General features: G+C 41.0%; 53 protein-coding genes and 1 other RNA gene (1 of these 54 running past the window's edge). 31 read left to right on the plus strand and 23 right to left on the minus strand.

The window, feature by feature from the left end:
* Window positions 1-414 precede the first annotated feature (414 nt).
* Window positions 415-3123, plus strand: coding sequence for a preprotein translocase subunit SecA (gene secA, locus ACHUE3_RS18520; RefSeq protein ID WP_394193791.1), 2709 nt, complete (start codon window positions 415-417; stop codon window positions 3121-3123).
* 963 nt (window positions 3124-4086) lie between these two features.
* Window positions 4087-4482, plus strand: coding sequence for an 8-oxo-dGTP diphosphatase MutT (gene mutT / locus ACHUE3_RS18525; protein ID WP_394193792.1), 396 nt, complete (start codon window positions 4087-4089; stop codon window positions 4480-4482).
* A gap of 46 nt (window positions 4483-4528) precedes the next feature.
* On the opposite strand, the gene dolP is transcribed toward mutT, so the two are convergent.
* From dolP to ACHUE3_RS18545, 4 genes are read right to left on the minus strand one after another with little or no spacing between them, the layout of a single operon-like run.
* Window positions 4529-5095 carry a division/outer membrane stress-associated lipid-binding lipoprotein gene (dolP, locus tag ACHUE3_RS18530; RefSeq protein WP_394193793.1) on the minus strand — a complete coding sequence of 189 codons (567 nt, stop codon included), beginning with the start codon at window positions 5093-5095 and terminating at the stop codon, window positions 4529-4531.
* Window positions 5095-5682, minus strand: coding sequence for an SIS domain-containing protein (locus ACHUE3_RS18535; RefSeq protein WP_394193794.1), 588 nt, complete (start codon window positions 5680-5682; stop codon window positions 5095-5097). The genes dolP and ACHUE3_RS18535 overlap by 1 nt, the downstream gene beginning before the upstream one ends.
* A gap of 1 nt (window position 5683) precedes the next feature.
* On the minus strand, window positions 5684-6055 hold the full coding sequence (locus ACHUE3_RS18540) for a YraN family protein (protein ID WP_394193795.1): 372 nt from the start codon (window positions 6053-6055) through the stop codon (window positions 5684-5686).
* 27 nt (window positions 6056-6082) lie between these two features.
* Window positions 6083-7948 carry a penicillin-binding protein activator gene (locus ACHUE3_RS18545; protein WP_394193796.1) on the minus strand — a complete coding sequence of 622 codons (1866 nt, stop codon included), beginning with the start codon at window positions 7946-7948 and terminating at the stop codon, window positions 6083-6085.
* Between the two features lie 61 nt (window positions 7949-8009).
* On the opposite strand from ACHUE3_RS18545, the gene rsmI reads away from it, so the two are divergent.
* Both rsmI and rnpB read left to right on the plus strand, forming a co-directional pair.
* Window positions 8010-8867 carry a 16S rRNA (cytidine(1402)-2'-O)-methyltransferase gene (gene rsmI / locus ACHUE3_RS18550; protein WP_394193797.1) on the plus strand — a complete coding sequence of 286 codons (858 nt, stop codon included), beginning with the start codon at window positions 8010-8012 and terminating at the stop codon, window positions 8865-8867.
* 42 nt (window positions 8868-8909) lie between these two features.
* Window positions 8910-9273, plus strand: an RNA gene (gene rnpB / locus ACHUE3_RS18555) — RNase P RNA component class A.
* Window positions 9274-9322: 49 nt separating this feature from the next.
* On the opposite strand, the gene ACHUE3_RS18560 is transcribed toward rnpB, so the two are convergent.
* Window positions 9323-10357 carry a mechanosensitive ion channel family protein gene (locus tag ACHUE3_RS18560; protein ID WP_394193834.1) on the minus strand — a complete coding sequence of 345 codons (1035 nt, stop codon included), beginning with the start codon at window positions 10355-10357 and terminating at the stop codon, window positions 9323-9325.
* Window positions 10358-10610: 253 nt separating this feature from the next.
* Here ACHUE3_RS18560 and ACHUE3_RS18565 point away from each other — a divergent pair, with 253 nt between their 5' ends.
* Window positions 10611-11597, plus strand: a complete 987-nt coding sequence (locus ACHUE3_RS18565; RefSeq protein ID WP_394193798.1) for a YihY/virulence factor BrkB family protein — start codon at window positions 10611-10613, stop codon at window positions 11595-11597.
* Between the two features lie 42 nt (window positions 11598-11639).
* Here the strand turns inward: ACHUE3_RS18565 and ACHUE3_RS18570 are convergent, their stop codons facing one another.
* A complete protein-coding gene (locus ACHUE3_RS18570; protein WP_394193799.1) occupies window positions 11640-14735 on the minus strand; it encodes a bifunctional diguanylate cyclase/phosphodiesterase in 3096 nt (1031 codons plus the stop codon).
* Between the two features lie 158 nt (window positions 14736-14893).
* Here ACHUE3_RS18570 and ACHUE3_RS18575 point away from each other — a divergent pair, with 158 nt between their 5' ends.
* Both ACHUE3_RS18575 and ACHUE3_RS18580 read left to right on the plus strand, forming a co-directional pair.
* The gene (locus tag ACHUE3_RS18575; protein ID WP_394193800.1) at window positions 14894-15736 is read left to right on the plus strand and encodes a pirin family protein; all 843 of its coding nucleotides are present in this window, start codon (window positions 14894-14896) and stop codon (window positions 15734-15736) included.
* A 9-nt stretch (window positions 15737-15745) separates the two neighbouring features.
* Window positions 15746-16717, plus strand: coding sequence for a glutathione S-transferase family protein (locus ACHUE3_RS18580; protein ID WP_394193801.1), 972 nt, complete (start codon window positions 15746-15748; stop codon window positions 16715-16717).
* A 16-nt stretch (window positions 16718-16733) separates the two neighbouring features.
* On the opposite strand, the gene ACHUE3_RS18585 is transcribed toward ACHUE3_RS18580, so the two are convergent.
* From ACHUE3_RS18585 to ACHUE3_RS18600, 4 genes are all read right to left on the minus strand, one after another.
* The gene (locus ACHUE3_RS18585) at window positions 16734-17309 is read right to left on the minus strand and encodes an AAA family ATPase (RefSeq protein WP_394193802.1); all 576 of its coding nucleotides are present in this window, start codon (window positions 17307-17309) and stop codon (window positions 16734-16736) included.
* A gap of 94 nt (window positions 17310-17403) precedes the next feature.
* Window positions 17404-17661: a hypothetical protein gene (locus ACHUE3_RS18590; protein WP_394193803.1), complete on the minus strand. Its 258-nt coding sequence runs from the start codon at window positions 17659-17661 to the stop codon at window positions 17404-17406.
* Window positions 17658-18107 carry a hypothetical protein gene (locus tag ACHUE3_RS18595; RefSeq protein ID WP_394193804.1) on the minus strand — a complete coding sequence of 150 codons (450 nt, stop codon included), beginning with the start codon at window positions 18105-18107 and terminating at the stop codon, window positions 17658-17660. Before ACHUE3_RS18595 ends, ACHUE3_RS18590 begins: the two co-directional genes overlap by 4 nt.
* A gap of 8 nt (window positions 18108-18115) precedes the next feature.
* The gene (locus ACHUE3_RS18600; RefSeq protein ID WP_394193805.1) at window positions 18116-18457 is read right to left on the minus strand and encodes a DUF883 domain-containing protein; all 342 of its coding nucleotides are present in this window, start codon (window positions 18455-18457) and stop codon (window positions 18116-18118) included.
* 495 nt (window positions 18458-18952) lie between these two features.
* Here ACHUE3_RS18600 and mraZ point away from each other — a divergent pair, with 495 nt between their 5' ends.
* From mraZ to lpxC, 16 genes are all read left to right on the plus strand, one after another.
* The gene (mraZ, locus tag ACHUE3_RS18605; protein ID WP_394193806.1) at window positions 18953-19411 is read left to right on the plus strand and encodes a division/cell wall cluster transcriptional repressor MraZ; all 459 of its coding nucleotides are present in this window, start codon (window positions 18953-18955) and stop codon (window positions 19409-19411) included.
* Window positions 19412-19441: 30 nt separating this feature from the next.
* Window positions 19442-20380 (plus strand): 16S rRNA (cytosine(1402)-N(4))-methyltransferase RsmH, encoded by a 939-nt coding sequence (gene rsmH, locus ACHUE3_RS18610; RefSeq protein ID WP_394193807.1) that lies wholly within the window; start codon window positions 19442-19444, stop codon window positions 20378-20380.
* A complete protein-coding gene (gene ftsL / locus ACHUE3_RS18615; RefSeq protein WP_099296160.1) occupies window positions 20377-20703 on the plus strand; it encodes a cell division protein FtsL in 327 nt (108 codons plus the stop codon). Before rsmH ends, ftsL begins: the two co-directional genes overlap by 4 nt.
* Complete coding sequence (locus ACHUE3_RS18620) at window positions 20700-22517, plus strand: penicillin-binding transpeptidase domain-containing protein (RefSeq protein WP_394193808.1); 1818 nt, start codon at window positions 20700-20702, stop codon at window positions 22515-22517. Before ftsL ends, ACHUE3_RS18620 begins: the two co-directional genes overlap by 4 nt.
* Window positions 22510-23988, plus strand: coding sequence for a UDP-N-acetylmuramoyl-L-alanyl-D-glutamate--2,6-diaminopimelate ligase (gene murE, locus ACHUE3_RS18625; protein ID WP_394193835.1), 1479 nt, complete (start codon window positions 22510-22512; stop codon window positions 23986-23988). The genes ACHUE3_RS18620 and murE overlap by 8 nt, the downstream gene beginning before the upstream one ends.
* A complete protein-coding gene (locus ACHUE3_RS18630; RefSeq protein ID WP_394193809.1) occupies window positions 23985-25373 on the plus strand; it encodes a UDP-N-acetylmuramoyl-tripeptide--D-alanyl-D-alanine ligase in 1389 nt (462 codons plus the stop codon). The genes murE and ACHUE3_RS18630 overlap by 4 nt, the downstream gene beginning before the upstream one ends.
* A complete protein-coding gene (gene mraY / locus ACHUE3_RS18635; protein ID WP_394193810.1) occupies window positions 25367-26449 on the plus strand; it encodes a phospho-N-acetylmuramoyl-pentapeptide-transferase in 1083 nt (360 codons plus the stop codon). Before ACHUE3_RS18630 ends, mraY begins: the two co-directional genes overlap by 7 nt.
* Complete coding sequence (gene murD / locus ACHUE3_RS18640; RefSeq protein WP_394193811.1) at window positions 26450-27775, plus strand: UDP-N-acetylmuramoyl-L-alanine--D-glutamate ligase; 1326 nt, start codon at window positions 26450-26452, stop codon at window positions 27773-27775.
* A complete protein-coding gene (gene ftsW, locus ACHUE3_RS18645; protein ID WP_394193812.1) occupies window positions 27772-28947 on the plus strand; it encodes a cell division protein FtsW in 1176 nt (391 codons plus the stop codon). Before murD ends, ftsW begins: the two co-directional genes overlap by 4 nt.
* The gene (murG, locus tag ACHUE3_RS18650) at window positions 28944-30026 is read left to right on the plus strand and encodes an undecaprenyldiphospho-muramoylpentapeptide beta-N-acetylglucosaminyltransferase (RefSeq protein WP_394193813.1); all 1083 of its coding nucleotides are present in this window, start codon (window positions 28944-28946) and stop codon (window positions 30024-30026) included. Before ftsW ends, murG begins: the two co-directional genes overlap by 4 nt.
* Window positions 30027-30076: 50 nt before the next feature.
* On the plus strand, window positions 30077-31486 hold the full coding sequence (gene murC / locus ACHUE3_RS18655; RefSeq protein ID WP_394193836.1) for a UDP-N-acetylmuramate--L-alanine ligase: 1410 nt from the start codon (window positions 30077-30079) through the stop codon (window positions 31484-31486).
* The gene (locus ACHUE3_RS18660; RefSeq protein WP_394193814.1) at window positions 31483-32403 is read left to right on the plus strand and encodes a D-alanine--D-alanine ligase; all 921 of its coding nucleotides are present in this window, start codon (window positions 31483-31485) and stop codon (window positions 32401-32403) included. The genes murC and ACHUE3_RS18660 overlap by 4 nt, the downstream gene beginning before the upstream one ends.
* Before the next feature lies 1 nt (window position 32404).
* The gene (locus ACHUE3_RS18665; protein ID WP_394193815.1) at window positions 32405-33184 is read left to right on the plus strand and encodes a cell division protein FtsQ/DivIB; all 780 of its coding nucleotides are present in this window, start codon (window positions 32405-32407) and stop codon (window positions 33182-33184) included.
* The gene (gene ftsA, locus ACHUE3_RS18670) at window positions 33181-34413 is read left to right on the plus strand and encodes a cell division protein FtsA (RefSeq protein ID WP_099296171.1); all 1233 of its coding nucleotides are present in this window, start codon (window positions 33181-33183) and stop codon (window positions 34411-34413) included. The genes ACHUE3_RS18665 and ftsA overlap by 4 nt, the downstream gene beginning before the upstream one ends.
* A gap of 21 nt (window positions 34414-34434) precedes the next feature.
* Complete coding sequence (gene ftsZ, locus ACHUE3_RS18675) at window positions 34435-35679, plus strand: cell division protein FtsZ (protein ID WP_394193816.1); 1245 nt, start codon at window positions 34435-34437, stop codon at window positions 35677-35679.
* 98 nt (window positions 35680-35777) lie between these two features.
* Complete coding sequence (gene lpxC, locus ACHUE3_RS18680) at window positions 35778-36689, plus strand: UDP-3-O-acyl-N-acetylglucosamine deacetylase (protein ID WP_058560362.1); 912 nt, start codon at window positions 35778-35780, stop codon at window positions 36687-36689.
* Window positions 36690-36768: 79 nt separating this feature from the next.
* Here the strand turns inward: lpxC and yjjG are convergent, their stop codons facing one another.
* From yjjG to ACHUE3_RS18695, 3 genes are read right to left on the minus strand one after another with little or no spacing between them, the layout of a single operon-like run.
* Window positions 36769-37443 carry a pyrimidine 5'-nucleotidase gene (yjjG, locus tag ACHUE3_RS18685; RefSeq protein WP_394193817.1) on the minus strand — a complete coding sequence of 225 codons (675 nt, stop codon included), beginning with the start codon at window positions 37441-37443 and terminating at the stop codon, window positions 36769-36771.
* Window positions 37444-37998, minus strand: a complete 555-nt coding sequence (yjjX, locus tag ACHUE3_RS18690) for an inosine/xanthosine triphosphatase (protein ID WP_394193818.1) — start codon at window positions 37996-37998, stop codon at window positions 37444-37446.
* Between the two features lie 56 nt (window positions 37999-38054).
* Window positions 38055-38954 (minus strand): phosphoribulokinase, encoded by a 900-nt coding sequence (locus tag ACHUE3_RS18695; RefSeq protein WP_099296176.1) that lies wholly within the window; start codon window positions 38952-38954, stop codon window positions 38055-38057.
* 283 nt (window positions 38955-39237) lie between these two features.
* On the opposite strand from ACHUE3_RS18695, the gene ACHUE3_RS18700 reads away from it, so the two are divergent.
* Together ACHUE3_RS18700 and ACHUE3_RS18705 are read left to right on the plus strand one after the other, a co-directional pair.
* Window positions 39238-40107 carry a hypothetical protein gene (locus ACHUE3_RS18700; RefSeq protein WP_394193837.1) on the plus strand — a complete coding sequence of 290 codons (870 nt, stop codon included), beginning with the start codon at window positions 39238-39240 and terminating at the stop codon, window positions 40105-40107.
* Window positions 40108-40177: 70 nt separating this feature from the next.
* Entirely contained in the window at window positions 40178-40543 is a 366-nt protein-coding gene (locus ACHUE3_RS18705; RefSeq protein WP_394193819.1) for a hypothetical protein, read from the plus strand.
* A gap of 68 nt (window positions 40544-40611) precedes the next feature.
* On the opposite strand, the gene ACHUE3_RS18710 is transcribed toward ACHUE3_RS18705, so the two are convergent.
* From ACHUE3_RS18710 to ACHUE3_RS18735, 6 genes are all read right to left on the minus strand, one after another.
* The gene (locus ACHUE3_RS18710) at window positions 40612-43182 is read right to left on the minus strand and encodes a M1 family metallopeptidase (RefSeq protein WP_394193820.1); all 2571 of its coding nucleotides are present in this window, start codon (window positions 43180-43182) and stop codon (window positions 40612-40614) included.
* A gap of 85 nt (window positions 43183-43267) precedes the next feature.
* On the minus strand, window positions 43268-43948 hold the full coding sequence (locus ACHUE3_RS18715; protein WP_394193821.1) for a site-specific integrase: 681 nt from the start codon (window positions 43946-43948) through the stop codon (window positions 43268-43270).
* A gap of 87 nt (window positions 43949-44035) precedes the next feature.
* Window positions 44036-44386 (minus strand): DUF2750 domain-containing protein, encoded by a 351-nt coding sequence (locus ACHUE3_RS18720; RefSeq protein ID WP_394193822.1) that lies wholly within the window; start codon window positions 44384-44386, stop codon window positions 44036-44038.
* Between the two features lie 17 nt (window positions 44387-44403).
* Window positions 44404-44982 carry a glutathione S-transferase family protein gene (locus ACHUE3_RS18725; RefSeq protein ID WP_394193823.1) on the minus strand — a complete coding sequence of 193 codons (579 nt, stop codon included), beginning with the start codon at window positions 44980-44982 and terminating at the stop codon, window positions 44404-44406.
* 70 nt (window positions 44983-45052) lie between these two features.
* Window positions 45053-45334 carry a peptidylprolyl isomerase gene (locus ACHUE3_RS18730; protein ID WP_394193824.1) on the minus strand — a complete coding sequence of 94 codons (282 nt, stop codon included), beginning with the start codon at window positions 45332-45334 and terminating at the stop codon, window positions 45053-45055.
* Window positions 45335-45427: 93 nt separating this feature from the next.
* Entirely contained in the window at window positions 45428-46006 is a 579-nt protein-coding gene (locus tag ACHUE3_RS18735; RefSeq protein ID WP_394193825.1) for a glutathione peroxidase, read from the minus strand.
* Between the two features lie 122 nt (window positions 46007-46128).
* On the opposite strand from ACHUE3_RS18735, the gene ACHUE3_RS18740 reads away from it, so the two are divergent.
* The 3 genes from ACHUE3_RS18740 (at window position 46129) to ACHUE3_RS18750 (ending at window position 49867) form a co-directional block, all read left to right on the plus strand.
* Entirely contained in the window at window positions 46129-46617 is a 489-nt protein-coding gene (locus ACHUE3_RS18740) for a GNAT family N-acetyltransferase (RefSeq protein WP_394193826.1), read from the plus strand.
* A 118-nt stretch (window positions 46618-46735) separates the two neighbouring features.
* Window positions 46736-48649, plus strand: coding sequence for a hybrid sensor histidine kinase/response regulator (locus ACHUE3_RS18745; protein WP_394193838.1), 1914 nt, complete (start codon window positions 46736-46738; stop codon window positions 48647-48649).
* A gap of 84 nt (window positions 48650-48733) precedes the next feature.
* Window positions 48734-49867 carry a response regulator gene (locus ACHUE3_RS18750; protein WP_394193827.1) on the plus strand — a complete coding sequence of 378 codons (1134 nt, stop codon included), beginning with the start codon at window positions 48734-48736 and terminating at the stop codon, window positions 49865-49867.
* A gap of 4 nt (window positions 49868-49871) precedes the next feature.
* On the opposite strand, the gene queG is transcribed toward ACHUE3_RS18750, so the two are convergent.
* The 4 genes from queG to ACHUE3_RS18770 form a co-directional block, all read right to left on the minus strand.
* Window positions 49872-51002 carry a tRNA epoxyqueuosine(34) reductase QueG gene (gene queG / locus ACHUE3_RS18755; RefSeq protein WP_394193828.1) on the minus strand — a complete coding sequence of 377 codons (1131 nt, stop codon included), beginning with the start codon at window positions 51000-51002 and terminating at the stop codon, window positions 49872-49874.
* Between the two features lie 66 nt (window positions 51003-51068).
* On the minus strand, window positions 51069-52286 hold the full coding sequence (locus ACHUE3_RS18760; RefSeq protein ID WP_394193839.1) for a methyl-accepting chemotaxis protein: 1218 nt from the start codon (window positions 52284-52286) through the stop codon (window positions 51069-51071).
* 346 nt (window positions 52287-52632) lie between these two features.
* Window positions 52633-53328, minus strand: coding sequence for a glycerophosphodiester phosphodiesterase (locus ACHUE3_RS18765; protein ID WP_394193840.1), 696 nt, complete (start codon window positions 53326-53328; stop codon window positions 52633-52635).
* Entirely contained in the window at window positions 53328-54191 is an 864-nt protein-coding gene (locus ACHUE3_RS18770) for a DMT family transporter (protein WP_394193829.1), read from the minus strand. Before ACHUE3_RS18770 ends, ACHUE3_RS18765 begins: the two co-directional genes overlap by 1 nt.
* Before the next feature lie 292 nt (window positions 54192-54483).
* On the opposite strand from ACHUE3_RS18770, the gene ACHUE3_RS18775 reads away from it, so the two are divergent.
* The 3 genes from ACHUE3_RS18775 to rnr form a co-directional block, all read left to right on the plus strand.
* The gene (locus ACHUE3_RS18775; RefSeq protein ID WP_394193830.1) at window positions 54484-55596 is read left to right on the plus strand and encodes a sensor histidine kinase; all 1113 of its coding nucleotides are present in this window, start codon (window positions 54484-54486) and stop codon (window positions 55594-55596) included.
* On the plus strand, window positions 55593-56195 hold the full coding sequence (locus ACHUE3_RS18780; RefSeq protein ID WP_394193831.1) for a response regulator transcription factor: 603 nt from the start codon (window positions 55593-55595) through the stop codon (window positions 56193-56195). Before ACHUE3_RS18775 ends, ACHUE3_RS18780 begins: the two co-directional genes overlap by 4 nt.
* 119 nt (window positions 56196-56314) lie before the next feature.
* Window positions 56315-57671, plus strand: partial view of a ribonuclease R gene (rnr, locus tag ACHUE3_RS18785; RefSeq protein WP_394193832.1) — the 5' portion only. It continues 1142 nt past the right edge of the window; the window shows 1357 of its 2499 coding nt (coding positions 1-1357); its start codon is at window positions 56315-56317; the stop codon falls past the right edge of the window.

Genomic DNA, 57671 nt, shown 5'->3' on the forward strand with positions numbered 1-57671 from the left:
GAACCTAGAACCTAGAACCTAGAACCTAGAACCTAGAACCTAGAACCTAGAACCTAGAACCTAGAACCTAGAACCTAAGTTCTCACACCCCTCTTGATTTTTTATTCACGCACCTCCATATCACTCTAGTAATTGCAGGCTCGTTTATCGGGTTAAAGTTATCTTTACGGCATTTTTGAATTTTTTCTCTTAAAAATGGCTAACTTTATCAACTGATAGTTCGTTGTATCGCAGAGTCTGGTATAGTGGCGCACGAGATAAACGCTGAAATTTACAGCGTTTATCAAAATTGCTAATTAATATGTTCTTTTTATGAGCAGTATATTAATTAGTAATAACATCCCCATCGCATGGGTGCATAAAATGGGTTAGTTGATGTTCAGCTAACAAAGAATACATTGTAACGGTTTTATCATGATATCTAATTTATTTACCAAGATTTTTGGTAGTCGCAATGACCGCACTATTAAAAATTTAAGAAAGACGGTCGCGCTAATCAACGCGCTTGAAACGCAACTAGAAGCGCTTTCAGACGAAGATTTAAAAGCCAAAACAGCAGAATTTAGAGAGCGTTACGATAACGGGCAAAGCCTTGATGACATTTTGCCAGAGGCATTTGCTGTCGTTCGTGAGGCGTCAAAACGTGTTAATGGCATGCGCCACTTTGACGTTCAGCTTTTAGGTGGCATGGTATTACACCAAGGTCGCATCGCAGAAATGCGTACAGGTGAGGGTAAAACCCTTACCGCCAGTTTACCCGCTTACCTTCGTGGCTTAACAGGTAAAGGTGTTCACGTTATTACGGTGAATGACTACCTTGCTAAGCGTGATGCTGAGACTAACCGTCCATTGTTTGAGTTTTTAGGCTTAACAGTGGGTTGTAATGTGCCAGGCATGATGCCACAACAGAAAAAACAAGCATACGCAGCAGACATTACTTACGGTACAAATAACGAATTTGGTTTTGACTATTTGCGCGATAATATGGCGTTCAGTATTGATGAACGCGTACAGCGCCCGCTTTACTTTGCTGTTGTGGATGAAGTGGATTCAATCTTAATCGATGAAGCGCGAACTCCGCTTATTATTTCAGGTCCTGCTGAAGATAGCTCGCAGCTTTACACTGAAATTAACACTATTGTTCCTTTACTTGAATTACAAGAAAAAGAAGACGAAGAAGGTGTTGAAGGCGATGGCGATTTCACGATTGATGAAAAAGCAAAACAAGTTCATTTAACTGAACGTGGTCAAATTAAAGTTGAAGAATTACTTACAGAGCGCGGCTTAATTGAAGAGGGCGATTCGCTTTATTCAGCAGGTAGCATTACGTTACTTAGCCACATTTATGCTGCGTTACGTGCCCACAAACTCTATCAAAAAGATATTGATTACGTTGTTAAAGAAAACGAAGTAATCATTGTTGATGAGCACACTGGCCGTACAATGGAAGGGCGTCGTTGGTCTGAAGGTTTACACCAAGCTGTTGAAGCAAAAGAAGGTGTAAAAATTCAAAACGAAAACCAAACACTAGCTTCAATTACCTTCCAAAACTATTTCCGTATTTACGATACACTTGCCGGTATGACAGGTACTGCAGACACTGAAGCATTTGAGTTTCAGTCAATCTACGGCTTAGATACCGTTGTTATGCCAACGAATAAACCGATGATCCGCGACGATCGTGCTGATTTGGTGTATTTAACACAAGATGAAAAATACGAAGCAATTTTAGTGGATATCAAAGACTGCCAAGAACGCGGGCAACCCGTGCTTGTTGGTACTATTTCGATTGAAAGCTCAGAGTATTTATCGCAGTTTTTACGTAAAGAAAAGATCAAGCACAACGTTCTAAACGCCAAGTTTCATGCCCAAGAAGCAGATATTGTATCTGATGCCGGTTTACCAGGCACAGTAACTATTGCCACCAATATGGCAGGCCGTGGTACTGATATCGTACTCGGTGGTAACTGGAACAGCGAAGTTGAAAAGCTTGATAACCCAACTGATGAGAAAATAGCTGAAATTAAAGCCGCGTGGCAAATTCGTCATGATGCTGTAATTGCAGCGGGTGGCTTACATATTATTGGTACTGAACGTCATGAGTCGCGTCGTATTGATAATCAGCTACGTGGTCGTTCGGGTCGTCAAGGTGATGCTGGTTCAAGCCGCTTCTATCTTTCGATGGATGACGCACTAATGCGTATATTTGCTGGTGAGCGCATGACTAACATGATGCGTAAACTAGGTATGCAACGCGGTGAAGCCATTGAACATCCATGGGTAAACCGTGCTATCGAAAACGCACAGCGTAAAGTAGAAGCACGTAACTTTGATGTTCGTAAGCAATTACTTGAATACGATGATGTAGCAAACGATCAACGTCGTGTTGTATACGCACAGCGTAACGAATTACTTGTTGAAGGCGATATTTCTGAAACGATTACGGTAATTCGTGGTGATGTACTTGGCAATATGATTGACCAATACATTGCGCCGCAAAGCCTTGCCGAAATGTGGGATATCCCAGGTCTTGAAGAACGCTTAAAACAAGACTTTTTATTGGAGCTGCCAATTTCGCAATGGTTAGCAGACGACAACAAGCTGTACGAAGAAAAGTTACGTGATCGTATCGAAGAAGCGGTTACTAATGCTTATAAAGAAAAAGAGCAGCAAGTTGGTGAGTCTGTGTTACGCCAGTTTGAAAAAGCAATTATGCTACAAAGTTTGGATCAGCATTGGAAAGATCACTTAGCTGCGATGGATCATCTACGCCAAGGTATTCATTTACGTGGTTATGCGCAAAAGAATCCAAAGCAAGAATATAAGCGTGAGTCATTTGAGTTGTTCTCTGAAATGCTTGAAAACCTTAAAATTGATGTTGTGAGCATCTTAAGTAAGGTTCAAGTACGTGCAGAAGAAGATGTTGAAAAAGTTGAAGAGCAACATCGTCGCAGCGAAAATGCGCCTCGTCAGTACCAGCATGAAGAAGCTGAGCACGTTGGTGGTGAAACACCAGCAGGTGCAACGGTAACAGCTCGTGCAGAGCCTAAAGTAGGCCGCAATGAGCCGTGCCCATGTGGCTCTGGCCAAAAGTTTAAACAGTGTTGTGGTAAATTAAAGTAACCTCAGTTTAAACCTTGAAAAAGCGACGCATGCGTCGCTTTTTTGCTTTTTATTTAAGGGGAAAGGGGAAAGGTACTAGGTTCTAGGAGCTAGGGAAGTGACTAGGAGCTAGGCATAATTCTTTCTTATCGGTGCAGCTATTAAGTGTTTTAGCGTCAGCAAGCTTAACGCCTACGGTGTTAAGGTTAAATTTCGGGTTAATATTTTACTTGTAGGCGAGTGGCTTGCCACCGCGGGAGTGTTTTGTAGCAGCGATTTTATATCGCGTTTTTAAACGATTGATTCACAAAGAGGCTAAGAGGCGCTGCGCTTAGGAGGTGTAAGGGAAGGAGCTAGGGAAGTGAAATATATATTTTTTCTTCTCGTTTCCCCTCATTGTCTTCTCTTTGTGCAAAATGGTTTTATAGGCGAGTGGTTTGCCACCGCGGAAGTGTTTTGTAGCAGCGATTTTATATCGCGTTTTAAAACGATTGATTCACAAAGAGGCTAAGAGACGCTGCGCTTAGGAGGGCAAAGGAACAAGGTTCTAGGCTCTAGGTAAGTGACTAGTCGCTAGGTTTATTTGGCTTTCCCTCATTTTGTTCTCATTCACTTCACTTTGTGCAAGTGTTTTAGGTCGTTTGTTGCGTCAGCAAGCATAACGCCTACGGGTGTTAAGGTAAAACTTCGGGGTAATATTTTGCTTGTAGGCGAGTGGCTTGCCACCGCGGAAGTGTTTAGTAGCAGCGATTTTATATCGCGTTTTTAAGCGATTGATTCACAAAGAGGTTAAGAGGCGCTGCGCTTAGGAGGGCAAAGGAACAAGGTTCTAGGCTCTAGGGAAGTAACTAGGCGCTAGGTTTATTTGGCTTTACCTCATTTTGTTCTCATTCACTTCACTTTGTGCAAGTGTTTTAGGGTGTTTGTGCGTCAGCAAGCTTAACGCCAATGGTGTTTTTATAATTAAAGAAAAAAGGGTGTCCAATGACCAAAAAAATTGTCCATGTAGCTGTTGGTGTGATCAAAGCGAACAATACATTATTCATCTGTAAACGACCAGATGATAAGCACCAAGGGGGTTTGTGGGAATTTCCAGGTGGTAAGGTTGAAAGCGGCGAGAGCGTGTTTGACGCGCTTAAACGCGAGTTACACGAAGAGGTTGCGCTTACCATAAACAGCTCAAGCGAACTAATGGTTATAGAGCATGACTATGGTGATAAATGTGTAAAGTTAGATGTGCATTTAGTTACAGATTTTAGTGGCGATGCTCATGGCGCTGAAGGCCAAAAAAGTGCCTGGGTTGCAATAAACAAACTAGATGAATACAACTTTCCAGCCGCTAATGTTGATATAATCAATAAGATTAAGTCACTTGGCTAAAGCTAAAAAGCCACAAGTAACGAGTTACTTGTGGCTTTAAATTAATTTATAAATATTCAAACACTTTGATAACGCGCTCTACGCCAGAAACATTTCGAGCAATACTCACAGCAGCATTTGCTTCTGCATCAGTTACTAAGCCCATTAAAAATACTTCGCTGTTTTCGGTTACTACTTTAATGTTATTGCTACTGATATTATCAGCAGTGAGTAACTGAGTTTTAACTTTTGATGTTAACCACGAATCATGTGTTTTTGTACTAATACTTATATTAGAACCAATTCTGATTTGGTTATGGATTTTACGAATACCTTGAATTTTCTCAATCGCTTGCATGGCTTCGTTTTTCATTTCTTGCGTAGCCACTTGGCCAATCAGCAATACAATTCCGTTAACACTAATGGCGTTAAGGTTTGCGTGATCTTTTAAGCGCTGTACGTCATTGATGGCAATACCACTTTTAATTTCAATGTTACTGTCGTCAATCTGTGAGCCTATGGTACGGCGATCATTCGCAGCTGTTACGGCGCCTGCGGTACCCACAACAACAGCGGCGGCACAACCTTGTAACAATAAAACGGTACTAATAATAATAAGGGACTGCTTGAGCATTAACTTTCATCCTGAGGAAATAGGGTTAAATCGATAAGCTCACTTAAACAATGTAAATTCACTAAGTGAGATTCAATAATACGGCTTGGACGTTTTGAGGGAACACGTATTTCTACGTCATTAGCGCCTAATAATCCGACTAGTTCACCTCCGTCATCGCCTACCATAACTATGACCTTCATATCTTTGGTAAGTGCAGCTTCGACGGCAGAAATTATATTTTTTTCATTGCCGTTGCTTGCTAACACCAACAATAAATCACCTTGGTGTGCAAATGCTCTAATTTGACGTGCGAATGTCTCGTGATCTTCACTTTGGTTGTTTTGGCCTAAGTTAATTTGCTCCTGCGAGAGCGCAATTGCAGGTAAGCACGGGCGTTCAGTTTCATAAAAGTTGATCAGTACGCCGGCCATATGCTGTGCCAGCATATGGCAACTTGCAGTCCCACAACAAATCAATTTATTACCATTGATAAGGCTTTGTGCAATTGTAAATGCAGCGGATTCCAATGCGCTCGGTAGTACTTCACCTGCCGCAATTTGTACTTGAATGCTTTCTTTAAAAATTTCTTTTATAGTATCTTGCATATTAGAATACGTTTTTTATCCAATTAAGTTGTTGCGATGTGTCGCCCGTTATTGCGACAAAGTCGATTCTAAGCGGCTGATTTGTTAGCTTTTTGGCCGCTAAATAATGATATATAGTGCGCTTTAGCCGCTGTTGCTTTTGTTTTCCTAACGCATGAATAGCGCCGCCTTTTGCGTTACTACTACGAAATTTAACTTCAATAAATACCAGTGTGTCTCCGTCACGCATTATCACATCTAGTTCACCATAGGGGCAGTTATAATTGCGCTCTATGGGAATTAACCCTTGCCGTTGTAAATATTTTTGAGCTTCTAGCTCGTAGTATTGACCTTTTTCTCGGCTATTTTGCCACAGCTGCTTAAACCACGACATGACAACATCCTTGTTGGTTTTAGCAAATTATTCACCACTTGCAACTTGCATAAACAAAGGCACGGGTGCTTGTGTTTTAAGTTTAACTGGCTTTATTTGCTTATCTTTATATTGTGCCCAATTTAATTGGCGATTAATTTGGCCATCACTGGCAATACTTAATAGCCCTGTTAAACCCGCGTATTGCTTACCAGGAAACACTCTTAACTGGTTTAGGTCATCAAGTAAGGCGACTGAATCGTACGCCATTGCAAATAAGCGCTGGCTAATATCTACTTGCTCAGGCCAAAGCGAGTTATATTGTTGACGTAAAGACTGGTTTGCAATTTGACCGCTTAGCATCCAAGGTAACTCTGTAAAATATAGACCATCAAGGTCGCCTTTGTCAGTTCTATCTATTTGCTTACTATGACTTTTAGAGCTTGCGTATAAAGGAATGCGGTCAGCAAAGGTGCTTACGTTCACATCTAAATAAGGTTTTATTAAGCGTGTTTCTGTCGCATCACCTAAGATATAAATTACATCGATATCTCTGCGTGAACGCGTTTCGCTTTCGACTTCTTTTTTAAATAATGCTTTAACAGTTTTTATACGCTCTTTAGACTCAGCGACTTCGAGCAACCCTGTGATCGTATTTGGCATGTCTTTTTTGTCTTTATACAGGCCTACTTGTGGTTTAGTTTCGCTGTAGCGTTGCCATTGAACATTAAAGTAATCAACCAAGCGTTGGCCAGCACTGGTATCTGGTGCTAGGAGCATAGGTTTTTGGTAGCCCTGCGCCAAAAAATGCTCTAACGCTTGTTGCACTTCATGCTCTGGGTTTAGTGCAAAAAAGTAATGTTGAGCTGAAGTTCGCTCGCCTTCAATCGCGTTTAAATGTAGCGTAGGGTAGCTTTTCAGTGATTGCTCGTCTGTCAATTTATCTATATTTACTTTAAGCAATGGGCCAATTACAAAGTTGGGCTGTATTTCATTTAATTTGGCGTTAATTTCTGGTGTGCTTAGCATTTCATCAATAAAAGTGGTTTCATTTATTTCACTATTATCGAGTGCACCTAGGATGCCGGCTTTTAATGCATCACCTAATCGCTCATTTGCACCTGACTGGGGTAGTAATACTACTAAGCGTTTTATATTTATCGGTTCAGCTGCAAGCAGTTCTGCGTCTTTTTCTGGTAAAACGGCTGAAGCCGGGTGCCCAGGGTAACGTCTTTGCCAGTTGTTGATTGCTTGGTCTAGCTCAACCGGTGCCCCAGAATATACTTGGTGGTATAACGCTAAGTTAACCCAACCTTGTTGCACAACCGAGCCACGATTAAAGCGCTCTAAGGCATATGAAGATAGTTGCTGTAAGTTTTGCCACAGCGCTTGGTTTAAACCTGGAATAGTTAAATTACTTTTGCTCGCTGTTTCAGATGCTTTAAAAAAATAAGGCACGGCTTTTTTAGGTAACTCTTGTGATGTATGCACACTGCCCGTTAAATATTGATGCCACGCAAAGTGCTCAGCTTGAGTGAGCTGATTATTTAAAGTAGCTAACATCTCAAGGGCTAAGGTGTTTTTACCTTGTTGTTTTTGCGCAAATGCGATGTAAAGCTTGTTTTGAATTTGATCAACGCTGGGGGTTTGTTCAAGGTCAGTACATATTTGCTCAAGTAATGGCCAGCGCTGCTCTGTAATTGCAGCATCGCGCGCGCTATAAAGTAACTGAATTTTATCTGCGCCTTGGCGATTTAAGGCAAGTTGGTACATTGAGCGTGCATCAGTTGCTTGAATTTGTGCAGAACTATTCGCTGAACTAAGGTTTTCACTGGTTTTAGTCGGTTTTTCGGTTGTACTACAGGCCGATAACCCTGACAATATGATTAATAGACTAACAAGTTTAAGTCGCACAATGATTTCCCAATACGTTAACGCGATTTGCTTATATTACTGACTGACGCAGGAGACCTCAATGTTAAATGAGGAGAATTCAGATAAAATCGGCACTCTTTACATTGTTGCCACCCCAATTGGCAATTTTGACGACTTAAGTCAGCGTGCAATTGCGACACTATCTCAAGTTGACTTAATCGCTGCTGAAGACACACGCCACACAGGCAAATTGCTCAGTCACTTTGGTATTAAAGCTAAAACCTTTGCTTTGCACGACCATAACGAAAAGCAAAAGGCGCAGCAAATTATTGATCAGCTTAACCAAGGGTTAAATATTGCATTAGTATCAGATGCAGGGACCCCGTTAATTAGTGACCCTGGTTATGCCGTGGTTAACTTATGCCGTGAACAAGGTGCCCATGTTACACCTGTGCCCGGTGCGTGTGCTGCAATTACGGCTGTGTGCTGCTCGGGGCTACCAACTGATCGTTTTCAGTTTATTGGTTTTACTCCCGCGAAAAGTAAAGCCCGCCAAGACTTTTTCATCGAAGCGGTGAATTCAGGCATTACCAGTATCATGTATGAAAGTACGCACCGTATTATGGCCAGCCTTGATGATTTAGAAGCGGCGCTCGGCAGCGAGCAACAGGTGGTATTTGCTAAAGAGCTCACCAAAACTTTTGAAACTTTTTTTAATGGAACCGTTACTGAGCTCAAGCAATTTTTAACCGACGATCCTACTAAGCAACGGGGCGAAATTGTTTTAATGTTACCGGGCAAGCCTAAGCTGGTGGACGATATTCCGCCGGAAGCACGTAAAATGCTAGCATTACTTGAAAGCGAAATGCCAATGAAAAAAGCCTGCGGTATTGTGGCTGATTACTTTGGCATGAAGAAAAACGCTTTATATAAAACAATTATTGACGAAAAAGGTTAATTCTTTACTGCACGTAGCATCAAGCTCAGGTATAATGCGCGCCGAGTCAGCCAAGATAATCGCTGCCTGCAACGAAAATGCGCAGGGGGAGGAAAGTCCGGGCTCCACAGGGCAGAGTGCCAGCTAACGGCTGGGGGGCGTGAGCCCACGACAAGTGCAGCAGAGAGTAGACCGCCAACTTCGGTTGGTAAGGGTGAAAGGGTGCGGTAAGAGCGCACCGGGCCGCTAGTAATAGTCGGTTGCAAGGTAAACTCCACTCGGAGCAAGACCAAATAGGGTTCCTTATGGCGTGGCCCACGTTGGAACCGGGTAGGTTGCTTGAGCCATAGAGCGATTTATGGCCTAGACGAATGATTATCGCTTTCTTCGGAAAGAACAGAACCCGGCTTATAGGCTGACTCACTCATTCAATAAAAAGCCCGCAGTTAACGCTGCGGGCTTTTTTGTGTTTGAAATTAAATGATATTACTACCTTGCTCTGGATCGCGAGATTTTTCAGCTTGTTCGCGTATTTCGTCGGTGTCACTGCTGACATCATCAACACTCGATGCAGTAACCTGCGAAGGGCGCTTTTTTTTGGGTGGTGTAGGGACTTTTTCTGTTCGGCCAGACTCGTGTCTAGCTGGGTATAAATCTTCACCTTGGCTATTGAGTAATACACGTTCGCGGGCGTCATCTGGCATGCTAATGCCGTGATCAGTTAACTCATTAACTAACTCACGCATTAATTGAGATGCGACTTTTAATACACTATGTTCTTCACTGTTAACCCAAAAGTAGATGGTAAAATTAAGCGTTGCCGAGCCTAAATCGTTGATGAGTACTTGTGGTACGGGGTCGTTTAATACGGCTTTTTGATTGCTAATAACTGTTAGTGCTAACTGTTGTGCTTGTTTTATATTGTTATCGTAGCCAATACCTAATGTGAAACTACCACGCATTTTGGGGTTTGCAGTTAGGTTTTTTATCGTGTTTTTATATACAGTGGCATTGGGTATTTGAATATGGTTGCCGTCAAAATCGACCAGAGTTGTTGCGCGTGCAGTGACCTTTTTAACAACACCCAAGTGACCATTCACTTCAATTACATCATCTATTCGAAATGGTCGTTGCACACTAAGTAACAAGCTGGAGATAAAATTTTCAGCAATATCTTTAAAGGCGAATCCGAGTATTAAACCAAGCAGTCCAGTGCCACTCATTACAGCAACAGCAAATTCGGTTAACCCTGCTAAGCGAAGAAAAATATACAAGCCAAATAGAATAATTAGCGTACTTATAAAGCGCCTTACAACCAAGTGTAGTAAGCGACTTTCACTGATGTAACCCAAGGGCTTTAAAAGTAAGAATGACAATGGGCGAGCAATAAAATAACAGCAAATGACGGCTAAAATACCTAATAAAATAGCGGGTAGCATTTGCCCTGCAGCGTGTAAAAACTGCACTATTTGGCTTTGGATAACAGCGAAAGTGGATTGCCATGAATACACTGTCGATGATGTAGAAACATCTTTAGACACGGTTGTAACAAGTTGATTTAAAATAATATAAAAATTATGCACCTGCTGTTTCCTATACTTTCTAAGGTTATTATTAAGCGATAGAACTGCAATTTAAAGGCCAGTATTACTTGGCAAGTATATTGCTCTACTTATATGAAAGTTTATTAGCAAGTTTGTTTGCAATGTATCCATAAAATACAACAAGCGAGTAATACAAGTTGCAGGGCGTAGAGGGTAAATCATGGCGAAACATAAATACGGTTATGGGGCGAGTTCACCCGGTGAAATACCTGTACGTGGCTGGTGGAGTATCATAAAACGTGTATTTAAAAGTTCATCGAAAGATAATCTGACATTCGTGGCTGCAGGCGTTGCATTCTATGCATTGTTAGCCATTTTCCCAGCTATTGCAGCGTTAGTTTCTGTGTATGCTTATTTTTCATCACCGGCTGAAATTACGGCTCATTTAAGTCAGTTTATTACCTTGATACCGCCAAGCACACGCGACATTATTTTGCAGCAAGTAACCGCTGTGAGCGAAAAGTCGCAAGCAACTTTGAGTTTTAGCGCGATCAGCACATTAATCTTGGCTTTATGGAGCAGCAGTAAAGGCTCTCAAGCGCTTATAACTGCGTGCAATATTACTTATCATGAGCAAAATAAGCGTCAGTTTTTAATTGCTTTATTAATTAGGTTTGTGTTTTCTGTTGGCGCAATTATGGTTGCGGTGATTGCATTACTGATCATCGGTATTTTACCTGTTGTTTTAAATTTGGTTGGGCTAACACAAGGAGTGGATGTTGTAATACAGCTAATATCATGGCCATTTTTAGCGATGGTGTTTAATGTTGCATTAGCAGCCTTGTATCGCTATGGCCCGCATCGGCGCGAAGCCAAGTGGTGCTGGGTTATACCAGGCTCATTGCTTGCAACATTTTTGTGGATCATTGCGTCGCTAGGCTTTTCATTTTATGTTGCTCAATTTGCCTCATATAATGAAACTTATGGTTCACTCGGCGGCGTTGTTATCATGTTGATGTGGCTATACTTAAGTGCATATATCATTATTTTTGGTGCGGCTTTTAATGCCAGTATTGAGCAACAAACACTATGCGACAGTACCAAAGGGGACGACAGTGAGTTGGGCGAAAGAGGAGCTTATGTGGCCGACACCCTTACAAAACGACAAAAGAAACAGCACGCCGGTAAAACGGATACAGTTGATTAAGGTTTTATAATCTAGCCGCAGCAATAACGCTGCGGCTGTAAATTAACTATGTTGTTTACGCACTAACTCGATGAAGTCTTTTTCAGGTAATGGTTTTGAAAACAAATAGCCTTGTCCATAGTCACAACCTAGTTGCAGTAATAAATTATATTGCTCGCGTGTCTCAATCCCCTCAGCAATCACTTTTAAGTTGAACTGATGTGCCATATTGATTATCGCTTTACACAGTGCAAGTTGTTGGTTTCCTTCTTTTATGTCATCAACAAAGCATTTGTCTATTTTTAAATAATCTGCATCCATTTGCTGTAAATAAGCGAGAGACGAGTAACCTGTGCCAAAATCATCGAGCGCCAACTCCATACCTGAGCGTTCAAGTGACTTAAGGCGCTGTTGAGTAAGAGGTTCTTGTGAAATCATCAGGCCTTCAGTAATTTCTGCAACGATAGCATTGAGAGGTAAATTGGCCTCATGTAGCAGCTGCGGCCATTTATCTATACCACTGTCTAAACAACTAAATTGAACGGGGGATACGTTTACACTCAATTGAAAACCTTCATCTATGCTGCGAATAGTTTGTAGTGTTTGAAGCGCCTTAGTAAATGCGAACTGACCAAGTGGGTTGATGTATCTCGACTCTTCAGCAAGCGGGATAAATTGTGCTGGACTAATTAGCCCTTCTTTTGGGTGCTGCCAGCGGAGTAAGCCTTCAGCTTTGTGAATTTGTTCAGTGCTAAGAACTACGATTGGCTGATAATAAAGCTCAAACTCATGCTGCTCAATGCCGTAGCGCATGCTTTTTAGTAGATCCATTCTCTGCTGTGCTTGTTCACGCAGTTTTAGGTTAAAAAATTCATAGCAATTGCGACCATTTTGCTTGGCTTGGAACATGGCCTGATCCGCAGCTTTGAGTAGTTGCTCACATGAGTCGCCATCAGTTGGCGCAATCGCTATGCCTATACTTGCAGCAATGAATATTTCTTCGCCTTCGAGCATAAATGGCTGTGACATGGCTTGCAGCAAATCTTTTGCGACCTTTTTAATGTGTTCTTCACTTATAATTTTTGTGTGCACGATAACAAATTCATCACCACCAATACGCGCCATAAAGTCAATATCTTGATTTGTTTCATGCAGCCGGTGTGCAATCATTTTAAGTAATTCGTCACCATAAAAATGACCTAGGGTATCGTTAATATCTTTAAAGTGATCAAGATCCAATAGCATGATCACTAGCGGTGAATCTTTACTGTAATTTTTACTTAAGCGTTGATTTAATCGGTCTTTTAATTCAATTCTGTTAGGCAAATTGGTTAAATGATCAAAGTGTGTTTGGTGCCATATTAATTCATCGGCGGCTTTTTTTTCTGTAATATCGGTAAAAATTGCCACGCGGCGGTGAGGCTTAGCGTGTTCATCATAAACAGTATCGATAGTCAGCCATTCGGTAAAAAGCTCACCATCTTTACGTCTATTTTGTATTTCACCTTGCCAGCGACCCGATTGCTCAATCATTTGCCACATTTGTTTGTAGAAAGACTTTTTGTGCTTTCCTGAGTTTAGAATAGCAATGGGTTTACCTAGTACTTCATCTTTGCGGTATTGAGTGACCTCACAAAAAGCGGGATTAACATCCAAAATAATGGCGTTCGGATCGGTGATCACCATTCCTTCACTGCTATTTGCATAGACTAAAGAGGCAAGGTGAGAGTCTTTTTCTGCACGTTTTCTAAGAGTGATGTCTTGTAGTACTAAGGTGTATTCGTTGCTATTTGGTTTAGCGCTAATTCTTACCTCGTAAATGTGCTTAGGGTTTAAATCTGAGTCAAGTAATTCAAATTGTGCTGTCTCGTTGCCGGTGGGTAAGTTTTGTAATAACTGCTTGCTTTTCTCTTCGTCCAGCAAATCGCGTAGATGCAGTTTAGAATTGACATAGACTGGTTTATTTAGGCGCGTAATTTGACCGCCTAAATTAAGTACATCACCATGAATATTAATACGAATATAAATATCAGGTAATGCACTGAGTAAACTAATCAATTCGCTGTGCTGGCGCTTTATATGTGCTTCAGCGGCTAGGCGTGTTTGCGCCATTTCTTCAAAGTGTTTGTATAAAGAGTTGAGCTCAGGGCTTTGTAGGCTAAATTGTTTTGGTAAATACCCTTTGGCAAGCTCTTGAATGGCGCAAGTTAGTTGTTTTAACGGGGTTAGTATGGCTTTCTTTAATCGCAAGTGAGCAAATATACACATTATCGAAATAATAATAATGAAGGTGATCAAGGCATTAATAAAAAGCTGGTTCGCACTTTCAATGTCTTTATCAAAAGGGATAGCAATATAGGCATTAAGCGTGTTATTTACCTCATCTTTGTACATTTGTTGTTTGTGGAGCACGTGATTAACACCGTTAAAATCTACAATGTTGTTAAAGCCTGAGTTGGTATCACTGAAGCCGTATTCGTTGATGTTTTTACCAAACCTTTGTGCATCATAGGGGAAATTTGCCAAAACCCGATTGTGGCTGTCAGTAATTATTGCAAGTGTGCCTTGAGGAAGGAGAAAGCTCGCCAGTTTTTTGCTCCACCAATCTAAAGTAATAACGCTCACTACAACGCCATAAGGAATCTCATTTTCATCAAGCAGTGGGTAGGCAAAATTAACTGTGAGGGTATCTAAACTTCGGTCCTTTTGAAAAAAACCAATCGCAAAATTTTTCGTGGCGAGGGCATTTTTAAAATATTGACGATCACTAATATTGATGTTTTTGTTCATACCACTTAATAAACAGCGCGGTTCTCCAGTTAGATCAATGATCCCAATATTGGCTATTTCTAGATTAAGCGCACTTATTTTTTTTAAATAGGCTGGGCACCCCTCTTTTAGTGGGGCTGCAAAATCATCTAACTTTGCAAGTTGAACAGTAAAGTTTTTTACTTCATTTAGTAAGTCTGCTTGCTGCATAGTAAGTTGCTGAGCGATAGCAAGTGCTTGCATATGGCTTTCTTTGAGTACATTTTCTTTTGCATACCAAAGGCTAAATAGAATAGCCACAATGCCAGGTAAGCTTAATAAAATGAATAAGCGATAAAGACGAGTTTGTAATGATAAAGATAAAATAACGATACTCTTTATTATTTTCATTTGGTGCAAAATTGTATCTAAAAAACTAAAAAATAACCATATAAAATATAAGGTTAATTAACATTCTATTTAAGCGAATGATTGATACTAATTTATGCAATGGTTGTTTTAAGTTGATATGACTAAGATTAGCCTAAGTTAAGCATATGAGATGAATCATGCAAATATTAAATATCCTGTCAAGTTACGCAACCAGCGATGGAGATGGAGTCAACATCAGCCGTATTCCTGGCTTTGATGGTAAGCACCTAGACCCTTTTTTAATGATTGATGAGCTAAAGTCAAATGATCAAAATGACTTTATGGGTGGTTTCCCTGCGCACCCACATCGTGGGATTGAAACGTTCACCTATATCATTAAAGGTGGCTTTGAACATCAAGATCAAATGGGCAATAAAAAAGCCATTCGTGCGGGAGATGTACAGTGGATGAGTACAGGCTTTGGCGTTATTCATAGTGAAATGCCGCTCGCAGATGCAAAAGAAGGTATGCACGGCTTTCAAATTTGGCTCAATATGCCAAGTGCAGATAAGTTAAGAGCGCCACAATACCAGGATACAACAACCTCACCAGCACCCGTGATGCAAGATCAGCAAGGTGTTAAGTTAGCTGCATTAGCAGGCACTTGGCAATTTGCTAATGAGCAGCAAATTTCAAGTCTACAAGGCTTAGCGGCGAATGGTATGTTGGCTGATGTGACATTACCTACACAGACTCAGTTTACACACTCGCCTTTAACGCAATCAAAAGTGATGATTTATGTTCATACTGGGGAGATTGATACTGACCAAGCAGGAACGGTTAAAGCAGGTAGCTTGCTTATTTTGCAGCCAGGTAGTGATATTGCTTTTAGCTCAAGTAAGGGGGCGGGTGTATTGCTGCTCGCAGGTGAACCGCTTAAACAACCAATTGCACACATGGGGCCGTTTGTTATGACTACTCAAGCTGAGTTGCAACAAGCTGTTCGAGATTATCAAACTGGTAAATTTGGTACTTTATAGGAGATTGTTATGGGCTTACTTGTAGATGGTCAGTGGCATGATAAATGGTATGACACTGATAACAACCAAGGTGAATTTAAACGTGAAGCAGCTCAACTACGCAATTGGGTTACGCCTGATGGCAGTGCTGGAAAAACAGGCGAGGCTGGTTTTAAGGCTGAAAAAGGGCGTTATCATTTGTATGTGTCACTGGCGTGTCCATGGGCACACCGCACGCTTATATTTCGTCATTTAAAAGGGCTCGAAGACTATATTAGTGTGTCGGTGGTCAGTCCTGATATGCTTGAACATGGCTGGACGTTTGATAAATCTAACCACAGTTCAGGAGATGATTTATTTGATAAAGCTTATATGCATCAAATTTATACTTCGCATAAAGCTGATTACTCTGGGCGAGTAACCGTTCCTGTATTGTGGGATAAAAAAACTAACCGGATTGTCAGTAATGAATCTGCTGAGATTATTCGTATGTTTAATTCAGCCTTTGATGCTTTAACTGGCAATACCTTGGATTTTTATCCGCATGAATTACGCTCGCAAATAGACGAAATAAATGACTTTGTTTATCACAATATCAATAACGGAGTATACAGAGCTGGGTTTGCAACGACTCAACAGGCTTACAACGACGCATTTGATAACTTATTTAGTGCGCTTGATAACATAGAAGCCCGCTTAGAAAAAAATCGTTATTTAGTCGGAGATACGCTTACTGAAGCTGATTGGCGTTTATTCACGACTCTAATCCGCTTTGATAGTGTGTATGTTGGTCACTTTAAATGTAACTTACGCACCATTGAAAGCTACCCTGCTATGAGTAATTATCTGCGTGAGTTATATCAGGTCGCTTCTGTGAAGGAAACGGTTGATTTTTATCATATTAAGCGTCATTACTATTTTAGCCATACAATGATTAATCCAACGCAGGTAGTACCAAATGGGCCTTATATTGATTATCTAAAGCCACATAATAGGGGTTAAGTTGTGTGCCTTTAAATCAGTCGTAACTTTTCATTACCTTTTTAATGGTTTCAATGCCAAACATCACTTTTTGAATAAACGACTCTGAGCTTTTAACTAAGTTGAAGTTAGGGTGTTGGGACCAGATCTCTTGTAGTTTGTCATCGAGTAATATGGCTTGTTGGTCAGACTCATTACGTACAGGGTTATTGCTATGGATGCTTTGCCCTGATTTAGCTGCTGTTTCAAAAAAAATAACCGCATCGTATTGAGCAAGCTCTGTTTGCAAATCTGTATTGAGGCAATCAAAAAAAGCGCTAGCTTCGCCGGGCCAATAAGCTAAACCGTCTAAACTGCCGCGGTCACAGAGCATTAGCCGGTCAGGGTGTTCAGTGCGTTGAATATGTTCTAGGTGTTTTTGCAGGTTAAAAATGGCTTGCTGATGTGCATTTATAAGATGAGGGGAGTCGTTTCGTTTTATGCCGCCAGAAAATAACATAGTTGCTGACTCAGGAACTACAACTATTTCTTTGGAGAACTCTCGGCGTAATAAATCAATAGCCGTTGTTTTCCCGCCGCCTGGGCCACCTGTTAATACAATGCGCTTTTTCACTTTTTAGACTCACTTATTATCGTAATCGCTTTACGGTAATAAAATTGAGCAAAAATGAGAAGCTAAATTGCGTGTTTAAATGATTCGGATCATATTAAAATAACCTTAAAAGCCAGGTGAATTTACTGAGTTTACTCAGTTTGCTTTGGCTTGAATCATTGTTTTGCAATGCTTGATAGCCCATTCCTGCTGTAAATGCACTGGCAATGCCAACGTTGGTAACTGCGAAGCGTTTTAGCCGGTAGTTTAAAGCTTGATGATGTTGACGCTTAAGTTCATCGCGCAAGTCCATCTTTTCAGTGAGTTCTTCCACCCTTCGTTGTGGCTTATTAATGAAATAATCAATAATCATGATTCATCCTTATTAATATTTAATAACTGACGAAGACTACGAAGCGATTTATCGAACCCGATTTTACCGCTGATATACCCTATATTTTTCCAAAGCCAAGTAAGGCAAATAAGCTGTAATACAATTAACGATGCGGCTGTTAACCATAAAGATTCACTAAAAGCAAAAATGGCGATGCCCAATGTTGCAAGTAAACCAGCCCAAAGTAGCACCAACCCGCCAGCAAAACACACCAGTAAAATAATTGTAAGCGCTAAGGAGCGAGTAGATAACCGCCACTCTGCAGCAGCAATGTTTTTACAGGTTTTAGCTTGTGCGTTGTAGTCACTATAAAGTTGTTTGGAGTAGTCTGATATTTTTTCAAGATGAACTTGCCACTGCTCAGCCGTCTCAGGATGATCAGTGGCATGTTGCTGTTTCTCACTTGCATGTTGAGAATGAGACATAATTAAGCTTACTTACGGTTAAATAATGCAGTTACTAGCATACCTGCAGCAAATGCAATACCAGCTGTTGCAAGTGGGTTCTCAGAGGCTAGTTGGCGTGTTTTGCCACTGTATTGCGTGATTTTTTCGCGAGCAATCTGCTGCTTTTCTGTTAATGTTTCAGCAGAGCTGGTGGCACCTTCACGAATACTTTGTTCTGCGGTTGCGGCTCTTGTTGATAATGCATCAACTGCGCTGTGTGCAGCAGAAGTTGCTTTGTCTGTAAGCGGAGCTTCGCTAGTCGATAAAGTAGTATCAACTTTACTGCTATTTGATGTTGACGCTTTAGAGTTTGTTGTTGCTGTAGCCATGATATTCCTTCCTTAAATAATTAAAACTGATGTGGTTGAATAACAGCAGTTTCCATACCAATAAATTAAATTGTTTTTATTCAATTGCTTATGGTTTTTTATTGTGAGGCAGCTAATATTTTTTACCTTTTAACAGTAATAATTACAGGCTGTTTAGGTAATTATTACATCAGCCAAAATAGGTACGTTAATAAGGTTGATTATTTGTAATTATTCATCGTTTATTCAGTAACCAGCCATAGAACCCAAGTTAGCTTGATCAGCAGAAAAAAATATTTTTTTATTGTATTCCACTTTTTCCCACGTAATTCAGTAGCTTTGTGCGAGGCCTTATTTTTTCTGGCTTGCACAGTCAACTATAGAGTTTTGCTGACTTGACAAAATAGCTTGTCAAGCCCTAAACTGGAGCACTGTGGTAAAAAGTGGTTTTTAGTGGATCAAATTGGATCAAAACTAATTTTAGCCAGTTAACAACAAAATTTTCTGTAGGCTTTTATGTTTCGCGGTGCGAGTTCGCTCAGTATGGATGACAAAGGACGCTTTGCGGTACCAACCAAGTATCGAAACGAGCTGCTGTCTGAAGATATGGGCACTGTAATTTGTACCATCGCGTTGAATGAGCCTTGTTTATGGTTGTATCCGCTTGCTCAGTGGCAAGATATAGAAGAACGCCTTGCGAAAATTTCTAACATGAATCCACGAGCTAGGCGCATGCAACGCATGTTATTAGGGAATGCAACAGAATACCAACTCGACAAAAATGGCCGAATTTTGCTGGCACCGTCATTACGTGCTCATGCTGATTTAGGCAAAAAGATAATGTTAGTTGGGTTAATGAATAAATTTGAGATCTGGGATGAAGAGCGCTGGAATGAACAGATGCGTCAAGACACCGAAATTGAAAGGCTCGGTGATTTTGAATCAAGCCCAGATCTAGATAACTTCTCACTTTGAGTAGCTAATAAAAAAGGCAATTAATAACTAATGACAGCGCAATTTGAACACATTTCCGTGCTTATGGACGAAACCATCGATGCTCTCGCAATTCAGCCTGACGGCATTTACATGGATGGTACATTTGGCCGTGGCGGACATTCAGGGCAAATACTTGCGCGATTAAGTGATGCTGGTCGCCTGCAGGCAATTGACCAAGATCCACAAGCTATAAAAGCAGCTGAAAAATTTGCCGACGACAGCCGATTTGCTATTGCCCACACTCGATTTTCAAATATATACGACGTTGCACAGCAAAACGATCTGTTGGGTAAAGTCGATGGCATTTTATTAGATATTGGGGTGTCTTCACCACAGCTTGATGATGCGGATCGTGGTTTTAGTTTTATGAAAGATGGTCCATTAGATATGCGTATGGATCCAACCAGTGGTCGTAGCGCTGCGCAATGGCTTGCAGAGGCTGAACTTGAAGATATTACTCACGTTATAAAAACGTATGGTGAAGAAAAGTTTGGTCGCCGCATTGCGCACAAAGTACTTGAAGTACGTGAGCACACACCGATTACAACAACAAAGCAACTTGCTGATTTAGTTGACGAAGCAGTGCCAGTTAAGGATAAGTTTAAGCATCCTGCGACACGTACTTTCCAAGCGATTAGAATTTATATCAACAGCGAATTAGAAGAGATTCAAACAGCATTACAAGCATCTATTGATGTATTGAAGCCTGGTGGTCGATTGGTTGTGATTTCGTTTCACTCACTAGAAGATCGTATTGTTAAACAATTTATTAAAAAACAGAGTAAGGGAGCAGCATTACCCAGAGGTCTGCCTTTAACAGATGCACAAATAAATAAAAATCTGACGTTAAAAGCAGTGGGTAAAGCTATCAAGCCAAGTAAAGATGAAATTGAGCGTAATCCACGTTCTCGTAGTTCAGTGCTTAGGGTTGCACAGAGGTTGGGATGAAACCAAAAGCGAATCATCGCCAGCCCAACTTATTTTTAGAAATTTTAAAAGGCCTAGGAGCAAATAAGCTAACCTCGGCCTTGTTGGTTGTGATATTCGCATCTAGTTTGAGTGTGGTGCAAATTACCCACCTCGCTCGCCAAGAGTTGATAGAGCAAGATGAATTGCTACAAGAGCGAGATGAACTTGATCTTGAGTGGCGCTATTTGCTTGTTGAGGAAGAGTTTTATTCGCAGCATGCGCGTATCGAAGAAATTGCGATTATGCAGCTAAAGATGAAACGCCCAACAAGCCAAGATGAACAGGTGATAACACTGCCATGAGAAGCAGAGCGAAAAAACCAGTAAATAGTTTGATCACATGGCGTTTTATGCTGGTGTGCTCTGTTGTGCTGCTTGTTTTTGTAACTTTGATGTCTCGTGCTGCTTATCTTCAGGTTATTGAGCCTGATAAAGCACGCTCTGAAAGCAATAAACGCACGGTAAGAGTTGAAAAATTGCATGTTCAGCGAGGAATGATTTTTGACCGTCATGGTAAAGAGCTCGCCGTCAGTGTACCTGTGGTTAGTGTGTATGCTGACCCCAAAGCCCTTCATAAATCTTTAGTTGCAAAAGTGCTTAGACAGGCACGTAAAAATGGCGAGGATCAAAAGGCGCTAAGTGAAAATAAAGCCCTGCTTAATCAACGTGTCGCGCTATATTATAAAAATGACTTACGCTGGCGAGAGCTCGCCGATGTTTTACGCATTGAACCGAAAAAAATAAACAGCCGCTTGCGTGATGATGCAACTCGACGTTTTGTATACCTTAAACGCCAAGTAACCCCTGCTGTTGCAAATTATATTGGTGATTTACGCCTACCGGGGATTCATTTGCTCGATGAATCTAAGCGCTATTACCCTGCTGGTGAAGTGACCGCCCATGTATTAGGGTTTACCAATATTGATGGTAAAGGCATTGAAGGTATTGAAAAGCTCTATGAAAATGCCCTTACGGGTGAGGAAGGTCGCCGTACAATTCGTAAAGATGGGCGAGGCCGAGAGGTTGAAGTACTAGATGAACGAGAGCGAGTAGAGCCTGAAAATATTCAGCTAAGCATTGATCAACGTATTCAAGCAATAGCATATAAAGCCGTCAAATCAGCTGTTTTGACTTATAAAGCCACATCAGGCTCAGCCATGGTAGTTGATGTGAAAACCGGCGAAGTGCTGGCGATGGTTAACAGCCCCTCTTTTAATCCCAATAATCTAACCGATGCAGCGCCTCATAAGCGTCGTAATCGTGCGATTACAGATTTGTTTGAACCAGGCTCAACCGTTAAGCCTCTGGCCATTTTAGCTGGATTAGACTACGGCACAATCCAACCGGAGGATACCGTTGATACCTACCCAGGCTGGATGCGATTAGGCGGTAGTTTGGTTCAAGATACGCGCAATCATGGTGATATGACGCTACGGGATATTTTAAAATATTCAAGCAATATGGGTGTCACGAAAGTGAGCCAAGACGTACCTAAAGATTACTTTGTTGGTTTATATCAAAAAGTAGGCTTTGGTATTGATTCAGGAACCGGTATGGTCGGTGAAAGTAGTGGTTTATTCTACCCAAATCGTCGTTGGTCTGATCATGAAATTGCTGCATTATCATTCGGTTATAATATTGCTGTTAGTACTGCTCAAATGGCTCGTTTTTATGCCATGTTAGGTGCGGGTGGTGTTAATAGACCGCTCACCGTATTAAAGCAAGACTCTATCCCTGAAGGTGAACGGGTATTTCAGCAAAAAGATGTTGAAGCCGTTGTGCATATGATGGAAAGCGTGTTCGAAGATGGAGGCACTGCAAGCCGGATTAAAGTAGACGGTTATCGTGCAGCAGGGAAAACAGGTACTTCTAAAAAAGCGGCGGTAGGCGGTTACGGTGACGAATATGTTGGTTATTTTGCTGGCATAGCACCTGCGAGTAATCCACGTTTAGCTGTTGTGGTATTAATCAATGAGCCCGGTGGAGATGTTTATTATGGCGGTGCGACGGCTGGACCTGCATTTGCTGAAATAATTTCTAATTCCTTACGAATTTTAAACGTAGCGCCAGATAAAGGTTCTGTGGCCTACGTGAAGGGCAAAGATGATGGTGCGTGATTTACACACAATATTAAAACACATTGAAATAGATGCAACGAGCTTGATGGTAAATGAGCTGCGCTTAGATAGTCGCGATGTAACACCGGGCGATGTATTTGTTGCTATTAAAGGCCATCAATTAGATGGCGGGCAATTTATAGAGCAAGCGATTAAAAACGGCGCTGTAGCGGTTATTGCAGATCGCTTATGTGAGTTTGACAGTGATTTTGAACAATTATACTTAGCATCAGATTTAGATAAAAAGCTTCCAGCCCTAGCTAGTCATTTTTATCGAAAGCCCAGTAAACAACTAGATTTAGTGGGTGTGACTGGTACCAATGGTAAATCTACAACTACCGCAATGATAGCTCACCTAGCCAACTTTTGTGCAAAGCCTGCAGCAATTATTGGAACATTAGGATATGGCGAGCCAGACTCGTTAACACCATTGATAAACACCACGCCTTCATGTGTCGAAGTACAACGAATTTTATCTGAACTTGTGGCACAGGAAAAACAACTGGTGGCGATGGAAGTTTCATCGCATGGACTAGTGCAACATCGTGTATCGGGCAGTCGATTTAAAGCGGCTGTATTTACTAATCTTTCGCGTGATCATCTCGATTACCATGGCGATATGGCCAGTTACGCACAAGCTAAATTAATGCTATTTCGAGATTTTGATTCTCAATTGATTGTTTTAAACCAAGATGACAACCAAGTGCAACAATGGTTAGAACAATATGATTTTGCAAACTTGGTTTGTTATGGCCGTAAAGGTTTGGTGCCAGCGGGTGCAAAGTTTGTGTATTTTACCGATGTAAATTACCACAAAGCGGGCATTTCGGCACAGTTAACTACAAGTTGGGGTGACATCGCGATACAATGCCCACTGTTTGGTGAATTTAACTTGTACAATTTAGCTGCTGCAATTGCGACTTTGTTAGGTTTAGGCTACCCGCTTGAAGCTTTGGCGGCAGGTTGTGCGAGTTTACAACCGGTTGCTGGGCGTATGCAGGCTTTCAGTGAGCAAGGCCAACCAACGTGTATTGTTGATTATGCACATACACCTGATGCACTCGCATTAGCACTGCAAGCACTACAGCAACATGTTCCTGGCGGAGTGAGTTGTGTGTTTGGTTGTGGTGGCGACCGTGATAAAGGTAAACGTCCGTTAATGGCACGTGCTGCGGAACAAAATGCAGATAAAGTGATTATCACCAGTGACAACCCTCGCAGTGAAGATCCAATGCAAATAATAACAGAAGTTGCAGCGGGGTTGGATAATCCGCATCACGCACATTTAGAAGCGGATCGTGGTGCTGCAATTGAGTTTGCTATTGATAACGCAAAAGAAAATGAAGTTGTTTTAATTGCCGGTAAAGGCCATGAAGATTATCAAATTATCGGTTCGCAGCGCATAGATTTTTGCGATCGTAAATTTGTACAACAAACCTTAAAAAAACAAAAAAGAGGATCGCAGTTATGATCCCTATGGATTTTGATTGGCTTGCTAATGTGTTAGCAACGCAAAGCCCAAGTGATAATAAAACGATAAAGAATATAAATACTGATACACGTACTTTGTGCGATGGTGAGGTGTTTTTAGCGTTACAAGGGCCTAACTTTGATGGCCACAAGTTTGTAGAGCAAGCAAAAAGCAAAGGTGCTATTGGGGTTATTGTACATCGTAGAGTGGATGTAGATATTCCTCAATTCTTAGTTACCGATACCCGTTTAGCGCTTGGTCAAATTGGCGCTGCGGTAATGGCCAATGTTGCGCCTAAGACGATTGCTATTACGGGAAGCGTAGGTAAAACCACGGTTAAAGAAATGTGTGCCGCAATTCTTGGCGGCCACGGTGAAGTACTTGCTACAAAAGGCAACTTTAATAATGATATTGGTGTGCCTCTAACGTTATTAAGGTTAGAGCCGCAGCATCAGTATGCCGTCATTGAACTGGGCGCTAACCACATTGGTGAAATTGCGTATACCGCAGCAATGACTAAACCGGATGTGGCTGTAGTCTGTAATGTAGCGGCGGCTCATATTGAAGGTTTTGGTTCACTCGAAGGCGTTGCTACAGCAAAGGGCGAGATTTACGACGGCTTAAAATCTGGCGGAATTGCGATTGTTAATTGCGACAGTGAATTTAGTCAATCTTGGCTAGATAAACTCCCTAAAGAAAAAGTCAAACGCCTTTCAAGCACACAAAAGCTTGATGTATGGGCAGAGGAAGTGCTGCTTGATGAACAGGCCCACGCATCATTTTATATTTGCACTGCTGATGAACGCGTAAAAGTACAATTAGCTTTGCCTGGTCGACATAATGTAATGAACGCACTCATTGCAACAGCGCTTACCTCTGAGTTTGGCGTTAGTCTTGAAAGTGCTGCTTATGCACTTGCTAATATGGGTGAAGTCAAAGGGCGAGTAAATATGATTAAAGTAAGCGATATGCTAACTGTAATCGATGATACTTATAACGCGAACGTGCAGTCTGTAAAAGCCGCAATTGACTTACTGAGTGATATTGAAGGTCAACGAATTTTAGCTTTTGGTGACATGGGGGAGCTTGGGGAAGAGGCTCGCATGTATCATCAACAAGTGGGTGAATACGCAAAACAAAAAGGTATTGATGAACTCTACACATTAGGTGTATTGAGTAAGTACGCCAGTGATGAATTTGAAAAGCCTAATCGTCATTTCTCCAACCGAGAACAGTTGTTACAGCAGTTGCAGGCTCGGTTAACTGAGAAATCACAAAAAACCACTATCGTCGTGAAAGGATCGCGCAGCTCTCGAATGGAATTACTTGTACAAGATTTAGTTAACAGCCAGCAAAGTGGCAGTAATGGAGCACCGACATGTTAGTTTGGTTGGCAGAGTATTTAACCCAATATTACAGTGCATTTAATGTGTTTTCCTACCTTACAGTACGCGCTGTGCTCGGTATTTTAACCGCCTTATTAATATCTTTGTATTTTGGCCCTAAACTGATTCGTGGTTTACAAAAAATGCAAATTGGTCAGGTTGTGCGTGATGATGGGCCTGAATCTCATTTGTCTAAAAAAGGCACCCCTACCATGGGTGGCTTGTTAATTTTAGCGTCTATTTTTACCAGCACATTATTGTGGGCTGATTTAGCTAATAAGTATGTATGGGCAACGCTGTTTGTTATTGGCTCACTCGGAATTGTTGGTTTTGTTGATGATTACCGAAAGGTTATTCGTAAAGACCCCAAAGGGTTAATTGCAAAGTGGAAGTACTTTTGGCAATCAGTGATAGCGTTGGTTGTTGCTTGTGCGTTGTTTTTTACAGCAAATCACGCCAATGAAACCTCGCTTGTTGTGCCATTTTTTAAAGATGTATTACCGCAATTAGGTTTGTTTTATATCGTAATGACTTACTTTGTTGTGGTGGGCACATCGAACGCGGTTAACTTAACCGATGGATTAGATGGCCTAGCAATCGTACCAACTATTTTAGTGGCGGCGGCCTTGGCAATTATTGCTTATTTAACAGGTAACGTTAATTTCTCTGCTTATTTACATATTCCGCATTTACCTCTAGCAAGTGAATTAGTTGTTGTTTGTACTGCGATTGTCGGTGCTGGACTTGGCTTTTTATGGTTTAACACGTACCCAGCGCAAGTATTTATGGGCGATGTGGGCTCATTAGCGCTAGGTGGCGCACTGGGAATTATTGCTGTACTTGTTCGCCAAGAGTTAGTTTTAGTGATTATGGGTGGCGTATTTGTTATGGAAGCCTTGTCTGTTATTTTGCAAGTGGGTTCCTATAAATTAAGAGGCCAGCGAATCTTTAGAATGGCGCCAATTCATCACCACTATGAATTAAAAGGGTGGCCAGAACCCCGCGTTATTGTACGTTTTTGGATTATATCGATCGTACTTGTTCTGGCAGGTTTAGTAACATTAAAGATTAGGTAAATGAGCTATTTAAACGAGATACAAAACAAACGTATAACAGTGCTCGGACTCGGTGTAACCGGTCTGGGCATTGTGCGTTTTTTATTGTCTCATAATATTGCACCAACAGTAGTAGATAGCCGCGAGTTCCCCCCTGGTATAGATTGGTTACACAGCAATGCACCTGAACTTAATACTCACTTTGGTGATTTAAGCCGTGCCAATTTATCAACAGCCGATATTATAATTATTAGCCCTGGCCTTAGTTTAACAATACCTGCAGTGGCAGACGCTATTGGAGCGGGTGTTGAAGTGATTGGTGATATAGAGTTGTTTGCGCGTTTAAATGACAAGCCAGTAGTCGCGGTGACCGGTTCTAATGGTAAATCAACGGTTGTTACTCTTGCCTATGATGTTCTAAAAGCGGCAGGGTTTAATGTTGGCTTAGGCGGTAATATTGGCACTGCTGTACTTGATTTGTTAGCGGGTGACTTTGATGTATATGTGCTAGAGCTTTCAAGCTTTCAGCTCGATACTTCGACCAGCTTAAAACCGACCAGCGCTACAGTGCTAAATGTATCAGAAGACCACCTTGACCGTTATGTTAGCTATCAAGCATATATAAACTCCAAACAAACGATTTATACCAATACAGCATTGGCAGTAGTTAACAAAAATGATTCAGCCACTCATACCGATGTAAACCCGCAAGTGAGCTTTGCTCTGTCTGACGCAGATTATTGCATATCAACATTAAACGGTGAGCCTTACTTTACTACTCATGGTAAAGCTATTTTACCTGTTAGTAGCCTGAGTGTTGTGGGAAATCACAATCGCCTTAATGCGCTATCCGTAATGGCATTATTACAGCCTTTCGATATATCTGCTGAGCAATTTGCAAAAGCGTTTGCCGTATTTAAAGGGCTTGCTCACCGTTGTCAGTTTGTTGCTGAGTACAGTGGTGTCAAATATTTCAATGATTCCAAAGCTACGAACGTTGGTGCCACCATTGCGGCTATTGATAGTTTATCAGAGCAGGCGAGGCAGTTAATTGTGATTGCTGGTGGAGATGCCAAAGGTGCTGATTTAGACGCGCTAAAACCGTATTTGCAAGACAAAGTTAAGGCACTGATTTGTTTTGGTAAAGATGCTAAATCACTCAAAGCACTGACTGACAAAGCGCATTTAACAGAAAATATGCCGCAGGCAGTTAAGCTTGCCAAAGCTTTGGCTAAAACTGGTGATTATGTGTTGCTAGCGCCAGCGTGTGCGAGTATCGATATGTATAACAATTACATGCAACGGGGCGATCATTTTTGCGAATGCGTTCAGGCGGGTGAGCAATGATTGCATTAGCTGACATTCGCGAAGCACTAACGCCCAAGCAGTCGGCCCAGCTTTATGATGTGCCTCTGTTGTACTGCGTGATCATGCTTATTGGAGTTGGATTTGTCATGGTGACGAGCGCATCTATGGCAACCGCTGAGCGATTGTTCGATAACCCGTATCATATATCAATTCGCCATAGCATGTTTTTAGCCATGAGCTTTGTACTTTTCTGGATTGCATGCAGTGTACCGATGGATTGGTGGAAGCGATCAAACCCTTATTTATTAATATTAGGCATGGTGTTATTAGTCATTGTTTTAATCGTTGGTCGTGAAGTGAACGGTGCTAAACGATGGATACCAATAGGCCCAATTGGCTTTCAAGTTGCTGAAGCTGCAAAGCTTTACTTTTTTAGTTACATCGCGGGTTACCTAGTTCGTAAACGTGCAGAAGTGCAAGAAAACATAAAAGGCTTTGCAAAGCCGATAGCCGTATTTGCCGTTTATGCGTTATTAATTTTATTACAGCCCGACTTAGGTACGGTTGTGGTTATGTTTGTTACCACGGTCGGTTTACTGTTTTTAGCTGGTGCTAAATTATGGCAGTTCTTTGCGTTAATTTTAACGGGAATTGGCTTAGTGGTTTTACTGATAATAGTTGAGCCATATCGTATGGCTCGCGTAGTTGGTTTTTTAGAGCCATGGGATGATCCATTTGGTAAGGGCTACCAACTAGTGCAATCTTTAATGGCCTACGGTCAAGGTGGTTGGTTTGGCCAAGGGCTTGGCAATAGCGTACAAAAGTTACAATATTTACCCGAAGCGCATAATGATTTTATTTTTGCTGTTATAGGTGAAGAGCTTGGCTTTGTTGGCGTGTTAAGTATTTTAACGGTGTTTTGCGTTCTAGTTTTTCGGGCTCTTTTAATTGGGCAGCAGGCACTTAAATGCGGCAAAGAATATGAAGGCTATTTTTCATTAGCGATAGGAATTTGGTTTGCCTTTCAAACCATGGTGAATGTGGGCGCTAGTGCCGGTATTTTACCGACCAAAGGATTAACCTTACCCTTTGTATCCTATGGTGGTTCGAGCTTATTAATCATGACCATTGCCGCGGGGATTTTATTCCGAGTTGATTTTGAAACTAAAATGGCAACCAAACAAGCAACATCCCGAGGAGGTAAGCGATGAGTAAAAAGCTAATCGTTGTTGCCGGCGGTACGGGCGGACATATTTTTCCTGGCATTGCTGTGGCGCAGCACCTTAAACAGCAAGGGTGGCAGGTAAGCTGGATTGGTACAGCTGATAGAATGGAAGCGCAGGTTGTGCCTAAGCATGACATTGCGATTGATTTTATTAATGTTAAAGGCGTCCGTGGCAACGGCTTAAAGCGCTTAATTAAAGCGCCTTTTATGGTTATCAATGCCATTATGCAAGCGCGCAAAGTTTTAAAAGCGCATCGTCCAGATGTGGTTTTAGCCATGGGGGGTTATGTAACTGGCCCAACAGGTATTGCAGCACGAAGCTTAGGAATTCCATTGGTGATCCATGAGCAAAATGCAGTTGCCGGAATGAGTAACAAGTGGCTGGCAAAGTTTGCAAATAAAGTGCTTGCTGCATTTCCTAGTGCATTTGAAAGTGGCAAAAGTGAAGTGGTTGGCAATCCTGTTCGTCAAAGTGTGGCAAAGGTCGCAGTTCGAGATGCATCAAGCCCAATTAACGTATTAGTTGTTGGTGGTTCATTAGGGGCTCAGGTGCTCAATAGCACACTGCCTTCGACCCTTAAGGCATTATCTCAAATAACCGAGATAAATGTGTGGCACCAAACAGGTAAAGGTCACCTCGATGGGGTTACTCAAGCCTATAAAGCGCAAGCATTTAGCACAGAGCAAGTAAAGGCTGCTGAATTTATTGATGATATGGATGCTGCGTATAGCTGGGCGGATATCGTTATTTGTCGTGCAGGAGCGCTCACGGTAAGTGAAATTGCTGCTGCTGGAAAAATGGCTTTATTTGTGCCATTCCCACATGCAGTTGATGACCATCAAACTGCAAATGCGCAATTTTTAGTTGCTGCTGAAGCTGCATTGTTAATGCCGCAAGGGGAATTTAACCAAGCTAATATTGTCGATACCTTAAGACCTTATTTAGAACAGCCAAAATTAATAGATCAGATGGCGCAGCGTGCAAAAGCGTTAGCTACCATTGATGCCACAGCGCATGTTGCACAGCACTGTGAGCAAGTAACAGATAAAAAGAGAGTTGTGTGAACGAATTAAACAAACAAAGTGTTGGCGTAAATAATCCATCACGACCAGCAATGCGACGAATCGACACTATCCACTTTATTGGTATTGGTGGCGCGGGTATGGGAGGCATCGCTGAGGTACTAGCTTTTGAAGGCTACCGCATTACTGGCTCAGACATAGCCCATAGCGCCATGACAGAGCGTTTAATTAAAGCCGGTGCTGAAGTGTTTATTGGCCACCATGAAAGTAACGTGAAGGATGCGAATGTTGTTGTTGTCTCAAGCGCTATTGACGAAACAAACCCTGAAATTATAGCTGCGAAAGCTGCGCGTATCCCGGTTGTGCGCCGTGCTGAAATGCTTGCTGAATTAATGCGTTTTCGCCACGGTATCGCGATTGCCGGTACTCATGGTAAAACCACAACAACCAGCTTGATAGCCAGTATTTATGCTCAAGCAGGACTTGATCCGACCTTTATAATTGGCGGCTTACTTAATAGTGCTGGCAGTAACGCAAAAGTAGGTAAAAGTGACTTTTTGATAGCTGAAGCAGATGAAAGCGATGCATCGTTTTTGCATTTACAACCTATGGTTTCCGTGATCACAAACATCGAAGAAGATCACATGGATACCTACGGTGGTAGTTTGGACAAAATGAAAGACACCTATGTGGAGTTTATTCATAATCTGCCATTTTATGGGTTAGCTGTAGTGTGTATTGATTCAGATGTTGCGGCAGAGCTTATTCCTCGATTTGCTCGACCTGTAATCACCTATGGTGAGTCTGCTGATGCAGATTACCGTATGCTCAACTTTAGCCAGCAAGGCAATACCTGTACGTTTACGGTACGTACCAAGCAAGGTAATGATTTAACGATTCAGCTGAATATGCCTGGTATACATAATGCGTTAAATGCAACAGCAGCTATTGCTGTTGCAAAAGATCAAAATATTTCGGATCAAGCTATTTTACAAGCGTTAGATAAGTTTGAAGGCATAGGTCGTCGTTTTCAGCATTACGGTACGTTTGAAAATGAGTGCGGTAATGTCATGCTCGTTGACGATTATGGTCATCACCCGTCAGAGGTTGCTGCGACCATTGCAGCTGTACGTGAAGGGTGGTCAGATAAGCGTTTAGTGATGATTTACCAGCCACATAGATTTAGTCGTACTCGTGATTTGTACGAGGACTTTGTTAAAGTACTTGCTGATGTTGACCAGCTATTACTGCTAGATGTTTACAGTGCAGGTGAAGAGCCTATTATCGGCGCTGATAGTAAGAGTTTATGCCGCAGCTTACGCCAGCGTGGAAAAGAGCCATTACACATAGCGAGTAATTCAGAGCTCTCAGGGGTATTAGCTAATATATTACAAGACAATGACTTAGTTTTAACGCAAGGGGCTGGTAATATAGGTCAATTAGTTAAAAAGTTAGCGGCAACAGAGTTGTCGATTGAACAGCTAAAGCAGGTAGATGTATGACACAACTCAATACACAATTTGGCAAGGTTGCAGTGCTATTGGGTGGCGATTCAGCAGAGCGTGAAGTATCGCTGAAATCGGGTCAAGCAGTATTAAATGCATTGCAAAGTGCGGGTGTTAACGCGATTGCTTTTGATCCAAAAGAGCAGCCATTGTGGCAGCTAAAAGATCTCGCTGTGGATCGGGTGTTTATTGCTTTGCATGGCCGTGGTGGAGAAGATGGTACAATTCAAGGCGCACTTGAATTTATGGGCTTACCCTACACCGGAAGTAATGTTTTGGGTTCGGCATTAGCTATGGATAAAATTCGCTGCAAGCACCTGTTTAAATCAGCAGGGCTAAGCACAGCGCCATACGCAGTTGTTGATAGCAAACGAGGTTTTGATACTAAAGCAATCATGAGCGAGCTTAAAAAGGTGATGGTTAAGCCATCTCATGAGGGCTCGAGTATTGGTATGGCACAAGCCAATACAGCACAAGAATTAGAATTAGCTCTAACAGAAGCGTTTAAGTTTGATAACCAAGTGTTGGTTGAACAGTGGATAACAGGTCGTGAATTTACAGTAACAGTGCTTGGTAATGACGTACAACCTGTGATTGAAATGACTACACCGAATGGCTTCTATGATTATCAAGCTAAGTATCAATCAACAACAACCCAATATCATTGTCCTGCGGATTTATCTGTAGAACAAACCAAACTATTGCAAGACATAGCTTTGCAAGCATTTGATTTAGTTGGCGCAAGTGGCTGGGGTCGGGTTGATGCTATGCAAGATGAGCAAGGGAATTTTTACTTGCTTGAGGTTAACACAGTACCTGGCATGACAGAAAAATCATTGGTGCCAATGGCCGCAAAAGCAAACGGGGCAACTTTTGAACAATTAGTTGTTCGCATTTTGGAGCAAACACTTTAAAATGCATCCCCTTTTGGAAAAAGCAACGCAGTTAAAACAGCAACTTAATTGGTCGCTGATTTTTGGCATTAGTTTTTTTCTGATTGTGGTGGTTAGCCTAGTGCGGATCACCAGTGGGGTTCAGCAGTGGCTGGTGGATAATAAAGACGCGCAAATAAAGCATTTAGCAGTGCTTGGTGAACCAAAGTATACGGATGAAAAAGCCATTATAATGGCAATAAAAAAGGCCGATTTAACCAGCTTTTTTGATTTGAATGTGACCCATGTTCAGCATTTAGTACAAGATTTACCTTGGGTCGCCACCGCTTCTGTTAGAAAGCAGTGGCCAGATACACTGCAGGTGTATGTAGTTGAACATCAAGCGGTTGCTGTATGGAATAGTGACTTGTTGCTGAATAAGCAAGGCGAGGTATTCCAAGCAAACAGTGAGCAACTTGACGAAGAGCTACCACAGTTATATGGCCCAGAAGGCAGTGAGCACGAAGCGTGGACAGCCTATCAACAATTTGATGATATGCTGAGCTTAAACCAATTAAAGTTAACGAGTTTAGCGTTATCGGAACGGTTTTCTTGGCAGCTTTGGCTTGATAATGGTATTCGGCTGAATTTAGGCCGAAAAGAAAAAGCAAAACGGGTACAGCGATTTATAGATGTCTACCCACGTATGGAAAAGCGTGCAGATGCACAAGTAGATGTAGTGGATTTACGGTATGATACCGGCCTTGCAGTGAGCTGGAAGCTCCTGGAAGAAGCACAATTACAAAATAAGAGTAAGGCATGACTAAGTCAGCAGAAAGAAACCTAGTGATTGGATTAGACGTTGGCACCTCAAAAGTGGTGGCCACGGTTGGTGAAATCACCGCAGATAATAAGCTCAGTATTGTTGGAATTGGCAGCCAAGTATCCCACGGTATGGATAAAGGCGGCGTGAATGACCTTAATTTAGTGTCTGAATCGATTCGTCGTGCAATTGATGAAGCTGAGCTAATGGCCGATTGCCGTATTAGCTCTGTATATTTGGGTATTTCAGGGAAACATATCCAATGTCAAAATGAAAATGGCGTCGTTGCAATTAACAATACCGAGGTGACTGAAGAAGACGTTGAAAACGTGATTCATATCGCCCGTTCAGTGCCAATATCAGCAGAACGCAAAATGCTGCATGCGCTGCCGCAAGAATACAGCATTGATATGCAAGAAGGGATTAAAAACCCATTGGGTATGAGTGGCGTGCGAATGGAAGCCAGAGCCCATATTATTACGTGCTCAAATGACATGGCTAAAAACATTGAAAAATGTGTTGAACGCTGTGGCTTAGAGGTAGACCAGTTAATATTTACAGCATTGGCGTCATGTTACTCAGTTCTTACAGATGACGAAAAAGAGCTGGGTGTAGCGGTACTTGATATTGGTGGTGGTACAATGGATATCACTATTTATATTAATGGTGCTTTGCGTCACTCTGCCGTTATTCCGGTTGCGGGTAATCAGGTTACTGGTGATATTGCAAAAATATTCCGCACGCCGATATCACATGCAGAGTCTCTCAAGGTACAATATGCATGTGCAAGCAGCCAGATGGCTAGTAGTGAAGATACAATTGAAGTACCTAGTGTAGGTGGGCGTCCAGCCAGATTGATGTCGCGCCATACGTTATCTGAAGTTGTAGAGCCGCGTTTTAGAGAATTATTTGAACTAGCGATGGAAGAAATCCGTCGTTCAGGATTAGAAGACCAAATTGCAGCTGGACTTGTTATTACAGGTGGCAGTGCAAAAATGGCAGGCGCCATGGAAGTAGCTGAAGATATCTTCCAAATGCCAGTAAGAGTAGGTAAGCCAATCGGGATGGTTGGCTTAACAGATTATGTTGATGATCCTTCATATGCAACGGCGGTGGGCTTATTGCAATACGGCCGTACAATGCAATCGATGAATGCACAAAAGTCGAAACCTGAAGGTGATAACAATTGGTGGAACCGCATTACAAAGTGGTTTCAAGGCGAGTTTTAGTACTCAAGTCGGAGAGTAAACATGTTTGATATAATGGAACAACACAGCGAAGAAGCTGTAATAAAAGTAATTGGCGTGGGCGGTGGCGGCGGTAACGCTGTTGAGCACATGGTAAAACAACAAATTGAAGGTGTGCGCTTTATTGCGGCCAATACAGATGCGCAAGCATTACGTAATTCATCAGCGGACATTACAGTTCAACTTGGTACGCAAATCACATCTGGTTTGGGTGCAGGTGCAAACCCTGAAGTTGGGCGCAGCTCTGCAGAAGAAGATGCAGAAACTATTCGCAACAGCCTTGAAGGTGCCGACATGGTATTTATCGCAGCCGGAATGGGCGGTGGTACAGGTACAGGCGCAGCGCCTGTTGTTGCTAAAATAGCGAAAGATTTAGGTATTTTAACGGTTGCCGTGGTTACACGCCCGTTTGACTTTGAAGGCAAAAAGCGTGCAGCTGCTGCTGAACAAGGCATTAATGAATTGTCAGAAATTGTAGATTCACTTATTACAATTCCTAACAATAAATTGCTTAAAGTTTTAGGTAAAGGGACTACACTATTAGATGCCTTCGCTAAAGCAAACGATGTGTTATTTGGTGCTGTACAAGGTATTGCCGAACTAATTACACGTTCTGGTTTGATCAATGTGGATTTCGCCGACGTACGTACTGTAATGTCAGCAATGGGTACTGCAATGATGGGAACTGCTTCAGCATCAGGTCCTGATCGTGCTCAAGAAGCTGCAGAAGCTGCTATTTCAAGCCCGCTATTAGAAGATGTTGATTTAACAGGTGCTAAAGGCATTTTGGTTAACATTACTGCGGGTATGGATATTGCGATTGAAGAATTTGAAATCGTCGGTAATCACGTAAAAGCATTAGCATCTGAAAATGCAACGGTTGTTGTGGGTGCTGTTATTGACCCAGAAATGACTGATGAGCTTCGTGTAACGGTTGTTGCAACAGGTCTAGGTGGCGATCGTCGTCCGCAATTCGGTATTGTTGATAATGGCTTTAAAAAAGCATCAGGTTCTGATGTAGCAAGCTCAACAAGCCAGACTAGCAGCAGTATGTATGTACCAAGCTTTGCTAGCCAAGGTAGCGGCAGTCATGAAATAGATAATGTCTCAGCGACAGAGAAACAAGATTCAGGCATGACGGCTCAAAGTGGCAGCGCAAAAACCACTGAAAGCGGTAAAAAATCGGATAAGTCAGAAGGTGGTGATTACTTCGACATCCCAGCATTTTTAAGAAAACAGGCTGATTAAGCAAAAATATTTTTTGCATGAAAAGTAAACAAATTTGGCAGCTGGTCGTATCTGTGATACTATCCGCCGTCTAACTGTAACTATAAGTGAGCGAACCTATGATTAAACAGCGTACGATTGCAGAAGTAGTCAAAGCCATAGGAATTGGACTTCATAAAGGTGAGAAGGTCACAATAACTCTCCGACCTGCGAGCGCAAATACTGGGATTGTATTTCGTCGTGTCGACCTTGATCCGGTTGTTGATTTTGAAACAACACCTGAAGCCGTTGGTGATACGCAGTTGTGTACCTGTTTAACAAACAAAGATGGTGTTCGCTTATCTACGACTGAGCACCTTATTGCGGCGGTTGCGGCAATGGGGATTGATAATCTAATTGTAGAATTAGACAGCTCAGAAGTGCCTATTATGGATGGTAGTGCATTACCATTCATATACTTGTTACAAAAAGGCGGAATTGAAGAGCAGAAAGTTGCTAAACGCTTTATTCGTATTAAAGAAAAAGTACGTATTGAAGAAGGCGATAAATGGGCCGAGATTGAACCATATGATGGTTTTCATATCGACTTTGAAATTGCGTTCGATCACCCGGCAATCAATGAAAGCCGCCAACGTATCGGTTTAGATATTACGGCGCAAAGCTTCACTGAGGAGATCAGCCGTGCACGTACATTTGGTTTTATGAAAGACATTGAGTACATGCATGCTAATAACCTAGCACTTGGTGGCAGCATGGATAACGCAGTGGTATTGGATGAGTTTAAAGTACTTAATCCAAATGGTCTGCGTTACAGCGATGAATTCGTAAAGCACAAAATACTAGACTGTGTTGGTGATATGTTTATGACGGGCCACAACATTTTAGGTAAAATTACTGCCTATAAATCAGGTCACGACTTAAACAACAAACTACTTCGTAAAATTATGGCAACTGAGTCAGCATGGGAGTGGGCAACATTTGAAACTCCTGTAACTATGCCAGCACCAGGCTTAGAAGTAGCTACAGCTTAATTGCTTGTACTAAACAGTTATAAAAAATGACGCTTAATAGCGTCATTTTTTTTGCCTAACTTTCAACTACTCGCAGCTCTTACAGTTCCAATAAATGCTGTAATTGCACCAGTTCATTAATCGTATACGTTGGCGTAACTCCTGGCGGTAGTTCAAACCCAGGATGCTGTAACCAACAGGTGTCTATTCCTGCATTCATACCACCGAGAATATCGCTGCTTGCAGTGTCACCCACCATTAAAATCTGGTCTTTCGCAGGGTTGCCCATAAGCTCAAATGTATGGTCAAAGATTTCTACTGCAGGCTTGGCGATACCCACTTGCTCAGAAATAACTAGCCAGTCAAACATATCTTTTAAACCGGTGTGTTCTAAACGACGTGCTTGTAGTTGAGTAAAACCATTGGTAATAATACCTAACTTAGCGTGCGGTTTTAGCTTTGCAAGGAGCGCTTTTGCGCCTGGTAAAGGTTCACAAATTTCAGCCATCGCAGTTAAAAAGTCATTATTAAGCTGTTGCGCAGGCACGTTAAGCTTAGCAGCCCATTCACTAAATCGTGTGACTTGTAAGTACGTTGCTGAAATTTTGTTGTTTTGATAATCAAGCCATAAAGACTTATTCGTTAATTGGTAATGGGTATAATCTGCCTTAGTAAAATCTACATCGTGGGTTGCGAACATACGTCTTAGGCCTTCGAATGCATTGAAACTAAATAACGTTTCGTCGGCATCAAATAAAACATGGGTGTATTTCATTTACACCTCCTTTTTGTAAAGTTCAGGATGTAAGAAGGGTGCCATAGCTAATGTGAGCGCTTGAGTGTAGGTACTTTGGCGTGTTGCATGATTATTTGTTAATAAGCCAATTGCACCACCTTGTTGCTTGATATTTGTGGTATTGAACGCATCATCCATTACATCGCCAAGCTCTTGGCCTTCTAACAATGCATTATAGAGCACTAGGGGCAGGGGTAAATTGCAGCTACGGCCAATACTTTGGGTTGTTGAATCGGCGATAACCACAAAGGCAAATGTGGCAGGTCCGTAACTAAAGTTGTCAGCACCTCCTTCCATAGCGACATAAAAATCAGCCTGATGATGCTGTTTTGCATACGCTACGCGATTTTGCGCTCCAATGCGTGTTTCATCTTCGCCTATCGGTTGATCTGGCACTTGAGAAGGGGCGTGTATCCCTATGCACTGTATTTCGTGATCAGGGAAGTATGCTGTGAAAATGTGTTTGGCTGCATTGATTTTAACAGGATTTTTTGAGCCAACAATAATGTTGAGTATTTTAGTTTTAGGTGCCATACACTACTCCTTCATCACAAAGCGGTAGTGTATCGCATATAGCTTAAAAGTATATTTTAAATCGGAATATCAATGGGTGATAAGTCTGCTAGGGCGCGTTTTTTTAAGATGATATCTTTAATGAGTGGGGTTAATACTAGCTCCATTGCTAATCCCATTTTACCACCTGGAACCACCAAGGTGTTTATTCGCGACATAAAACTGCCTTCAATCATTTGCAGGTAGTACGGGAAGTCCACATCATCAATTCCCCTAAAGCGAATCACTACAAAGCTTTCATCCAGCGAAGGAATATCTTTGGCGCTGAAAGGGTTAGACGTATCAACGGTAGGAACGCGTTGAAAGTTTATATGAGTGCGAGAAAACTGCGGTGTAATGTGGTTAATATAATCATCCATACTGCGAACGATTGAACCCATCACCGCTTCTCGAGAGTGGCCGCGCTCAGATGTGTCTCTAATCAGTTTTTGGATCCACTCAAGGTTAATAATAGGCACCATACCAATAAGTAAATCAACATGTTTGGCTACGTCGTGATCTTGATCTACCACTCCGCCATGTAACCCTTCATAGAATAAAATGTCAGTATTGCTTTCAAGCTCTTGCCATGGTGTAAACGTACCAGGTAATTGGTTATATGGCACTGCTTCGTCAAAGGTGTGCAAGTATCGGCGTAACTTACCTGCGCCTGTTTCACCATAATTACTAAACAGATCTTCTAATGCGCCAAAATCATTTGCTTCACGGCCAAAGTAACTTATGTGTTTACCTTCTTGCTGTGCTTCGCGTACTTTTTTATCCATTTCTGGACGTGTGTAGCGATGAAAACTATCGCCTTCAATAAAAGCGGCTGCAATATTTAAGCTGCGAAAAATATGCTTCACGGCATTTGTTGTGGTGGTGGTGCCCGCACCAGATGAACCTGTAATTGCAATGATAGGGTGTTTAGCTGACATAGTTATTCTCGTTTTAAGTAGCCCCCTAGTTATAAAGTGTAGCAAGGGGGTAGGTCAAGTAGCATATAGCTAAGTGAATCTATTATGTACACCAGTAAAGCTCAACATATTGACTATACAGTGTTTATTAGAATAAAACCGTGAACTTATAAATGACGATGAATAACCCAACGCTATGATAAAAGCAAAGGAGAAGAGACTTGAGTAGGGTTATGAGCAACAGATTTGGGAATTGGCCCAAAATAGCGCTATGATAGAACCCATAATAATAACCAAAGAGACAATAAAATTGACTTTAGTACGACAAGGACTTGCCCTGACGGCATTGTTATTACCATTAGTTGCAAATAGCGCGATGCCGAAAAGTGAAATATTACTCGCAAGCTTAAATACTGAATACGGCTTACAGGTAAGCCGAATTACATCGGCAGACCGTTATAATAACCAACCCCTGCTGACTGAAAAAGGCATTTACTTTACTCAAGAAGTTAAAGAGCCAGAGTTAAGTCAAACTGATTTGGTATTTTATAGTTTTGCGGATCAGCAAAGTTATAACCTTACGAATAGCCCAGTTAGCGAATATTCGCCCACCTTAACCCCTTCAGGTGATGCATTATCCGCGATTGTGGTGGAAGCGAGTGGTCAGCAAAAGTTGTGGCAATACCCGCTAGAGTCAAACGAACAGCCACGCCGTATTTTTGAATGGATAGAGCCCGTTGGTTACCATGCATGGGGACGTGATAATGATGTGGTCATGTTTATATTAGGTGAACCACATACACTGCAATACACCAAAGTGGCCGCTGCAAAAGGTAACGTAGTTGCCAAAGATATAGGTCGAACACTTACGTTTAACGCAACATTGTCTGCGTTTACTTTTAGCTACAACAAAAAAGGTAAGAATTGGCTAGCCAGCTATTCCCCGAGTACTCAAGCCGTCAGAGATATATTTCGTTTACCGGATAATGTGCAAGATTATGCATTTACCAATGATGATAGCGTTATTTACTCACTCCATAATCGTATTTATAAACGCAGCGTCAGTGAGCCTGACAGTGTATCTTTGTGGCTTGATTTGACGCCTTATTGCAGCACGCAGATCACCCGTTTAAGTTATAATAATGACCAGCTTGCATTTGTGTGCAGTAAATAGTTTAGGGGGTTTTAACCTCCAGTTGTAAAACCACAGATAGCTAACAACCTATTGAGAATAAAGGATATCCATGACAGCTACACCTGAGCAAATTCACGAACAACTTGTTGCATTGGCATGCCGTAGTAACTTTAAGATAAAAAATATCTCTGAATACATGCTACCTAATTCAAAAGAGGCGATTTATTTACATGTAGAAGGTGGGCAGGCAAAATTAGTGTTGCGTCCTGCACTTGAAGTATTTAGTGATGATTTTGATGCAATGGATGGAGTAAGCCGAATTGCCGGCTTTTTTCACAGCAGTGAGATGACCCGCTTTCCGACGCGTATCTTTAAAAGTGCAAACCCTATTCATTACGGTATTGGTTTTAAAATGACGAGCGCTGAAGGAGCTAAAGCATTCATAACTCAATTAGTAAAAATTATAAATGGCTAGCTTTAATGAAAAGCAATAAAAACGGCAAGTAAATCACTTGCCGTTTTTATTATGAAGGTGAAGCTCTGTTAACGTTTTAAAAAGCTGTTTACTGAAGCCAGCTCTCGCTCTTTAAGCGCTATGCAATTGTTCACGCTTTCTGATAATTTACTCAATGTTCGCGCATAACCTGGCACATCTGCAATTTTATCATTAAAGAATGTGTTGGTTTTCTTTAAGCTACTTGCATCACATCCTGACGTTGTAAAATACGGGAGGTTAGGCACAAAGAACGGCGGTAAATTAGCAATCACTTTGTCGTAGTTTGCATATATCCATTCAATAAAGAGTGCGTCCCGGGCGCTTGTGTACTTTTGACCAGACATAATTGTACGCATGTCAGATGCAGTTACATCATCCGTTAAACTGTAATTAAGCACCATAGTTTGTAGTTCAGGGTTGCCAAAATAGCTCATTGCAGCAAGCATTTTAGTTCGCACTTGTGGGTCTTTGGTGGTTTTAAAGGTCTTGATGTAGGCATCTAAAAGGTTTTTATCACCATGAAATGCCGCTAAGTTCAAATAGGTAGAGGCTAAGTAAGGGTCTACTTTTTCAGGATTGTTTAAATAAACCTGTGCTTGCGCTTTTGCAGTGTTTATTACACTTTGATCTTCGCCATCAAAACCAAGGCGTGAAACAACTTGAGAGCGCAATTGGGCAATCGCTGCATCCTCATTTACTTTAGCTGTTAAGCCATATTGTTTAGCCGCAGGTGTGATGCTTTTACGAATAAAGGCAGGCCATAACTCTTTATTACTTTCATCTTCAAATGTGCGTTTCTGTGATGCAAGATACCCAAGAGCAGTGCTTGCAACACGCGGATGTTTGTCGCTAACAAAGGTTTCAAGTGTTTGCATTAAATGGGCAGCAGAAATTACACCAGCATCTAAAAGTGCATCCGCAGCAGATAATAAAGCAAGACGTTCGCGAACAGATAATTGCTCGGCCGCATTATCAATTAAAGCAGCAAATTGCTTATCGTCTAACACCCAGCGGTAATAACCCAAAGCGCCTTGATCTGGGTAGATCCACTCAGGGGTAAAGTCTAGTTCGATCTTTTGTGTTTCTTGATTAAGCAGTACATTGGCTGTTCTTACTTTATCGCCCGCACCATATTTAATTGCAACAGGTACATTCCACAACTGTTCAGGCGCATCAACACCCGCATTAGTGAATCTACTTTGATTTATCGTAATTGTTTTACCTTGCTGACTTACTTTAATAAGTGGGAACGATGATTGCTCAATAAATGATTTTAATACACCTGCCACATCCTTATTTGAGGCATCACCCAAGGCTTGCCATAAGTCAGCTGCTTCTGCATTTTTGTAAGAGAATTTCTTCAAATAGGCTTGAATACCCTTTTGAAAAGCATCTTCGCCAATCCAGTTTTCAACCATTGAAAGCACAGCGCTGCCTTTACTGTAGGCAAGACCTAAGCCATCCATAATGTCAGCTTCTGTTTTAATTGGTTTGCGAATTGGTTTAGTGCTTAAACGGGCATCTAGGGCCATCACTCGATTTTGTGGTAAATCTAAGTGAGATTCAAATTCAGGGTTTAACTGTGCGGTGATTTTAGCGGCCATCCAACTTGCAAATGCTTCATTTAACCATAAGTCATTCCACCATTTCATAGTAACCAAGTTACCATACCATTGGTGTGCAAGTTCGTGGGCTATAATAGACACGTTGCGCTGCTTTTTGCTGCGTGTTGCAGTTGCAAGGTCTACCAATAAAATATCCTCGCGGTAGGTAACAAGGCCTGAGTTTTCCATTGCGCCAAACGGGAATTCAGGTACTGCAACAGAGTCCAGCTTTTTATAAACGTACGGACTACCAAAATATTCTTCAAGTGCAGCTAATACGCGTGGCATATTTTGCTCAGCATATTCGGCTAAATGTATTTTTCCTTGCGGTGTAATTATACGCCCGGGGATAGGCATGCCTTTGACTTCAAGCTCTTCAAATTGTCCTACAGCCATCGCAACAAGGTATGATGGAATTGGCGGTGTTTTATCAAAAAAGTGCGTCGTCATATCGCCATTTATTGTGGTTTTTAGTTCAGGTGTATTAGCATAGACTTTTTGCGAACTCGGTGCTGTGATGGTCAACTGAAACGGAATTTTATAACTTGGCTCATCAAAGACTGGAAATGCACGACGAGCGTCACTCATTTCAAATTGTGTAAATAAATAAGGCGTGCCTTGATCAATTGTTTTATATAACCCTACACTTTTTCGATTGTAAGGGGCTGTAAAATCAATTTTTAAGGTGTATTTACCTGGTTGAATTTGATGCTCACAGGCAAGTTTTACTTTGCCAGTCTTTAGCATTTGAGCATTTAAGTCACAGTTTTCTTTACCCAGTAATTGCGCCATTTGGGTTGCGTAGTCAACACCATTAAGCTCAATATATTTAGTCGGCTTAAGTACTTCTAGTGCTATTTCAGTTTGACCGCTAAAGGTATCTTGAGCTGGATCTAAGGTCAGTGAAACCTGTTGAGAACTTGGTTTGGCGAGTTTTTCGATGACGTATTCATTAGCATGGGCTGCATTTACTGCAATAGCCACACTAAGCGTGAGTAAGCTTTTTATAAACATAAGAGTCCCTGAACTGTTCTTGTTAGAATTTACATCCTAGCAGCTTTCAAGTTCAGAGTAATGGAGTAGATAGTAACAAAGTTTGTCAGGCGCTTAAGCGGGCAGTAAAACGTTTCCAATGAACATGAGGGTTAATATTACGTACTTGTTGCAACACGGTATTTAGCAACTGAATGTTAGCAAAAGAGTCTTCTGGATAGTCAATAAAGCCCATTAAGTAATTAAAAGCATCTTTGGAGTTTGCTTGCATGGCAAAAATACGAATTTGTTGCTCAAAGTTGAGGCGTAGACTGCTCATCGCGGTTTTCATTCCAAGCTGATCAACGGTAGGGATATCGCATTTTTGTAAGTAGCCAGCACGCTCGCCTTCACCAGAGAACCAAATACGCACTTTTTCACTATATCGCCCCGACTTTGAAGGTAAGTCAAACAGTAGTCGTGTTTCATTACGTTGTTTTAAAAATGCAATGTAATCTGTTAGCCCAGCATCGAATAATGCTTGATGAATAGGAACAATACGCGGCTTTATTTTGCCATGGGTATGAAAGTCAAAACATTTAATACCATTACAATCAACAATATCTACAAGCTGTAAATGACCAATTTCGTCGCTGTAAGCACCGGTATAATATGCAATTAGTGGTAACCAAAAATGCCAATGTTTTGCCTGTTCACGAGGAAGACGGTGGTCACCATAAATATAGCCGTGGGAAAGAGTGTGCAATTCCATCGCTGAAAATGGGCGTCGACCTAGATGGGATTTCAACGTAATACCTTGAGACTATAGATTTACGCTAGTTTATAGCAAATTTTACCAAGCAAATAAACTAGCGTGTTTACTATGTGTTTAAATTTACTCACTTAACGCACGAGCAAGTCCTACGGGTTCAATTTCAACACAAACTTGGTCATCGTTCCAATTTAGGCCGATTAATGCATCGTCTTCTTTTAAGTCTTCAACCCAATCATCTAAGAATTCATCAAGGTTGATTTCAACTGGGTTGTAGTCAGTCCACTCTTCTTTGCATTGCGCTTTTGCTGCTGCTTCACTTTCCCACAGGAGTAACACATCGGTGTTCTCAAACTGGTTAGATTCACAAACAACAAAGCCGCCGTCTTCTGCGCCTAGCGCCCAAACTTGTTCAGTTTGACGTGCTTTTTCAACAAAACTAACTAGTTCTGATTCAATTTCGATATCGCTCATGTGTTTACCCTTTAATATTAATTACGTGGATCGGTTTGCTTGGCACTTGCTTGGAAACTGTATCTATGATGAAACGCAACCAGTTGAGTAAAAGGCGTTAAATCATGCAAATCACGAAAATAAATCCAATCAAGCAAACAGTATAAACTGATGGCAAGGCAATCACAGCTAATAAATTGCTCATCAGTTAAATGACTATTTAAATAGCTTAATGTTTCAACAATGCGTTCGTTTTGGAGATTAAAAAATAATTTATCTTCACTGGTATCAAACCCAGAGCGCTGACAAAGTAACAGCTCGACTAATGAATCGTTGCAGGCGTTGATAATAGTAAGTAGACCTTCTTGTTGCCAATTTAATGGTGTACATTGATGTTTGACGAGTAAATAACGCATGATAGAGTTTGAGTCGGTGATGGTTTGTTCATTATCAATTAGTATCGGCACTTTACGAGCTGGGTTATTATTGATGAGTACTTGGCGATCTTCCTCTGAGAAAATATTTAAATTAGTAAACTCCAGAGGCTGGTTATGAAGTAAAGCCCATATTCGTATACGACGAACGTAAGGCGAAGTAGTTGAACCTATTAGCTGCATTTTCAATCCTTAAAAAAAAGCCGCAATGATTTAAAATGAATGCGGCTTTTGCTTATATGGAAATAGTTCTTTAGTCAGTGCGGCTGGTTACTTCAAGTAAGTGATACCCAAACTGAGTTTGAACAGGTCCCTGTACTTGATTGATTGGTGCTGAAAATACGACTTTGTCGAACTCAGGTACCATCATGCCAGGTCCAAATTCACCCAGTGCACCACCATCTTGACCAGAAGGACAGTTTGAATGTGCTTTGGCTAATTCGGCAAAATCTTCGCCTTGTTCAATCTTTTCTTTTAAATCTAAACACTGCGCTTCGCTATCAACTAATATGTGTCTTGCACTTGCCACTGTCATAAAATCTCCCGATAAAATTGTATTGTTTTTCAAACAAAATTGTATGCTTTCTAGTCTAGTCTATATTCAACCATTAGTACTAGTATAAATTTTTTAAATCTTTGTAATAGCAAGTTCAATTGCTTGAGTTAACTCTTCTGAATTAGGCTTTGTTTTACTGTTAAAGCGCTTAACTTTAGTGCGATCTGCCGATACAACGTATTTGTAAAAGTTCCAGTTAGGTGAGCTGGTTTGCTCGTTCAAGTGTTTAAATATTGGATTGGCATCACTACCACGTACTTCACTGGTTGCAAACATTGGGAAGGTTACACCATAATTAATGTAGCAAACCTTTGCGACATCTTTCTCATCGTCTTCTTCTTGAAAAAAATCATCAGATGGAAAACCCAGTACTACCAAGCCTTGATCTTGATACTTCTGATAAACCTCTTCTAACCCTTTAAATTGAGAAGTAAACCCGCAATTACTTGCCGTATTTACAATTAATAATGGTTTGCCCTTAAATTGACATAAATCTAAAGTCTCTTTTGAGCGTAATTTACGCATGCTGACATTGGTGAAATCATTGCAACCTTGCTCAGCATGTTGCAAATTAGTAGGTTGTATCGATTCCGCGTTAGCAAGCAGGCTGAAACTAATTATTGCGGTACTCAGTAATATATTTCTTATCATTTTAATTCCCTTAAGGTGCATGCATTACGAGCTTTGAAGGCAAGTAAGTCATCGTATTGCGCTAGAGTCGATGAAAATCTTACGTTACTATGCAATAAACAGATCAACAACAAGAAAATCTTATGATTACTCGAATTGCCAATAAAAATGACTTGCCGGCGATTGTAGCGATTTATAATGAAACAATAGCAAGTCGTATGGTAACAGCAGATACGCAGCCGGTGAGTGTATCAGATAAACAGGTATGGTTTGAAAGCCATACTAATAAACGACCAATATACGTCTATGAGCAAGATAAAAGCGTTGTTGCATGGCTTAGTTATAAATCTTTTTATGGCCGTCCTGCTTATGATGGCACCGTCGAAATAAGTATCTATATCACCTCATCAGTCCAAGGGCAGGGGTTAGGTAAGAAGTTGCTAAATTTTGCAGAGCACAAAGCAAAAGAACTAGATATAAAAGTCTTACTAGCATTCATATTCAGTCATAACTTACCCAGTATTTATTTGTTCCAAAAGTTTGCTTATGAGAAGTGGGGCTTGTTGCCTAACGTAGCAATCATGGACGGAAACACTTACAGCCTTTCTATATTAGGTAAGCGGTTGGATTAAAAAGCACGCATTTATGTCAAATCTATATTTTTAAGCTACGCTTTTACATATAGTTTATTCATAAGAAGGATCTAGTGTGCGTAAAATTTTAATTGTCGATAGTAGCAGTGTTATAGCAATGCGGCTAAAGGTTTTACTAGAGCTGATCCAGTGTGACGTTGATCTTGTGCATTACTCAATGCTAAGCGAAGAGATTGTTTATGATTATTATGATTTAACGGTTATCGCTCATGGTGTTCCGCTCAATACAGTCAATTCATTCCTTCACAAAGTAACTAATAAAAATTATTTACTTTTAGCGCCAAAGGCTGAAAACGGTGATCAACTAAATGCGTTTAGCGAGTTAAATCAGCTTATTCCTAATGCTGTCGTTATTTATCCCTTTTTTGCCAATAAAGAGATTAGTTCGTTACTTGAAAGCATTTTAGATCTTGGCCCTGATTATATTCTACAACTGCCGGTAGTGTTGCTTGTTGATCACCTACCTGAGCGGCTTGAAAAAGTAAAAAGTAGTCTTATTGGGGCGCATATACAAACTATATCAGCCAATACCTACAAAGAAGCTATCGCATCAGCGCAAGAGCATAAATTTGATCTTTTACTAAGCGACTTTAGCTTACCAGATGGCTCTGGCCTCGAAATATTTGCGAAAATGAAGCAAATTCAGCCTCAGTGCCGTTGCTTACTATTTACCTCGAAGCCTAATCAAGTATCTATGATTGAAGCTATACGCCAAGGTGTTGAAGATGTTTTAGTTAAACCGATTGATGAAAATGCATTATTGCAGTCAGTTCACAAACTTTGGCAAACTGAGTTATTAAAGCGGCACAATACTGAGCTGGTTGAGCGGCTTCAAGACACGGTTGATGCATTAATTGAAAAAGATAGCCTTCTGAGGGTTATATATAAACATACACCTGATGCGATCATGCTCTTCGAACGAGATGGAAAAATTATAGAAGCTAATGATGCATGTTGCTCGTTATTTAGCTTAGCTAGTAACGATTTTCAGGGGCTCAATGTGTTTAATTTGTTGGATAAACCTTCTGCAGATGAAATTAGCAAAAAAATCTCTACGCTTAATGTTAACCGCCAATTTAGTTGCGATTTGTATTTGCCCAGAGAAGAGGGAATTGGCATTCCATTAGTTGGCTCATTTAACGAAATTGATCACCATGGTGAGATTGCATTAGCTGTTATTTTTAAAAACGTAACGCACCTAAAACAAAAAGAAGATTTGTTACTCGAAGCCAAAGATATGCTTGAGGAAGAGGTTAGAGCGCGAACATCACAGTTGGAGCACGCTAAAAATTTGGCAGAAGCGGCAAACCACAGCAAGTCAGAGTTTTTAGCAAATATGTCTCATGAGCTGAGAACACCTATGCATTCAATACTCAGTTTTGCCCGATTTGGCTTGGATAAGCTTAAAAAAGAAGAGCTAGCAATTGATAAGTTGCTAAAATATTTTTCGCGAATTGAGTCCAGTGGAGAGCGTTTACTTTCATTGTTAAATAACTTACTTGATTTATCTAAGTTAGATGTAGGTAAATTTCCATTTAACCCTAAAGAACATGAGCTGAGCTATATTATTAAAACGGCAATTGATGATGTATCGGGTACGGCAATGGAAAAGGGTATCGATATTAAGTACCAAAACCCTGTCACACAAGTGTCGGCGCAATGTGATGAAGAACAAATAAACCAATTGCTGCGAAACATTTTAGGTAATGCTTTAAAGTTTAGTAGTTCGCACAGTGTTATCACTATTACTCTTGATCTTGAGCAGGATATGGCAGTGATAGCAGTGATAGATAGTGGGGTAGGGATACCTGAAGATGAGTTAGAGCATGTTTTTTCTAAATTTGTGCAAAGTAGTAAAACCGATAATGGTTCGGGAGGTACCGGCCTTGGGCTTGCACTATGTAGAGAATTTATTTCTCTTCATAAAGGGACTATTTCGGCGCATAACAATGATTTTGGAGGAACAACAATTCGCGTTACGTTGCCTTTAAAAATTGTGGATATAGATTGAGCAAAAAACAAATATGATAGTCTTGTTGTAAGAATGAATATAGGGACTAGACTATTAATATATAATGAAAATGGATGATAAATTATGTCTGTAACTAGAGTCTTAGCTGTAGATGATGAGCCTTTTAATCTTGAAATTATTGAAGAAATATTAGAAGACTTGCAGTTTGAATTAAAATTAGCAAACAGTGGACCTGAGTGTTTAGCCGTTGTGGAAGATTTTGCACCGCAGGTCATCTTACTGGATGTAAGCATGCCTAAAATGAATGGTTATGAGGTATGTAAAGCCTTGAAAGATAACCCTAATACGGCTCATATCATTGTTATGTTTGTTTCAGCTAGAGGCACTGTTGAAGAGCGTATGGAAGGGTATTCAGTAGGAGCAGAAGATTACATTGTTAAGCCATTTGGGCAGAATGAGTTAAAAGCAAAGCTTAAACACTTAAACCAAGTGATTTTGGAAAAGGAAAACTTAGAACAACAGGTTGAAGATGCAACATCCACAGCTTTTAACGCAATGGCCAATAGTAGTGAGATGGGCCAAATTGTTAACTATATTGAAAATATTGCATTAATTGATAATGTGCCAGAACTTGGGCGTGCATTGGTAAGTTGCCTCAAGAGTTTTGATTTACAAAGCAATCTGGAATTTAGATTTGATGATGCGCCGCCAGAACACTTTGCATCCCATGGCAATTGTTCACCAATTGTGATTGAGCTATTTGATATGCTTAAAAATAAAGGGCGGTTGCACGAGTTTTCTCACCGAATTTTAGTTAATTACGAATTGATCAGTATGCTGATTTTAAATATGCCGGACCATGACCCTGACAAACATGGCCGTATTCGTGACCATGTATGTTTTTTAGTCAGTGTTACTGAGCAGCAATTCCGTGCGATATTAACCCGACAAAAATTAGAGTCACAACAGGCTAAATTTAATGACGTTGTTGCTATGTTGCATAGTAAGTTTCATGATCTAATTGATTTACTTAATACTAACCGTGTAAGCAATGAAGCTGTTTTTAAACGGTTGCAAGAAGAGCTTGAAGAGCGTATTCCCAGTATGGGGTTAGATGAGGATCAAGAGATCTTTATATATCAAAAAGTTGATCAAACAATTCAAAACTCCGTTGCTCGCGCAGAAGCAGTGCAGGATGTTAAAAAAGCATTCAACGAGATTGAGCAAGATCTCGCATTATTGACCAGTAAGGAATAAGTGTTTAAGCGTCTCGAGGAAGCCCTTTTTCAACAATGCGTATTAAGCGAGCCGTTTTGCGAAGCTGTTTTTGTTTTTTTAACTGTTGTGCCAGCGCCCAGTCGATGTGCTCTTGAACAAGCTCAGTTGCATGTTGACGGGCGTCATTGAGCGCATCAATGATACGCTGGTCAAAGTTTGCATTGCCTAACCCTACGGCTAAATTTCTCTGCCAGCGTTGATGGCCTATACGACGTATTGGGCTTCCTTCTGTATTATTTAAGAATGTTGCTTCATCCCATGCAAACAGTTCAAGTAACTCTTTGTCTTTCAGCTGTTTTCGTGGATGGAAGTCAGCTTCATCGGTAATTTGGCCATAGCGGTTCCATGGACACACTAATTGGCAGTCATCACAACCATATACTCTGTTACCCAATAATGATCTGTATTGCTCTGGGATAGGTCCCTGCAATTCAATGGTTAGATAAGATATACATTTACGCGCATCTACCACATATGGCTCGACGATAGCGCCAGTAGGGCATAAAGTTATGCAAGCCACACATTTACCGCAGCCCTCAAACTCATTTGGCTTATCAATAGGCAGCGGGATGTCAACAAACAACTCACCTAAGAAAAACCAAGAGCCAGCCTCTTTATTAATGAGTAGGCTGTGCTTTCCTTGCCATCCAAGCCCTGCTTTTTCAGCTAATTGGCGCTCCAACACAGGTGCAGAGTCTACAAAAGGGCGAAAGCCTAATTGGTCAACATGGAGCTCTATTTTCTGACCTAGCTTTTTAAGTCTATTACGCATCAATTTATGATAATCACGACCGAGCGCATAACGACTAATATAGGCTTTATTGTTTTCTTTGAGGTTTTTAGCAAAGCGTGCGTCGGGGGGAAGGTAGTTCATTTTGACCGAAATAACCCGTTGAGTACCAGGCACAAGCTCTGCGGGGCGGGCGCGTTTCATGCCATGCGCTGCCATATATTCCATATCGCCGTGATAACCTAAATCAAGCCAGCGCTGTAGTTGCGCTTCATGCTTAGTTAAATCAATATCGGTAATACCTACTTCGCTAAAGCCAAGTTCTTCACCCCATCGTTTAATATCTAAGGCAAGTTGTTTGTAATCAGAGGTTTGGCTAGTCACACGGGCACATCACGGTTTTTAATGGCTGCGTAACTTAACACAATGACTTGTAAATATCACCAGATCCTACACAAAACGCTTGAGTTGATGCTGGGTCTGTTCACTGAGTTGTTGTGACTGTTGGCAGTCTGCCAGTGCAATGTCGATTTGCGCTTTAGCTTGCGCTCCTAATTCAACTATTTGTTCAACTGATTGATGTGTCTGGTTTTGTGTTTTTTCGAGTAGATGTACAGCACTAACAATTTGTTGAAGTTGTTGCTGGTTTTGTTCAAATTCGATCAGTCGTTGAGTAAAACCATGTGATGTTTTACTAATTGTATCTTCTGCGTGATTTGAATAACTCATTAGTTGTTCTGACTCTTTATTTGTTTGTCCAACTAACGAATCCATTTGGTTTATAAAATCACTGATTTGACGTGTCGCATCACTTACTTTGACTGATAATGTTCTTACTTCATCTGCAACTACAGCAAATCCTCGGCCGGCTTCACCGGCACGCGCAGCTTCAATTGCAGCGTTCAAAGCTAGTAAATTGGTTTGATCTGAAAATTCCTCAACCATTTTTAGAATACTACGAATATTTTCACTATTTTGTTTTAGGCCGGTGATAGTTTCTGAAAACTTGCCAAGTACCTGACCAATGGCTTTAACTTGGGTAACAAGCTCCGTTAATTCGTTTGCTGAGTGATTAACAAAGCCTAGGTGCTCTGAGTTGACTTCGTGCACACTGTCAGTATTGCTGACAATAGCTTGCAAGCTATCGGTAATTTGGTTACTGGCTGATGTAATAGTTTGGCTAAAATCAATTTGCTGCTCACTTAAAGAGGCTGTTTGTTGCATCGAGTGGGTGACATCGCTATTGCTTTGCGCGCTGGCTTGGGCACTTTGATAAGTCGTAGCTAGCAGTTCACTTAAGTGGGTTGTAAACACATTGTATTGTTCACTAATCTCACGAAATTCATCGTAAGTAAACTGTGGTAACTTAGCTGCTAGGTTCGCGTCTTGATGATTAATTTGCGTTAATGTGTCACGCATAGCTTTGACTGGGCGTACGATTAAGAAACGCATGTAAAAAACAGTAAAAATAAAGCCGATAATAATGACCGCCGTGAGCAGCCAAAACAACCCTGTATCAGAGGCTTGAGCTGTCAGGCTTTGGTATAACCATATAAGTGTAATTGCTTGAAAAGCAAATACAAAACTAAGGTTACCAATGATCTTTCGGGTTAATGTAAAAAAAAAGCTTTGTTCAATAAAGTTATAAATACGCATATACCCACTCATTAACGTTCCACTTGGCTGTTGCATAGTGTTTTACTCAGTATCGTTCAATTATATTTTAATTCAAGCATATACCCAAGCCACCTCAAGATGCGAGTTTCAGTTGGAGTTAAAAGCGATTTAGGCAAGGCATTGATTGCAAGAAATAGTGGTTCTATTGTTAAAATCAATAACGCAGTATAAATCACTTTTAAACCAACCCCTTAGGCGTTTCACAGGCACTTACTCTCATCGTTGTTACTTCTTAAAAGGGACTGCCATTCTTGCAAAGTAACGCCTTGACATTAAGCCCCTGTGAAACGCTGAATTCTGCATCTTGAGGTGGTTTGGGTATATAGGCATGTCACAATTACAGTGAGTTTAAAATCATTTTGGTGTTACAAGGGTAGTTAGTAAAAACGCCATCGACACCATACCTAAGCATTTGCTCTATATCTTCTTGTTTATCGACTGTGTAAGCATAAACTTGTAAATCACGTTTTTTAGCATCAGCTACAAATTCATGGTTAATAAAATTTTTATCAATATGAATACTGTAAGCATGAAGTCGTTGGGCAAATTCTGCATAGTTAATAGGGATTGAAGCCGTCAAAGCTCCGATCTTTACCCATGGTAACTGTTGTTTAAGCCACATGAGTTGATGGTGATCAAATGAAGACACTAAAAGGTTATCGCGAGAAAGTTTATTCGCTGCCACACTGGCTTCAATTAAGATAACAAATTTATCAAGAGAGAAGGTATGTTTAAGTTCTAGGTTGATCAGTGTGTTGTTGTTTACCCAATCGAGTAATTGAGACAATGTTGGCACGTATTCACCATTGCCGGCGTCAAACTGTTGAATCTGCTCACGCGTTAAGTTATTTACCTTGCCACGACCGTTGGTGGTGCGATCGAGCCACGTATCATGAATTATCATGTAATCATCTAAGCAGCTTTGTACGTCGACCTCAATCCCATCAACATGTATGTCAACAGCGGCTTTTATTGCACTTTGTGTATTCTCAGGATATAAACCGCTTGCACCGCGGTGAGCGAATATTTTCATCATCTGTGTTTCCGTGTCACTGACCAGGTTTCGTAAAACGCTGCACTGATCACTAAAGCTCCACCGACTAAAGTCAGTAATGAAGGTTGTTCATGTAATAATAAAAAGGCTAAAAATGTACCATATAATGGTTGTAAACAAGATATAAGCCCTGCCGTTGCCGCCGATAAATACTGTAAACTTGCTGCAAACAAAGAGTGTGGTGTGGCTGTAAATATAACACCTGCCACGACTAACAGTCCTAAATCATAATGCGATACTTGCATCACAGGTACTTCAATAAAAGCACATAACAATAAGCTTGCCACTACCGTTTGATAAAGCATGGTTTGTGGTCCGCCGTATTGACTAAAATAACGCTTATGAATGATATTTCGAAAAGCGAAAAAAAATGCCGATACAATCCCAGTTAATACGCCTAAGGTGACATCATTACCAAAATCTGCATCAGGGATCAGCAAGTATATTCCTAGCATAACCACAGCTGCGCTTAATAAGTCTTTTAGCTTCGGTTTATTGCCGTGAAAAAAAGGCTCTATAAACACGGTTATTACAGGGTAAGTGAAAAATGCAATCATACCTACAGCGACGCCAGCCATTTGCATGCCTGCAAAATAAGTAACCCAATGAATACCAACAGTTACACCTAAAAAAAGGGCAATGAGATAATCTTTTCTGGTGTGAAGCTTAATGTTTTTCTTTTGGATTAAGAGCAACAGTAAAAGGGCAATACCTGCAATTGCAGCGCGGTAAACTGTGATATCTAACGCATTTAAGTTAATCAATTTAGCAAACAGTGCTGTACCGCCGAATAACAAGACAGCAATATGTAAGTAGAGTAAGCTTTGTTGTTGTGGCTGCATTCAACCCCTTATTTTTATTTATTAATATTTGTTCAAGGATGCCGCTAAATACAGCCTTTACAACATGTATATATGACATTTGTCAGTTCAATTAGTGACAATTTACACTACACGGGGTGTAGATTAAAAGCGATAGTTTATCTATCAAATAACCGCATTAATGTGAGTAATGTATGAATGATGCTATTTTATTTAGTTTACAAATTGCACAGCATTATGAAATTTTTTGGATGTATACCACACAGAATATTGCTGTGATATCAGTTGCTTTTTGGATGTAACGTAGGTTTTTATGAGTTTGAATAAACTGTTAGATAAATATATTAAAACTAAATCCTTTTGGAGCTGGGGACCTTTACTCTTTACTGGTTTTTATTTGCTACCTACAATTTTTAATTTTTCACAATTAAGTGCGCTAAATATAACAGTGACCTTAATATTCTATATTGCTTTTATTGTGCTGTATATTTTGGCTGTGAATAAGAAGTTAGGTAACGTAACTCCACTGTTTGGTGCAATGATTTTAGTGTGTGTAAGTGCTAGCTTCTTTACAGCAGGGACGTCGACTTTATTTGGGTTTGCAGCTTATATCGCTGGCTTTAGTTTTGCTAAACTTGCTAAGTGGATGGCAATTGGCTGTGTTTTTTTAGGTATTCTACTAAGTGCTTATTTTGCCGGTGTAAACAACCCAGAATACTTCTTAGGTGGTTCACTTATTTTAAGTATTGCGCTGTTTAGTTTTGGTGCAGCTGCGCGCAAAGAGCATATTCATAAAATGCGTGAACATCAAAGTGCGCAGCAATTAGAGCAATTAGCAGCGATTGCAGAGCGAGAGCGTATAGCCCGGGATTTGCACGATATATTAGGTCATTCGTTATCATCTATTGCGCTAAAATCAGAGCTGGCGAGTAAACTTAATCACGCAGAGCGTTACGCGCAAGCAAATAGTGAAATTGATCAGGTTGCAGAGTTGGCGAGACAGTTACTGAGTGATGTTAGAAATGCAGTAAGCGATTTAAAGCAGCTAAACATTCATAGTCAGCTTGATGCGCTTCATCAGCGTTTACTTGAACATGGCTTTGACGTCATATTCAAAGTGGATATCGATAAGCTACCCGCCTCTGTTGAGGGCGTCGCAAATTTAATTATTAAAGAAGCGGTTACAAATTTAATGCGTCACTGTGTTAGTAAGCAATGTGAAATTAATGTAGAGCAAACTACTGAGCAACTTAATATTTTAATAATTAATCCAGATGCATGCGACAAATTAGCCATGGGTAATGGTTTAAATGGCATTAAAGAGCGGGCTGAGCAGCTAGGTGGCTCGGCGCATATTCAAACTGGGCAAAGCTTTAGGTTAAATGTGAGCTTGCCTTTATTACCACAGGTAGGAGCGCTGATATGATCAAGGTTTATTTAGTCGAAGACCAAGGATTAGTTCGTGGTGCCGTGGCAGCTTTGTTAAGTTTGGATATCTGTATAGAGGTGATAGGGCAAGCAACGAATGGCCAAACAGCATTACAAGAAATAGCCGATTTAAAGCCTGATATAGTATTAACTGATATTGAAATGCCCATCATGACCGGTATTGAACTCGCTCAAAAGTTAGATGCAGACTTTCCTGATATCAAGGTGGTGATCATGACTACATTTTCACGTTCAGGGTATATTCGCCGCTCTATGGCTGCGGGTGTAAAAGGATTTGTACTAAAAGAAGCGCCCAGTGACAGTTTAATCGCAACCTTAAAAAAAGTGATGGCGGGGCAAAAAGTGATTGATTCAGAGCTTGCTTTAAACGCCCTTGAAGATAACGATCCACTTTCAGATAAAGAACGAAAAGCATTGCAGTTAGCCAGTGAAGGGTTGAAAACAGCAGAGATTGCCGCAAAGTTATTCTTAAGTGAGGGCACTGTACGTAATTATTTATCAGAGGCCATTGCTAAATTAAATGCCAGTAACCGAGTAGATGCGGCGCGTATAGCCAAGCAAAAAGGCTGGTTATAGCCCTTTTGAGTTAATTTAGCTCATCTAAATGGGCTTTCTTAAAAGTTTCATAGCTTTTGCCTGTCTCATTGTTCGGTTATGGGTTAAAATAACAACATAACCAATTAACAAGATAGTGAATGTCAAACCAAGATCCTAATCTCAGTCGAGAACAAGAAAAGTACGAAAACCCTGTCCCAAGCCGTGAGTTTATACTTACTCATATAAAAGACCGTGCAAAACCTGCCAATTTTCAACAGCTATGTGAAGAGTTAGCTGTCAACGATGATGAGCGCCAGATTGCTTTTAAGCGTCGATTACGTGCTATGGAGCGCGATGGTCAGCTATATTTTAATAAGTTTAAATGCTATGCCTTAATTGACGAAGCAGGCCTGACCAAAGGTAAAGTAATAGGTCATAGAGACGGGTTTGGCTTTTTAGAAGTTGAAGGCGAAAGTAAAGATTGGTTTATCGCCAAGCACCAAATGAACATGGTGTTGCACGGTGACATTGTACTAGCTAAAGGCACTAAACGTGGCTCTGGCGGCAAGTGTGATGCACGCATTATTAAAGTGCTGACCAATGAACGTGCGCCGATTGTTGGCCGTTATTTTGTTGAGCACGGTATTGCTGTAGTTGTGGCTGAAGATCCACGTATTACGCAAGATATTATTATTTTACCCGGTACTGAAAAAGGCGCTCGCCATAACCAAATGGTGCAAGTGCAAATAACCCAAAACCCAAGTCGTAATATGAATGCGGTAGGCAAGGTTGTTGATGTATTAGGTGAGCATTTAGCGCCAGGAATGGAAATTGAGGTTGCGCTACGTAACCATGATATTCCCCATGTATGGCCTGAAGCGGTTGAAAAACAAGTTGCTCATTTAGGTGAATTTGTAGAAGAAGCCGATAAACAAAACCGCGTAGATTTACGCGATTTACCATTAGTAACGATTGACGGTGAAGACGCCCGCGATTTTGATGATGCCGTTTATTGTGAGCGTAAAAAGTCGGGTGGTTGGCGCTTATGGGTGGCCATTGCTGACGTATCGCATTATGTTGGCATGAATACGCCGCTTAACAAAGAAGCGATTGAACGCGGTAACTCAGTGTACTTTCCTGAGCAAGTTATTCCAATGCTGCCAAAAGTGCTCTCTAATGGGTTATGTTCATTAAACCCAGAAGTTGACCGCCTATGCATGGTTGCGGAAATGATGGTATCAGAAGCCGGTAAGCTGTCTGGTTATCGTTTTTATGAAGCGGTTATGAACTCGCATGCGCGTTTAACTTACACCAAAACCAATGCCATTTTGCAAGGTGATGAAAAGCTACGTGAAGAATATGCAGCTGTGGTCCCGCATTTAACTGATTTACAGCAAATGTACATGGCACTTAAGTCAGCGCGCCAACAGCGTGGGGCTATTGAGTTTGAAACATTAGAAACCCGCTTTGTATTTAATGCCCAACGTAAGATTGAATCAATCGTGCCAGTGGTAC

The organism is Pseudoalteromonas atlantica, from assembly GCF_043641955.1.
Lineage (GTDB): Bacteria > Pseudomonadota > Gammaproteobacteria > Enterobacterales > Alteromonadaceae > Pseudoalteromonas > Pseudoalteromonas atlantica_A.

Coding starts and splice junctions, on each gene's coding strand:
- secA (WP_394193791.1), top strand. CDS start 415: ATGATATCTAATTTATTTACCAAGATTTTTGGTAGTCGCAATGACCGC.
- mutT (WP_394193792.1), top strand. CDS start 4,087: ATGACCAAAAAAATTGTCCATGTAGCTGTTGGTGTGATCAAAGCGAAC.
- dolP (WP_394193793.1), bottom strand. CDS start 5,095: ATGCTCAAGCAGTCCCTTATTATTATTAGTACCGTTTTATTGTTACAA.
- ACHUE3_RS18535 (WP_394193794.1), bottom strand. CDS start 5,682: ATGCAAGATACTATAAAAGAAATTTTTAAAGAAAGCATTCAAGTACAA.
- ACHUE3_RS18540 (WP_394193795.1), bottom strand. CDS start 6,055: ATGTCGTGGTTTAAGCAGCTGTGGCAAAATAGCCGAGAAAAAGGTCAA.
- rsmI (WP_394193797.1), top strand. CDS start 8,010: ATGTTAAATGAGGAGAATTCAGATAAAATCGGCACTCTTTACATTGTT.
- ACHUE3_RS18565 (WP_394193798.1), top strand. CDS start 10,611: ATGGCGAAACATAAATACGGTTATGGGGCGAGTTCACCCGGTGAAATA.
- ACHUE3_RS18570 (WP_394193799.1), bottom strand. CDS start 14,735: ATGAAAATAATAAAGAGTATCGTTATTTTATCTTTATCATTACAAACT.
- ACHUE3_RS18575 (WP_394193800.1), top strand. CDS start 14,894: ATGCAAATATTAAATATCCTGTCAAGTTACGCAACCAGCGATGGAGAT.
- ACHUE3_RS18580 (WP_394193801.1), top strand. CDS start 15,746: ATGGGCTTACTTGTAGATGGTCAGTGGCATGATAAATGGTATGACACT.
- ACHUE3_RS18590 (WP_394193803.1), bottom strand. CDS start 17,661: ATGATTATTGATTATTTCATTAATAAGCCACAACGAAGGGTGGAAGAA.
- ACHUE3_RS18595 (WP_394193804.1), bottom strand. CDS start 18,107: ATGTCTCATTCTCAACATGCAAGTGAGAAACAGCAACATGCCACTGAT.
- ACHUE3_RS18600 (WP_394193805.1), bottom strand. CDS start 18,457: ATGGCTACAGCAACAACAAACTCTAAAGCGTCAACATCAAATAGCAGT.
- mraZ (WP_394193806.1), top strand. CDS start 18,953: ATGTTTCGCGGTGCGAGTTCGCTCAGTATGGATGACAAAGGACGCTTT.
- rsmH (WP_394193807.1), top strand. CDS start 19,442: ATGACAGCGCAATTTGAACACATTTCCGTGCTTATGGACGAAACCATC.
- ftsL (WP_099296160.1), top strand. CDS start 20,377: ATGAAACCAAAAGCGAATCATCGCCAGCCCAACTTATTTTTAGAAATT.
- ACHUE3_RS18620 (WP_394193808.1), top strand. CDS start 20,700: ATGAGAAGCAGAGCGAAAAAACCAGTAAATAGTTTGATCACATGGCGT.
- ACHUE3_RS18630 (WP_394193809.1), top strand. CDS start 23,985: ATGATCCCTATGGATTTTGATTGGCTTGCTAATGTGTTAGCAACGCAA.
- mraY (WP_394193810.1), top strand. CDS start 25,367: ATGTTAGTTTGGTTGGCAGAGTATTTAACCCAATATTACAGTGCATTT.
- murD (WP_394193811.1), top strand. CDS start 26,450: ATGAGCTATTTAAACGAGATACAAAACAAACGTATAACAGTGCTCGGA.
- ftsW (WP_394193812.1), top strand. CDS start 27,772: ATGATTGCATTAGCTGACATTCGCGAAGCACTAACGCCCAAGCAGTCG.
- murG (WP_394193813.1), top strand. CDS start 28,944: ATGAGTAAAAAGCTAATCGTTGTTGCCGGCGGTACGGGCGGACATATT.
- murC (WP_394193836.1), top strand. CDS start 30,077: ATGCGACGAATCGACACTATCCACTTTATTGGTATTGGTGGCGCGGGT.
- ACHUE3_RS18660 (WP_394193814.1), top strand. CDS start 31,483: ATGACACAACTCAATACACAATTTGGCAAGGTTGCAGTGCTATTGGGT.
- ACHUE3_RS18665 (WP_394193815.1), top strand. CDS start 32,405: ATGCATCCCCTTTTGGAAAAAGCAACGCAGTTAAAACAGCAACTTAAT.
- ftsA (WP_099296171.1), top strand. CDS start 33,181: ATGACTAAGTCAGCAGAAAGAAACCTAGTGATTGGATTAGACGTTGGC.
- ftsZ (WP_394193816.1), top strand. CDS start 34,435: ATGTTTGATATAATGGAACAACACAGCGAAGAAGCTGTAATAAAAGTA.
- lpxC (WP_058560362.1), top strand. CDS start 35,778: ATGATTAAACAGCGTACGATTGCAGAAGTAGTCAAAGCCATAGGAATT.
- yjjG (WP_394193817.1), bottom strand. CDS start 37,443: ATGAAATACACCCATGTTTTATTTGATGCCGACGAAACGTTATTTAGT.
- yjjX (WP_394193818.1), bottom strand. CDS start 37,998: ATGGCACCTAAAACTAAAATACTCAACATTATTGTTGGCTCAAAAAAT.
- ACHUE3_RS18695 (WP_099296176.1), bottom strand. CDS start 38,954: ATGTCAGCTAAACACCCTATCATTGCAATTACAGGTTCATCTGGTGCG.
- ACHUE3_RS18705 (WP_394193819.1), top strand. CDS start 40,178: ATGACAGCTACACCTGAGCAAATTCACGAACAACTTGTTGCATTGGCA.
- ACHUE3_RS18710 (WP_394193820.1), bottom strand. CDS start 43,182: ATGTTTATAAAAAGCTTACTCACGCTTAGTGTGGCTATTGCAGTAAAT.
- ACHUE3_RS18720 (WP_394193822.1), bottom strand. CDS start 44,386: ATGAGCGATATCGAAATTGAATCAGAACTAGTTAGTTTTGTTGAAAAA.
- ACHUE3_RS18725 (WP_394193823.1), bottom strand. CDS start 44,982: ATGCAGCTAATAGGTTCAACTACTTCGCCTTACGTTCGTCGTATACGA.
- ACHUE3_RS18730 (WP_394193824.1), bottom strand. CDS start 45,334: ATGACAGTGGCAAGTGCAAGACACATATTAGTTGATAGCGAAGCGCAG.
- ACHUE3_RS18735 (WP_394193825.1), bottom strand. CDS start 46,006: ATGATAAGAAATATATTACTGAGTACCGCAATAATTAGTTTCAGCCTG.
- ACHUE3_RS18740 (WP_394193826.1), top strand. CDS start 46,129: ATGATTACTCGAATTGCCAATAAAAATGACTTGCCGGCGATTGTAGCG.
- ACHUE3_RS18745 (WP_394193838.1), top strand. CDS start 46,736: ATGCGGCTAAAGGTTTTACTAGAGCTGATCCAGTGTGACGTTGATCTT.
- ACHUE3_RS18750 (WP_394193827.1), top strand. CDS start 48,734: ATGTCTGTAACTAGAGTCTTAGCTGTAGATGATGAGCCTTTTAATCTT.
- ACHUE3_RS18760 (WP_394193839.1), bottom strand. CDS start 52,286: ATGAGTGGGTATATGCGTATTTATAACTTTATTGAACAAAGCTTTTTT.
- ACHUE3_RS18765 (WP_394193840.1), bottom strand. CDS start 53,328: ATGAAAATATTCGCTCACCGCGGTGCAAGCGGTTTATATCCTGAGAAT.
- ACHUE3_RS18770 (WP_394193829.1), bottom strand. CDS start 54,191: ATGCAGCCACAACAACAAAGCTTACTCTACTTACATATTGCTGTCTTG.
- ACHUE3_RS18775 (WP_394193830.1), top strand. CDS start 54,484: ATGAGTTTGAATAAACTGTTAGATAAATATATTAAAACTAAATCCTTT.
- ACHUE3_RS18780 (WP_394193831.1), top strand. CDS start 55,593: ATGATCAAGGTTTATTTAGTCGAAGACCAAGGATTAGTTCGTGGTGCC.